Genomic DNA, 57,671 nt, shown 5'->3' on the forward strand with positions numbered 1-57,671 from the left:
CGCCTCCACATCCAAATACCCGCGTTGCGCGTCCTCGCGTCCCTGCATAAGACCAGTCTTAACCACCAGGCCCACGAGTCCAGCCGACGCGCCCAACCCAAGACTAATTCAGCAGTCTCCTAGGCCGGCGCGAGCGCCTTGTTAAGGACGGCCCTGATCCGCTTTTCGGAGACGGAATAGGCCGTTCCGAGTTCGACGGCGAAGAGGCTCACGCGCAGCTCTTCGATCATCCAGCGGACCTGCGTCAGTTCTGCACCGACCCGACGCCCGGGCAGCAGCGCCGACACGGCGTCGTCGTAATCGTCTTCCAGCCGTTGGACCGCGGCCATGCTCATGCCATCCCGCTGGACGTTGCCGGGGAGCTTTTCGAGGCGTTTCTCGATGGCGGCAAGGTAGCGGGGTAGCTGGCTCAGCTGCTTGTAACCCGTGCGGGCCACAAATCCCGGGAACACCAGCTGCTCGAGCTGGCTCCTGATGTCGTTCAGGGCGCTGATGAGTGCCAGGCTGGTGGTGCCCTTCAGCTGTTTCTCAATCCGCCGGGTGCTGGCCAGGACGCGCTCCACCACGGCCGTCACACTGAAGACGGTATCGATGAGTTCCGCCCGGACCTGCTCGTAGAGGGCGTCGAAGGACGCCCGGTCCCACGGGAGTTCCACCGGGGTCAGTTTGTCCACGGCAGCCAGGGCGCAATCGGCAATGAGGGCTGACACCGAACCGTGCGGATTCTGGCTGAACGTCAGCTTTTCGGTGTTGTTGAGGTGCTCCAGGACGTAGCGGTCCGGTGCCGGTACCCGGAGGGCGAGGAGCCGGATCACACCGCCGCGCATGGCCTCGAGCTGCTCCGACGAGGTCTGGAAGACGCGCAGCGCCACGGATGTTCCTTCATCCACCAATGCCGGATAGCCGGTGACCGTGTGGCCCTTGACGGTGTTGCTGACCTGCCGCTGCACCGTGCCGAAGGCCCAGTCCGTCAGACCGGACTGTTCCTGGAAGCCTGTGCCGCTGCCGGCCGCATTTCCGCCAGTAGATGACGCGGGTACTGTTCCGCCGGCCTTTCCGGACGTCTTCGAATTTCCCCGAGACTGCGGCGCGGTGGTTCCCGGCGTCGCCCCCAGGGATTCAGCAATGGCGCGGCGTGTTGCCGGGGCCAGCCGCTCCTGCAGGGCCGCGAGGTCCTTGCCCTCGTCCAGCACCTTGCCCTGGGTATCGACAACCTTGAAGCTCACCCGCAGGTGGGACGGCACAGCATCCCAGTTCCAGGAACCGGACGGGATGACGTGGCCGCGGATCCGGCGCAGGGCCAGTTCCAGTGAAGCTTCCAGCTCATCGTGGGCCGGATCGAAGTCCGATTCCAGGGCGGCAACGGCCTGCCGGGCCACATCCGGGGCGGGGACGAAGTTCTTGCGGACCTGCTTGGGGAGGGACTTGATCAGGGCAGCCACGAGCTCGGCACGCTGGCCGGGGATCAGCCAGCGGAAGGCGGCATCATCGAGCTGGTTCAGGAAGAGCACCGGGACTTCAGCCGTGACGCCGTCGGACGGGTTGGGCGGTGACCCGGGCGCCACCGGGTGGAACTCGTAGCTGAGCGGCAGCTCGAAGCCCTTGTGCAACAGGGTCTTCGGATAGGCGGCTTCGTCCAGGTTGTCGGCGTCGTCGTTGAGCAGCAGTGACTTGTCGTAGTCCAGGAGGTCCGGATTCTGCTGCCGGGCTTCCTTCCACCATTTGTCGAAGTGCCGTTCGGACACCACTTCGGGGCCGATCCGGGCGTCGTAGAACTCAAACAGCGTTTCGTCATCCACCAGCAGGTCGCGGCGGCGCATCCTGGCCTCGAGCTCCTCGACTTCCAGGAGGAGGGCGCGGTTGCGGTGGAAGAACTTGTGGTGCGTTTTCCAGTCGCCTTCCACCAGGGCATGGCGGATGAACAGCTCGCGGACCAGCACAGGATCCACCCGGCTGTAGTTGACCCGGCGCTGCGGGATGATGGGCACGCCGTACAGGGTGACCTTCTCGTACGCCATGACCGCGCCCATTTTGGTGGACCAGTGCGGCTCGCTGTAGCTGCGCTTGACGAGGTCCGGCGCCACCTGTTCTGCCCAGACAGGATCGAACTTGGCCGCGACCCTGGCCCAGAGGCGGCTCGTCTCCACGAGTTCGGCAGCCATCACAAATGTGGGGGACTTCTTGAAGAGCGACGAACCGGGGAAGATGGCGAAGCGGCTGCCGCGGGCGCCCGCGTATTCGCGCTTGCGCTCGTCCAGGATGCCTATGTGGCTCAGCAGGCCGGACAGCAGGCTCATGTGGATGCCCTCGTGGTTGCCCACAGGATCGGCCAGGCGTTTGTTGTCCAGGCTGATCCCCAGCGGGCGGGCCATCTGGCGGAGCTGGGCGAAGAGATCCTGCCATTCCCTGACCCGAAGGTAGTTGATGAACTCGGTCCGGCACAGGCGGCGGAACTGGGTGGACGAGAGCTCCTGCTGTTTCTCCTGCAGGTAGTTCCACAGGTTCAGGAAGCCGGTGAAGTCCGAGTTTTCGTCGCGGAAACGGGCATGCTTCTCGGCGGCAAGTTGCTGTTTGTCCGTGGGACGCTCGCGCGGGTCCTGGATGGTCAGTGCCGCGGCCAGGATCATTACCTCGCGGACGCAGCCACGCTTGCCGGCTTCCACAATCATCCTGCCGAGGCGGGGATCCACCGGCAGCTGGGCAAGCTGCTGTCCGACGGCGGTCAGCCCGCCGCTCTTGGCGTCACCCGGTCTCACGGCATTCAAGGCACCGAGCTCGCGGAGGAGCGTCACGCCGTCGTTGATTGCCCGCGAATCCGGCGGCTCGACAAACGGGAAGTTCTCCACGTCCTTGGGTCCACGGGCCACACCCATAGCGGTCATCTGCAGGATGACTGCCGCCAGGTTGGTGCGCAGGATTTCCGGATCCGTGAAAAGCGGCCGGGACTCAAAGTCCTCTTCCGAATAGAGCCGGATGGCGATGCCGTCCGACACACGGCCGCACCGGCCGGAGCGCTGGTTCGCCGAAGCCTGCGACACGCGCTCGATGGGCAGCCGCTGCACTTTGGTGCGGTGCGAGTAGCGGGAGATGCGGGCCGTGCCGGTGTCGATGACGTACTTGATGCCCGGGACCGTCAGGGACGTCTCGGCCACGTTGGTGGCCAGCACAATCCGGCGGTTTTTGCCGGGGTGGAACACCTTGTGCTGTTCCTGCAGGCTCAGGCGGGCGAACAGCGGGAGCACCTCGGTGCCGGCCAGGCGCCGGTTGGACTGGATCCTGGCGTTGAGTGCCTCTGCTGCGTCCCGGATTTCGCGCTCGCCGGAGAAAAAGACCAGGATGTCGCCGGGAGCCTCGGTGGCGAGTTCGTCAACGGCGTCGCAGACGGCGTCGAGCGGATCGCGGTCCTCTTCGAGTTCGTCATCGGAGGCGTCCGGATCTTCGCCATCGGCGGGTCCGCCGGCAGGCTGGGACAGCGGCCTGTACCGGATCTCCACCGGGAATGTGCGCCCGGACACTTCGATGATGGGGGAGGGCTCGTCGTCGGACCCGAAGTGCTTGGCGAACCGCTCCGGATCGATCGTGGCCGAGGTGATGATGATTTTCAGGTCCGGCCGCTGCGGCAGGATCCGCTTGAGGTAGCCCAGGATGAAGTCAATATTGAGGCTGCGCTCGTGCGCTTCGTCAATGATGATGGCGTTGTATTTACGCAGCAGCTTGTCCCGCTGGATCTCTGCGAGCAGGATGCCGTCGGTCATAAGCTTGACCTTCGTGGCGCGGCTGACTTCGCCGGTAAACCGCACCTGGAAGCCGACTTCCTGGCCGATCTCCACACCGAGTTCCTCTGCGATGCGCTCAGCGACGGTACGGGCCGCGAGCCGCCGCGGCTGGGTGTGCCCGATCAGGCCGTTGTCGCCCAGTCCCAGCTCGAGGCACATTTTGGGGATCTGGGTGGTCTTGCCGGAGCCGGTCTCGCCGGCGATGATGGTCACTTGGTTCGCTGCAATGGCAGCCTTCAGGTCCTCGCGGCGCTCGGAAACGGGCAGCTCAGCAGGGTACGAGATATGAAATGTCATGGCTGCAGCCAGTCTACTGGGGCGGCGCCTGTTTCCCGCGTTTGCTGCCGTCAACCCCGCCGCCGGCCCGGCCGTTGGTCCCGCCTTCCCGGACCCCACTCAATCAGAACATGACGAAAGGACCCGGCTCACATGAGCCGGGTCCTTGGTGTTAGTTCGGATGGGTTAACAGTGGCGGGTTGAGGCATGCCTTTTGGTTAGAAAATGCGGAGGGTGTAATTAACGCTGGGCAGGTCCAGGGCGGACCAAGGCTGGTCGGAGGTGATAGGCGGGGTGTGGCCGCGACCATCACGCAGGAGCGCTGAGACGGTGGCGGCGACGACGACGAGGAGCAGGACCACTAGGGCGATTCCGAAGATTTCCATGACTCAATGCTGCTCCCGTGGGCGGTGAGGAAACAGTGGCAGAAATGCCCAAAAAGCTCGAATTTCTGCCATAATGGAAGCATGCTCAAATCAGTGGCAGTCATCGTAGTTCCCAACTTCTCCGTCTTCGAGTTCGCCACCGCCTGCGAGGTTTTTGGCATCGACAGATCCGGACGCGGCAGCAATGTTCCGGCGTTCGACTTCCGGGTCTGCACACCCGAACCCGGTAACGTCCGGATGAAATCTGGACTCTCCTTGAATGTTTCGCTGGGATTGGAGGCAACGGCGGACGCGGACCTCGTGATCATGACCCCCTTCGGACGCGACGACGACGTTCCGGAATCCGCGCTGGAGGCATTGCGAGCCGCGCACGCCCGGGGCGCCTGGGTGATGTCCATTTGTTCCGGAGCCTTCGCCCTGGCCCGCGCCGGTCTGCTGAACGGGCGGCGTTGCACCACGCACTGGCACTACTCCCATGAACTCGCAAGCCGGTATCCGGAAGTGCAGGTCGATGAAAACGTGCTCTATGTGCAGGACGGGAACCTGATCACCAGTGCCGGAACTGCGGCAGGGATTGATGCCTGCCTCCATCTGGTGCGCGTTGAGCTGGGCGCCAATGTGGCAGCCGCCATTGCGCGGGACATGGTGGTGCCGCCGCACCGCGACGGCGGCCAGGCCCAGTTCATCGACCGGCCCATGCCTGCCTGTGGATCGGCGCCGATGGAAGAGCTGCTGCGCTGGATGGTGCAGAACCTGGAGCAGGAGCACACTGTCGTGGAATTGGCGTCCCGAGTGCACATGTCAGCCAGGACGTTCGCCCGCCGCTTCCGGTCCGAAACGGGGGCCACCCCTGCTGCCTGGCTGAACTCGCAGCGGGTCCTCCGGGCGCAGGAGCTGCTGGAATCCACTGACCTGAACATCGACGAGGTTGCCCGGGAATCCGGTTTTGGGCACCCCGTCCTGCTCCGGCATCACTTTGCCAAGGTGCTGGACACCAGCCCGCAGTCCTACCGCCGGGCGTTCCGGGGGCAACTGGTAACAGCAGGCTGACTGGAGACGCAGCTAAGCCTGCACAGGACCCCGCCGGTCGGGGCTGTCCTCGGCTGCCGCCCGGGTGGTGTCCACCAGCACACGCCAGGGTCCTGTGACAGCCTGCTCCGGCAGCGCCGCCCGCCGCTGGCCGGCCCGGATCGAATAGATAAATCGGTCCGGCTGGTTGTCCTGCACCTCCGCGGCTGCGGCCCGGACGGTCTTGGGCACCGCGTCCCAAGGGCATGCTTCGACAATGGGTTGCCACCGGCTTTTGGCGCTCGCGGTCTGGGCGTGCACTGTCCATACGCGGGTCAGGGCTGCGATGCCGCCGCTGCGCTCGACACTGATCTTCATGGCCTGGGTCCTGGGCTTTCCTGCAGCCTGGCCGCCGTCTCGCGGCGGGCAGGCGTTCAACTAAAGCTTGACCTTCACAGTTTCCCACGCCTGCCGCACGGCGTCATGCTCCGGCGAATCGGTGCCGAACAGGTCGACGGCGGATGCCGCCGTCGCCCTCGCGAAGGCGCGGAAGGTGGCGGTGGCAGGCAGCGAGCCGCCCGTCAGTGCGTCGTACCAGATCCGTCCCGGCGCTTCCCAGGCGTTGCCGCCCAGGGTCTCGGCCGTGAGGTAGAAGGCCCTGTTGGGGATCCCGGAGTTGATGTGGACGCCGCCGTTGTCCGCGCTGGTCCGCACGTACGAGTCCATCGAATCGGGCTGGGGGTCCTTACCTAGCACGTCGTCGTCGTACGCTGTGCCCGGGGCCTTCAGGGATCGGAGGGCCGATCCCTGAACCTGGGGCGTGAAAAGTCCTTCGCCGATCAGCCAGCTGGCGTCGGTCACGGACTGGCTGTTCAGGTACTGCTCCACGAGCGCGCCGAAAACGTCGGACATGGATTCGTTGATGGCACCGGCCTGGTTGCGGTAAGCCAACCCCGCCGAGTGCTGCGTGACGCCGTGCGTGAGTTCGTGCCCGATGACGCTCAGCGACCGCGTAAATCGTTCGAAGACTTCGCCGTCGCCGTCGCCGAAGACCATCTGGCGGCCGTCCCAGAAAGCATTGTCGTAGAGCTTGCCAAAGTGCACCGTGGCATCGAGCGGCAGTCCTTCGCCGTCGATGGAGTTACGGCCGAAGATGTCGGCAAACAGGCGATGCGTGTGCCCAAGGCCGTCGTACGCCTCATCAGCGGACTGATCGCCGGAAGCCGGTTCGCTTTCCTTACGTACGAGCTTTCCGGGCAGGATCTCGGATCCGCCGGCATCGTAGATGCTCCTGTTGGGTGGGCCGGGACGGACGTCGCGCAGTGCCGGGGGAGCGGCCGGAGCCGGCTGGGTACGGGCTGACTGGACTGACCGGAAGTGGCTTAGCGCTTCCTTGGCAGCCCGCGCGGCGGCAGAAAACCGAGGCTCGTCCAGGCGGGCCAACCGCCGCAGTATGTAAGGCGGAATGATGGAACAGAATGTAGCTGGAACGTGCATGGCCTACCCCCTCGAGTACGTTGAATCAGCCTACGAGGGGGTGCTGACAATCTGATGAAGGCTCACTCAACCCAGGGCGAACGGACAGTTGAGGCCCCGTTTCATGCGCCGAAAGGACAGCTGTGGCCCTGAACTGCCGCGGCGGCTGGAGGCACGGATCGTTGTTTCGCGGAGTTATGCACATAGCCGTTTAGCCTCGCCGTTATTGTCAGTCCCTCGCGGGATGATTTGGGTATGGATAGCAGAGCGGCTGTGGCGACGGCGGAGGCCCTTTCGGTGTCTTTCGCTGAGCTTGCTTCTGCGCTCCGGGGCGGGACCGAGTCCGGCTGTTCCGGGGAGGCTGATCCGTTGCGCCGGGTGGCAGATGGTTTCCTGGACGGACTGGCCGAGATCTCACGGCTGGACGCGAAAAGTGCCGCCCTGAAGGCCTGGCTGGCCGCCGGTTACTCCGCCGCTGCCGAGGCTCTGGCGGGCCCTGCAACGTCGCCCGAGGACCATACCGGGCAGGAGATGGCCATGGTCGCGGAGATCGCGTGTGCCCTGACGGTCAGCGAACGCGCCGCCGGCGCCCTCCTCGCCGAAGCGCGCTTCCTGACCACGGCGCTTCCCCTGACGTTGTCCGCGTTGCAGGCCGGGACGATTTCGTGGCAGCACGCCCGGATCATGGTCGATGAAACCACCAACCTCGACCCCGCCGGGGCGCAGGCGTTGGAGGCGCATTTCCTGGACCCTCATGTGGTGAATCCGGCACGTGGCTTCGCCGGTGAGCTCATCCCCGGGAGGTTCCGGCACAAGGCCCGGACCTGGCGGGAACGCCATCACCCGGTCAGCATCGAAAAACGCCACATCAAGAGCGCAGCCGACCGGCGCCTGGAATATGCCCCGGACCGGGACGGCATGGCCTGGCTCTCCGCCTACCTCCCGGCGGACCAGGCGGCCGCGATCTGGAACCGGACCACCAGCGCAGCTAGAGCCCTCCAAGGCCCGGACGAGGACCGGAACCTCAGCCAGCTCCGCGCCGACATCCTTGCCGCCTGGCTCCTGACCAACAACATCACCGGCGGCGGAACCGGTGATGAGGGTAGGGAAAAGAGCGGCGGCGCGACCGGCGGAACGAGCGACGAAGAGACCGGGGGCATCGCCGTGAGCGGCGGCGTTCCATCCCCGCGGGCGCAGGTGTTGATCACGGTCCCGGTCATGGCCCTGCTGGGCCTCACCGACGAACCCGCAATGCTCGACGGATACGGGCCGATCCCGCCGTCCATGGCCCGCCACTTGATCGCCGACGGCGCCGAATCCTTCCATCGCGTCCTCATCGACCCCCGCGACGGCGCACCGCTCGAGATCGGGCGGACCAGCTACCGGCTCACCAAAGCCCAACGCCAATGGCTCAGACTTCGCGACGGGAAGTGCCCGTTCCCCGGCTGCAGCAACCACTCCCTCGACAACGAAGCAGACCACCTCCTCGCCTGGGCCCAGGGAGGCAGTACCGGGATCAGTAATCTCGGCCAGCCATGCCGCAAGCACCACAGACTCAGACACATCACCGGTTGGAAACCCACCACCGCCACCAAGAACGAACCACCCGGCTGGATATCACCCACCGGACGCCACTACCAAAGCGAACACCCAGACTGGGAACCACCGACGTTGCCAGCGCCCGAAACAACTGGGGCCTTGTGCACCTCGCCGCCTTAGCGCGGGCCATGTCGCGGGCTGGGTATTGAGGCGCAGCGTCAGCCGCGGAGTCCGACAAGCCGGAGTGCCACAGCCGCGCCGCAATAAACCGGCGTGCCACAGCCGCGTCGCAAAAAACATGCGGCCGGTGTGCGGGCCGCGCCAGCTTGGTAGGGCTTCATGTGTCCGGCTGCCCAGCTCGGCAGGGCCTCAAGTGTCCGCTCGCGCCTCTGGGGGAAGGAACGCAGAAACCCCCGCCGCTTTTGTAAGCGGCGGGGGTTACATCTGTGCCCTCGATTGGAATCGAACCAACGACCTTCTGCTCCGGAGGCAGACGCTCTATCCCCTGAGCTACGAGGGCAATTCAGGGATCCTGCCGTTGCCAGCGGGACGTCCTAGAGCTTAGCAGGAAGGTGCCTGCAAGGAAAAACGGCCCTGTTCAGTAGCCCGAAAAAGAGTCCACGTGCACTCGGCGCGAGCCGGCCTTATGGGCTGCACGGCGCAGCGATGCGACGCTCGCAGGGGACCCGGAGATGTAGACAGCGCGGCCGGCAATGTCGGGAACGAGGGCCTTCAGGGAATCTCCGTCCAGCCGGGCGCCAGCTGCAGCGCCGCCGGATTCCGGCGTCCCGGCATCGGTGATGAACGACGGCGGGACCGAACCGTCAGCGAGGCGTGCCAGGATGCGCGCTCCGGACGCCTGCAGCTCGGCCGTGTAGGCAATTTCCGCAGAATTGCGCGCCAGCAGCAGGAGAACCACGTCCCGGTCCTGCGCGGCGCCGGAAGCCAGATGCGCAAGATAGGGCGTGATACCGATGCCCGCGGCGATCAGGAGGATAGGGGTCCGGGGATCGCGGGGCAGGACAAAATCTCCGCCCACGGACGTGGCGGCCACTTCATCACCAGGCTTCAGGTCCAGCAGGACTTTCTTCGCCGCGGACAGGGGCTCAGCCGTCCGGACGCCAAACTTCACCGTCTCCGAACCCGGGGCGCTGGTCAAACTGAACACCCGGCGTCGGCCTTTGCCGTCAGACTTGGCGTGCGGCAGATCCAGTTCCATGTACTGCCCCGGCACAAACCGGACGTGCCGGGACGGTTCAAAGGCGAACTCTGTGGTGCTGGGTGTCAGGGGACGGGAGCCAGCGAACCGGAGCCTGAGCCCGCCTCGTTGGCCCACAAGGAACGCCAGCAGGTTGCCGACCAGCAGGGCCAGTTCCGGCGAGTTGGCGATGAAGCCGAGGTTGTACGGCACTGCGAACACCACGCCAACCAGTGCGGCGAGCGCGAGCTGCTGCCAGCGGCGCGGCGCGAGGGTGAGCGGCTCCGTCAGCATAAAGCCGACGAAGAACAGCAGCGGCCGCTGCGCCAGGGCCTGCCAGAGTGCGCTGCCCAGGGTAAGCCCTGCCTGCAGCAGCTCAGCGCTCACAATTGATGTCGCAACCACAAGGAACACGGCCGCCATGGGCAACTTACGCGTCCGGTAGAGCACCAGGAGGACGCCCGGGACCAGCAGCCACAGCATGGCAGGTGTGGCGGCCCACCATGTCGCGATGTTCAGCCCCGTCAGCCCGGTGACAAACGCCCCGGCGGCGGCTGGGTTGAAGATGTGCCGGCCACGCCAGGCCAGCGCGTATTTCGAAGCGGAGGCCAGCACACACGCCAGGGCCACTCCCGCCATATCCAGGGGCATAAAGGTAGGCCAGAAGAGGAAGTACAGCAGCAGACCGGTGATCAGCGACGATTCGGAATGCGGGCGGACGTGGAAAAGGGCAGCCAGCCCTCGGTTGGACACGTAGGTCAGGCCCAGACACAGCACTAAGTGGACGAGCATCTGCGGGATGCCGAACGTCAGCCAGCCAAGGGCATTGAGCAGGAGGCTGTACGCGGCAAGGGCTGCCAGCACCAGCAGGATCAGCCTGTACATCGTGTACTTGCCCAGCAGGGTGTCCAGCCGGCCGGCAGTGAAAACGGCGGTTGCCCTGGGGGCGTCAACGGGGCTCATGAGAACAGTGTCCCTTCAAATCCGGCCGAGTAGGCAGCACTTCCATCAGAAAAAACGGTCAGCCAGGAAAAGTCGAAGCTCCGTTCCAGTTCTTTGCCGGGGACAAAGAACAGGGCAGTGGCCAGGGCATCGGCCACCATGGTGCTTTCTGCCATGGTCCACGTGGCTACCGCCGTACTGACGGGCAGGCCTGTTGTGCCATCGAGCACATGGTGCAGGCCGTCGCCCCACGCCCGTCTGTTTGAGGCTGACGCGCACAAGGCGCCGCCTGCCAGCGGCACAGTCCCGATGGCCCTCACCGGATCGTACGGGTGCTCCAACGCCACGGAGACCGGATTAGGCCCGCGGTGCAGCAGGTCGCCGCTGGCATCAATCACGAAGGAGTCCACGCCGCAGGCGCGCAGCTCAATAGCGAGAAGGTCCACCAGTTGCCCCTTGCCGGCGGCACCGATGTCCAGGACCAGGGGAGCGGTGGTGGTCAGCACGTTGCCGTCCCACGTCAGGACGTCCTCCCAGCGGGGTGCCGGAAGCGCGTTTCCTGCCGGCCGCAGGGAATAGGCGGCGTCGTACCCGAGGCGCTCCAGGCTGCCGCCGATCAGCGGCGTCATTGCACCGCCGGTGATCTCATACAGCGAGCGGTACAGCCGGCCAAGGTCCGCCGCTTCCGGCGGCAGCTCATACCGCCCGGGCTGCCGGGCCATGGCACCCACGGTCGAATCGGACCTAAACCGGGACCAGTCGGCGTCGTACCGTTCCACCAAGGCGAGCAGCCGGGCACGGACGCTGGCGTCAAGCGGACGGGGGGTGGAGATTTCCCAACGGGTTCCGATCCCGTCGAAGCGGAAGTCCTCCGGGTCCGGCACGGCCTACTGGGCCTCGGCCTTGATCTTGTCCAGGGCCTGGTTGAAGCCGCCGCTGGTGAGCGAGGATCCTGCCACTTTGGAGACGTTGAGTTCGTCGATGCTCTTACCCACAACCTGCGCAGCGATCCCGCCCGCGAATTCGCCCTGGAATTTCCGGGTGTTGGGGTTCGAAGGGTGCTGGGTGATGTTCACGGCCGTGACCGTGCCCGCGGCGAGCGTCAGCTCAACCCCCACGGTTTCGGTTCCGTTGGGGGAAACATAGGTGCCGTCAGCGCTGTAGGTGCCGTCCTGGTAGAGGGAGGCGCTGCTGGACGGCGATGATGCCGTGCCGGAAGGGGCAGTGGTGGCGCCGGACGTGCTGTCGGAAGTCGCAGCGGGCACCGCGGGCGTGGCCGACGGCGCGCAGCCGGCCACCGTTCCAGCGAGGGACAGGCCGGTGATGCCGACGAAAACACTCTTGCGGACTGACGGTCTCATGATGGGGCTCGTTTCGTGGGCTGGGTGCTTACGCTGTACTCAACGTCGGATTCAGCGTAATGGTTCACGCTGTGAATCAGCAGTGCGTCCGCTGTGCGGAAAAGTTGTGCGGAACCAGTCACGAGCCACCCCAAATTCGTCCCAGTGGCGGCCCCCGGTAGGCTAGAGGGGTGACTCCCGAAGAACTCTCCCTCGCCATATCCGCCTGCCTGAAAGACGCCGTCGCCGCTGGCGAAATCGCGCTTTCCGCATCAGCTGTCCCTGATGAGGTGCGCGTGGAGCGACCGAAGAACCGGGAACACGGCGACTGGGCCACCAGCATCGCCCTCCAGCTGTCCAAGCAGGCCGGCACCAACCCGCGCGAATTCGCCACCGTCCTGAGCGCCCGGCTGAAGTCCATCAACGGCGTCGCTGCCGTGGATATCGCCGGCCCCGGGTTCCTTAACATCACCGTGGATGCCGGTGCCGCCGGCGCCCTCGCCAAGGCCATCGTCGAAGCGGGCCCGCAGTACGGCACGAACTCGGCGCTCGCCGGACACACCGTGAACATGGAGTTCGTCTCGGCCAATCCCACCGGACCGCTGCACATCGGGCATACCCGCTGGGCCGCTCTCGGTGACGCCATCGCCCGGGTGCTGCGTGCGTCCGGCGCTGAAGTCACCGCGGAGTACTACATCAACGACGCCGGCACACAGATGAACGTCTTCGCGCAGTCGGTCTACAACCGGCTTCACGGACTTCCGGTCCCGGACGGCGGCTACCCCGGCCAGTACATCGCGGACCTGGGCCACGAGGTGCTTACCGCGCACCCGGACATCCGCGAGCTGACCGAAGTGGCGGCCATTCCGGTCATCCGTGCCGCCGCATACGAAGCCCAGATGAAGGACATCAAAGCCACGCTCGCCGATTTCGGCGTCGATTTCGATGTGTTCTTCTCCGAGCAGGAACTGCACGACGCCGGCGCTATTGAAAGTGCCGTAGCGCGCCTCCGCGAACAGGGCCACGTGTTCGACGACGGCGGTGCGGTCTGGCTGCGGACCACGGACTTCGGTGACGATAAGGACCGCGTCATGATCCGCGCGAACGGCGAACCCACCTACTTCGCTGCCGACGCTGCCTACTACCTGTCCAAGAAGGACCGCGGCTACACCGAGAAAATCTACCTGCTCGGCGCGGACCACCACGGCTACATCAACCGGCTCAAGGCCATTGCGGCCGCCGCAGGTGATGACCCCGAGGTCAACATCGAGGTGCTGATCGGCCAGCTGGTCTCCGTCAACGGCGCCAAGCTGTCCAAGCGTGCCGGCAACATCATCGAGCTCAAGGACCTCATTGACTGGCTGGGCAAGGACGCGGTGCGCTACTCCCTGGCCCGTTTCCCGGCAGACTCGCCGCTGACCCTTGACCCTGACCTGCTGAAGAAGCACAGCAACGAGAACCCGGTGTTCTACGTCCAGTACGCCCATGCTCGCACCCGCGGCGCGGCCCGCAACGCCGTGGCTGCAGGCGTGGACCGCAGCGCGTTTGACGCTTCCCTACTGGACCATGCCACTGAAAACGAACTGCTCTCCTACCTGGGCAGCTACCCATCCATCGTGGCCAAGGCCGCAGAACTGCGTGAGCCGCACCGGGTGGCCCGCCATCTTGAGGTCATCGCCGGCGCCTACCACCGCTGGTACGACGCCTGCCGCATCGCACCCCTGGGTGACGAACCGGTGACCGACGTCAACCGCACTCGCCTGTGGCTGAACGACGCCACCAGCCAGGTGCTGGCCAACGGCCTGGACCTGCTGGGCGTGTCCGCGCCGGAACGGATGTGAAACTGATGTCGGCACAGGAAACTTCGACGCAGAAGGTGTCAGCAGAGGACACCAACAGCGGATCCCCGCTGGCTCCCGAGTGGCTCGCCGTTCCCGCGGACCTGAATGCGCTCCACGAGCCCATGTGGGCGCAGGATGTGCGGAAGAACGACGCCGGTGAGCTCGCCATCGATGGCATCGCCGTCAGCGAGCTCAAGGCGCAGTTCGGCACGCCGCTCTTTGTCATGAGCGAGACAGACTTCCGGGCCCGCGCACGTTCCTTCAAGGATGCCTTTGATGCCGCGTTTGCCGACATCTGCGGGGGAGTGGACGTCTACTATGCTGGCAAGTCCTTCCTGTGCACAGCAGTAGCCGCCTGGGTGGCAGACGAAGGACTCCGGCTGGACACGTGTTCCGGCGGCGAGCTCGCGGTGGCGGCCCGGGCCGGCATCAAGGGCGAAAACCTGGGCCTGCACGGCAACAACAAATCCGACGCCGAGATCAACCGGGCGCTGGATATGAAGCTGGGACGAATCGTGGTGGACAGCCTCGATGAGCTGGACCGCGTTGCCAAAATCGCCTTGGACCGCGGCGAAATTGCCAACGTTATGCTGCGCCTGACTCCCGGCGTCCACGCGCACACCCACGAGTTCATCGCCACCGCCCACGAGGACCAGAAATTCGGTCTCTCCATGGCCGGGGATACCACCGAGCAGGCCGGACTGTCAGCAGCGGAGGAGGCCGTGGCTGCGGCCACAGGGTACGCCAGCATCGAACTGCTGGGCCTGCACTGCCACATCGGCTCGCAGATCTTCGAGCCGGACGGCTTTGAACTCGCCGCGCAGAAGCTCCTGCGCTTCCACGCTGCCATGCAGGAAAAGTACTCCATCGTGATGCCCGAGCTGGACCTCGGCGGCGGCTACGGCATTGCCTATACCCCGGTGGACACCCCGCGCCCCGCAGCTGACGTCGCGCAGGCGATGGCCGCCGTCGTGCGTTCCACGTGTGCTGAGCTGGGTATCACTGCTCCCCGGATTTCGATCGAACCCGGACGCGCAATTGTCGGCAGCACCACCTTCACGTTGTACGAGGTGGGTACCCTGAAAACTGTCCGCGTCGACGCGCCGGGCGATTCAGAGGCCAACAAGAACGTTACGCATCCGCGCCGCTATGTGTCAGTGGACGGAGGCATGAGCGATAACGCCCGCCCGGTGCTCTACGACGCGGATTATTCGGCGATTCTGGCCTCCCGCACGTCCTCGGCGTCCCCGCAGCTGTCCCGCGTAGTGGGCAAACATTGCGAGAGCGGCGACATAGTTGTTAGAGATGTATATCTGCCCGAGGACGTGGCAGCCGGTGATCTGCTTGCTGTACCGGGGACCGGCGCCTACTGCTGGGCCCTGTCAAGCAACTACAACTATCTGGCCCGGCCGGGCGTTGTCGCGGTGCGCGGCGGATCTGCCCGGCTGATTGTCCGCGGGGAAACCGAAGAAGATCTGCTTAACCGCGACATGGGAGTGCCGAATGACTGAATTGCGAACCCTGAAAGTAGCCCTGCTGGGCTGTGGCAACGTTGGGGCCCAGGTTGCGCGGATTCTCATTGAGGACGCCGACGCCCTTGCCGCCCGTACCGGTGCCCGCCTGCAGCTCAGCGGCATCGCCGTGCGCAACGTCAATGCCAAGCGGGATGTGGACCTGCCGCAGGACCTCTTCACCACCGACGCCGACACCCTGGTCAAGGACGCCGACCTGGTAATCGAGCTCATGGGCGGGATCGAGCCTGCCCGCACGCTGATCCTCTCCGCGCTGCGCAACGGCGCCTGTGTAGTCACCGGCAACAAGGCCCTGCTCGCCCAGGACGGACCCACCCTCTATGAAGAGGCCGACAAGGCCGGCGTGCAGCTGTCCTACGAGGCCGCCGTCGCCGGTGCCATCCCCATACTGCGCCCCATCCGGGACAGCCTGGCCGGCGACCGCATTACCCGCGTGCTGGGTATCGTCAACGGCACCACCAACTTCATCCTGGACCAGATGGACTCCACCGGCGCCCAGTTCGCTGACGCCCTCGCCGAGGCCCAGCGCCTTGGCTACGCCGAAGCCGACCCCACCGCCGACGTCGAAGGCCACGACGCCGCCTCCAAGGCCGCCATTCTCGCGTCGCTGTCCTTCCACACCCGCTTCGCCCTGGAAAACGTCCACTGCGAAGGCATCACGTCCGTCAGCGCGGCGGACATCGCTGCAGCCAAGGACGCCGGATTTGTCATCAAACTGCTGGCCATTGCCGAAAAGCTCACGGATGCCGACGGCGGCGAAGGCGTTTCCGTGCGCGTGCACCCCACGCTGCTGCCACGCGAGCACCCGCTGGCCGCCGTTCGTGGCGCGTTCAATGCGGTCTTCATCGAGGCGGAAAACGCGGGCGAACTGATGTTCTACGGCCAGGGTGCCGGCGGAACCCCGACGGCCTCCGCCGTCCTTGGCGACCTTGTCTCGGCCGCACGCCGCATTGTGCTGGGCGGCCCGGGACGCACGGAGACCACCACCGGCCACGTCCCGGCCCTGCCCATCGCCTCAGCCATCACCAGCTACTACATCGGCCTGGACGTCGCTGACCAGCCCGGCGTGCTGGCCCGGATCGCCCAGCTCTTTGCGGAGCACGGCGTGTCCATCGAAATCATGCGGCAGACCATCCACCGGGACGCAGAGTCCAACGTGGAGTCTGCCGAACTGCGGATCGTTACCCACCGCGCATCAGAGGCTGCCCTCGCAGCCACCGTCGAGGCCGTCAAGGGCCTGGACGTCATCAATTCAGTGACATCCGTTCTGCGGGTAGAAGGAGTCTAAGTGGCTCACCAATGGCGCGGCGTTATCCGCGAATACGCTGACCGGCTGCCCGTAACGGAATCCACCAGGGTCATCACGCTGGGCGAAGGCGGCACGCCGCTGGTCCACGCGCAGAAGCTCTCCGAGCTCACCGGTTCCACGGTGTACCTGAAGGTCGAGGGGATGAACCCCACCGGTTCGTTCAAGGACCGCGGCATGACCATGGCCATGACGGCCGCCGTCGCGTCCGGCGCCAAGGCCGTGGTGTGCGCGTCAACCGGCAACACCTCCGCGTCCGCCGCGGCCTACGCCACGGCAGCGGGACTGAAATGCGCTGTACTGGTCCCCGAAGGCAAGATCTCTATGGGCAAGCTGAGCCAGGCCATCGCGCACGGCGCCACGCTGCTCCAGGTGGACGGCAACTTCGATAACTGCCTGGACATTGCACGGAAGCTGGGGGAGTCCTACCCGGTGTTCCTGGTCAACTCCGTGAACCCGGCCCGCATCCAGGGCCAGAAGACGGGCGCGTTTGAGATTGTTGATTCGCTCGGCGATGCTCCGGACATCCACGTCCTGCCCGTAGGCAACGCCGGCAACATCACGGCGTACTGGAAGGGCTACAAGGAGTACTCGGCGCCGTTCGAATCCGACACGGCCGGAACCTTGCCCGCCGTGTCCACCAAAACCCCGCAGATGTGGGGCTTCCAGGCCGCCGGCGCGGCACCGTTCGTGGCAGGGCACCCCATCACGGAACCGGACACCATCGCCACTGCCATCCGGATCGGCAACCCGGCGTCCTGGGACGGTGCCATCGCTGCACGTGACGAGTCCGGCGGATTCATCGACGCCGTGACTGACGAACAGATCCTCGATGCCCACCGCTGGCTGTCCGCCCGCGAAGGCGTTTTTGTGGAGCCCGGCTCCGCCGCCGGTGTGGCCGGCCTGCTCAAGAAGCACGCCGCCGGTGAAGTTCCCACCGGCAAGACCATCGTCATCACCGTTACCGGCCACGGCCTCAAGGACCCCCAGTGGGCTCTCCGGACCGAGGATGGCAGTGAAGTCCAGCCGGTCAAGGTCTCGAACGACGTCGTGACAGTCGCAGCTGAACTGGGACTGGAAGAAAAGTAGCCTTGGAAACCACCTCGCCCACCGCCGTTGACCTGCCCGTCATCGAAGCAGGCCAGCGCGTCACCGTCAGGGTCCCGGCCACAAGCGCCAACCTCGGACCGGGTTACGACAGCCTGGGCCTCGCCCTGGCGCTGCACGACACCCTGACGGTGGAAAGCCTCGAATCCGCTGAGCTCGTCTTCGAGCTCAGCGGCGAGGGGGCGGACACGCTGCCGCAGGACGCCAGCCACCTGGTGGTCAGGGCGATGGAGGCTGCCTTTTCCCGGCTTGGTTACCGGCACGGCGGCCTCAGGATCACGGCGACGAACGTCAACCCCCATGGCCGGGGTCTGGGATCATCGGCGTCGGCAGTGGTGGCGGCCGTCTCGGCCGCCAATGCCATGGTGCCCGAAGCTGCGCGTCGCGGGCGGGACTGGATCCTGCAGCTGACCAGCGAGATGGAAGGCCATCCGGACAACGTCGCGCCCGCGATTTTCGGCGGACTGGCGCTGTCATGGCAGGACAGTGACCGGTACAGCAGCACATGCGCTACCGTGGCCGGTTCCGTGATTCCCATCGTGGCTGTCCCCGATTTTGAATTGTCCACCGAAGCCGCGCGCGCCCTGCTGCCGGCGTCTGTGGGCCATCATGCGGCGGCCATGAACTCCGGACGGGCTGCGCTGCTGATCCATGCGCTGACCCAGAAGCCCGAGTTTCTGCATGCCGGCACCGAGGATTACCTGCACCAGAGTTACCGGGCCGAGGCGATGCGGCCCAGCGCGTCCCTCATCAGGGCACTGCGCAACGCGGGCCACGCGGCAGTGGTTTCGGGTGCAGGACCTACGGTCCTGGTTCTCGCCGACGGCGAAGCCGAAGCCGCCGAGGTCCTTGGGTTTATTGAGTCCTTTACAGAGGCGAACACGCCGGGTATCGGCTGGCGCGTGCTGAAGCTGGCAGTGGACGTCGAAGGTGCTAAGGTGGACTTGCACCGGCGGTAATTCCGCCTATCTGATCGGCAGCTGCATTCAGTTGTTAGTGATCTCCTACTGCGCAATATTTTCCGGTGCCGCCTGCTTGGTCTGTCGCAGGAATCTGCAGCTGAATTGTCTGCCCCTGAATCGTCAGCCCAGCGCCCCGCCATTAATCGGTGCGTGAGGTGAATCAGTATCCGGCCCTGCTGGCCGAAATCCAACCGGCAAGACCGAAAATGCGGCTGCAGATCTGAACTGCAGCCCAGATCAAATCATCGCGTCCAGCTCCCAGTCTGGACGCCGTCGAGGGGGAAGGATCCTTCGTGACCGAAACCACTGAGCTGTCTTCAGCTGTGGAACCATCAACTTCTGCTGCCGGATCGTCAACGGCCGCACCCGCCAAGAGCAGTGGCCTCGCCGGCCTCAAGCTCGCCCAGCTGCAGGCACTTGCCAGCCAGCTGGGGATTTCCGGTGGATCCCGCATGCGTAAGGGGGATCTGGTGACCGCCATTTCCGCCCATCGCGCAGGCACGTCAGCCAGCAAGGCCCCGGCCAAGGCTGCCGAGAAGGCGACCGAAAACCACGTAGCCCCCGCCGCTGCCGCACCGGTGGCTGCTGCCGCAAGCGAAACCTCAGAGGCCCCGGCCGCTGATGGGACCCGTGCCCGTGGCCGTGGACGCAGCCGCCGCGCTGTCAGTGACGGAGTAGTTGCGGCCCCCGCCGCGGCAACGGCCACTGAGGCTCCGGCCGCCGCACCCGTTGAGGCTCCGGCGTCAGCGCCCGTTGAGGCCGGCGCAGCAGCTGAGGGCGAACGCCGCCAGCCGCGCACCCGGAACCGGCGCCGTGGCGATGCGGCCGCCACGTCAACGCAGGCAGAAGCCACTGAGGCTCCGGCCGAGCAGCCCGCCGCTGAACAGCGCCAGGCTGACCGCACCGAAACCCAGCGTGCTGATTCCCAGCGCACAGAAACCCAGGGCGCCGAATCCGGCGACGGCCAGCGTGCTGACCGCCGCGAGAACGGCCGCTCCCGTGGCGCCCGTGACACCGCAGCCCGTGAAACCACGGCTCATGACACCGCAGCCCGTGACACCACGGCCCGTGAGACCACAGCCCGTGAAACCACCGCCCGCGAGACCACCGATGGTGGACGCGACAACGCAGGCAGCCGTGACGCCGGCCAGCGTGACGGCGCCCGTCGCGATGACAGCCGCGACAACACCCGCGACAACGACGACACTGACGGTGGAAGCCGCCGGAACCGCCGCAACCGCCGGGACCGGAACGACCGCACTGACCGCAATGACCGCTCCGGTGGCGGCCAGGACAGCCGGGACAACTCCCGCAACGACCGCTTCCGGGACCGTAACGACCGCCGTCGGGGACGCGCCCAGGGACCGGACGTCGACGACGTCGAGGTCACCGAGGATGACGTGCTGCTGCCCGTCGCCGGCATCCTGGACGTGCTGGAGAACTACGCGTTCATCCGCACTTCCGGTTACCTGCCGGGTCCGAACGACGTTTACGTCTCCCTGGCCCAGGTCAAGAAGTACAATCTGCGCAAGGGCGACGCCTGCGTCGGCGCCATCCGAGCACCGCGTGACGGCGAAGACCGCAGCCAGCAGACTGCCCGCCAGAAGTTCAACGCCCTGGTCCGCGTCACTTCCGTCAACGGCAAGACGCCGGAAGAGCTCAAGGACCGCGTCGAATTCGCCAAGCTGGTTCCGCTGTACCCGTCCGAGCGGCTGCGCCTCGAGACGGATCCCAAGAAGATCGGCCCCCGCGTCATCGACCTGGTTGCCCCGATCGGCAAGGGCCAGCGCGGCCTGATCGTCTCCCCGCCGAAGGCCGGCAAGACGCTCATCCTGCAGTCCATCGCCAACGCCATCACCACCAACAATCCTGAGGTCCACCTCATGATGGTGCTTGTTGACGAACGCCCCGAAGAAGTGACGGACATGCAGCGCACCGTCAAGGGTGAGGTCATTGCCTCCACCTTCGACCGTCCCGCCGATGACCACACCACCGTGGCCGAGCTCTCCATCGAACGCGCCAAGCGCCTCGTGGAAATGGGCATGGACGTGGTGGTCCTCCTGGACTCCATGACCCGCCTGGGCCGCGCCTACAACCTGGCAGCACCGGCCTCCGGCCGTATCCTGTCCGGTGGTGTCGACTCCGCGGCGCTGTACCCGCCGAAGCGCTTCTTCGGTGCAGCCCGCAACATCGAAAACGGTGGCTCGCTGACCATCCTGGCAACCGCGCTCGTGGAGACCGGTTCCAAGATGGACGAGGTCATCTTCGAAGAGTTCAAGGGCACCGGCAACATGGAGCTCCGTCTGTCCCGCCAGCTGGCGGACAAGCGCATCTTCCCGGCCGTGGACGTCAACGCGTCCGGTACCCGCCGCGAAGAGAACCTGCTTTCCCCCGAGGAAGTCAAGATCATGTGGAAGCTGCGCCGCGTCCTTTCCGGACTCGAAACGCAGCAGAGCCTTGAGCTGCTGACCAACAAGATCCGGGAGACCCAGAGCAACGTCGAGTTCCTCATGCAGGTCCAGAAGACAACGCTTGGCGCGAAGTCGGATAACGACAAGTAGCTACGCTCACCGCTCAAAACATGCCGGCCTGATGGTCGGCATGTTTTGGGCGGTTCGTCGTTAAGTCCCGTGAAACTAGACTTGTAAGAGTCGAAAGAGGTTTTGAAATGTTTGAGTCCGTACAGGGCCTGCTTGATGAGCATGATGCTATCCAGGCGCAGCTTGGTGATCCGGCTGTCTATGCTGACCAGCGGCTGGCCCGGAAGCTGGGGCGGCGTTCCGCGCAGCTCAATGGCATCGTGGAGGCATACAACAAGTGGCATGCCCTGGAGGACGACCTCGCCGCTGCGAAGGAAATGGCCTCGGAGGACCCTGAGTTTGCTGCCGAGGTTCCCGTGCTGGAGGAAGCGCTGGAGCAGGCTTCGGCGAAGCTGCGCAGGCTCCTCATTCCGCGGGACCCCGACGACGCCCGCAACGTGATCCTTGAGGTCAAGGGCGGCGAAGGCGGCGACGAAGCCGCGCTCTTCGCCGGCGACCTCCTGCGGATGTACACCCGTTACGCGGAATCCCGCGGCTGGAAGACCGAACTCATCTCGGCCAACGAATCCGATCTTGGTGGCTACAAAGACGTCCAGATGGCCGTCAAAGGCAACTCGAACGATCCTGCCGAGGGTGTTTACGCACGACTCAAGTTCGAAGGCGGCGTCCACCGCGTGCAGCGGGTGCCCGTCACCGAATCCCAGGGCCGCATCCACACCTCCGCCGCCGGCGTCCTGGTCCTCCCCGAAGTTGACGAGCCCGAAGAGCTGGACATCAACCAGAACGACCTCAAGATCGACGTCTACCGCTCGTCGGGTCCCGGTGGCCAGTCCGTGAACACCACGGATTCCGCTGTCCGTATCACGCACCTTCCCACCGGCATCGTGGTGGCCATGCAGAACGAGAAATCCCAGCTGCAGAACCGCGAAGCCGGCATGCGGGTGCTCCGCGCCCGCATCCTGGCGCACCAGCAGGAAATCATCGACGCCGAGAACTCGGCCCAGCGTAAATCCCAGATCCGCACCATGGACCGGTCGGAGCGCATCCGCACATACAACTACCCGGAGAACCGGATCGCCGACCACCGCACCGGTTACAAGGCGTACAACCTGGACCAGGTCATGAACGGGGACCTGGAACCGGTCATCCAGTCCGCCATCGAGATGGACGAACAGGCACGCCTGGACGCCATCGGCGACTAGCCGCCGGCACCCATGACACTCGGGTCTGGGCAGTCCCTCGCGGCTGCCATCGGCGAGGCCACGGTGATCCTCCGGGACGCCGGGGTCCCCAGCCCCCGCGTCGACGCCGAACTCCTGGCGGACCACCTGCTCGGTGTGGGGCTCGGCAGGCTCCGGGCGATGATGCTGGGGGATACTCCGGCACCTGTTGGCTACGCCGAACTTGTTGCCGAACGGGCCCAACGGATCCCGCTGCAGCACATCACCGGGGTGGCGCACTTCAGGTACCTGGAGCTCGCCGTCGGGCCGGGGGTCTTTATCCCCCGGCCGGAAACGGAGTCCGTGGTGCAACTGGTTATCGACCACGTCAAGGGGATGGCGCACCCGCGGGTTGTGGACCTGGGCACGGGGTCCGGCGCGATCGCCGGCTCCATCGCCCATGAGGTGCCCGGCGCCGAAGTCCACGCCGTGGAATACAGTCCGTTCGCGCACGCGTGGGCAGCCAGGAACCTGGCTCCGCTGGGCGTCAAGCTGGTGCTGGGGGACCTCCGCGACGCGCTGCCGGAACTTAACGGAACCTTCGACGTCGTAATCTCCAACCCGCCCTACATTCCCGCCGAAGCCATCCCGAATGAACCCGAAGTTGCCCTGCACGACCCTCCCGAAGCCCTGTACGGCGGGGGAGCGGACGGCATGGAACTTCCGACGGCGGCGGCCGCCTCGGCTGCCCGGCTGCTGGTTCCCGGCGGCTACTTTGTGATGGAACACGCGGAAGTCCAGGCCGGCTGGATCGCCGGCATGATGCAGCGGACGGGTGCCTGGCGGGAGATCACCACGCATCTGGACCTCAACGGCAAGGAACGCGCCACCAGCGCCGTCCTTGCCGGTCCGCACCACGAGTGATGAAAGAATAGGCCAGTGACCACAACCTACAACTGCACGTCCGAGGACCAGCGCGCCCTTGGCCTGGAGCATGCCCAGCGTGCCATCAGCGAAAAGAAGTGCGTGGTGTTCCCCACGGACACGGTCTACGGAATTGCCGCCGATGCCTTTTCGCCGCAGGCCGTCACTATGCTGTTGGCCTCTAAAGGTCGCAGCCGCACCATGCCGCCGCCGGTACTGATTCCCAGGATCAACGCGCTGGACGGCCTGGCCACAGATGTTTCCGCTGATGCCCGCAAGCTCGCCAAGGCGTTCTGGCCGGGGGGACTGACCCTGATCCTGCACGCCCAGCCGTCGCTGGACTGGGACCTGGGCGAGACCCAGGGAACGGTGGCCCTGCGTATGCCCGCCGACGAGGTGGCCCAGGAACTCCTGACCCTGACCGGTCCGCTGGCCGTGTCCTCCGCCAACCGGACCGGCCAGCCGCCGGCACAGACCGCCGCGGAGGCACGTGCCCAGCTCGCGGAATCCGTGGAGGTCTACCTCGAAGGCGGTTTCCGGCCGGTAGAAGGAACCGACGCCGTGCCTTCCACAATCGTGGATGCCACCGGTCCCCTCCTGCGCGTCGTGCGCAACGGCGCTGTGTCCCTGGAGCAACTCCGGGAGCACGTTCCGGGCGTCTTGGGCCTGGGCGAGATCCCGATGGCTGAGCCCGAGGAAGAATCTGAACCAGACGCTCTGCCGGCCGAATCAGCCGCTGACGAGCCGGCAGCCGAAGAGCCGGCAGCCGAAAAAGCCGCCGGCGAGCCGTCCGAGCCGTCCCCGCCGGTTCGGGAGACTGACGGGTGAGCCTGGCACGCCAGCACATCCCCGTCCTGGGCGTGGACGCCACGCCGCTCAAGGTTGACGACCTGCTTGAGGTGCTGACGGGGTTCGTCGCCGACGGGACCAAGCGGACCGTCGTCGGACATAACCTGCACAGCGTCACGCTGACACATTCCGACGCCGGGTTTCGTTCCGTCTATGAGGAGAGCGACGTGGTGCTCCTTGACGGGGCGCCTGTGCTCTGGCTGTGGAGCCGGACGGGGAATGCCGTGGGGCCGGTCATGGAGTACCGGCTGGGTTCCACGGACTGGCTGCCGTCCCTGGGCAGGGTTACCGGCCTGAAGCGGATGGCGGTGGTTGGCGCCGGCGCCGAGGCGAACGCCTTGGCCGTCGAAAAGCTCCGGAGCATTGTTCCGGGTGCCACGGTGGCGGGCCTGCCCGGCGAAGGCTGGAACGACGACGTCGAAACGGCCGCTGTGCGCTGGCTCGCGGAGCAGCAACCCCAGCTAGTCCTGCTCGGGTTGGGCATGCCGCTGCAGGAATCAGTGCTGCAGCGCCGGCTCGGCGCCCTCCCGCCGGCCATCTACTGCACCGTGGGCGGCGCGATCGAACAGCTGGCCGGAATCCAGAAACTTGCACCTCGATGGCTCGGGAGGCTCGGGCTGGAATGGGCATGGCGCCTGCTGCTGCATCCCCGCCGCGTGGCGTACCGCGTGTTTGGCGAGCCGTGGGTGCTGCTGTGGCTGCTGGCGCGGCGCCGGCTGCGGCGCGTGTCCTAGAACTTCTGGTCCTCCAGCGGCGCGAAGCCCTTGGCACGCAGTCCCTTCGAGAAGGAACTTGCCCAGGCGAGCAGTCCCTTCAGGTCACGGCGCTGCGCAAAATAGCCAAGATAGCCGCCGACGTCGGCCACCAGCGACTTAACCCGGAAATAGCGACGGATCAGGTACCCGCGGTTGCGGTAGTAGTAGTAGCGTTTGAACGCCGAGTCCGGCACAATCACGTGCCATCGTGCACCAAAGACGTGCTTCGTCTCGGAAAACGCATGCGGGTGGGTGATGGCGGTGGTGGTCACCGTGCCGAACCGGATGCCCGCCTTGCGGAGGCGGATGGTGAAGTCCACCTCGTCGCCGCGGATGAAGAGGCGCATGTCCGGCAGGCCCACCTTGAAAAACACGTCGGACCTGATCAGGGCACCGTTGAAGAAGTGTCCGTCGTTGGGTAGGAAACCTACTCTTTCCAGTTCGGCCCGGTCGTGGGTGACTTTTCCGTCGAGCCGGAAGAAGAAGGACAGCCGGTCGGGATGGCCCGGGGCAACCACCAGCGGGACCACGGCTTCAAGGTCGCGGGCCTCAGCCTCACGCAGCAGCGTGGCCAGGCATTCCGGGTCCGCCGGCTCGGCGTCGTCGTCCATCATCCAGACCCATTTGGCACCGCTGGCCACCGCCTTCAGCGCGGCGAGGGCAAAGCCGCCTGCTCCGCCGAGGTTCGCTTCGGAACGGACGTAATCAACATTTGTGTGCCGCGCGGCAACTTCGCGTGCGGGGTCCGTGCCGCTGTCGACAAGGCAGATGGTGTCCACTGCCGCGGACTGCGCATTAATGGCGTCCAGCAGGACGGACAGCTCTTTATGACGGTTAAATGTCACGGCGGCAACTGCAACCCGGACGGTCATGGGGATTCCTTTCAGCATGGCCTTCAGGGGATTCCCCGCTCGCAATGCGCCAGTGTGGCGCGAAGCCATGGAGCCGTTGGCGCTAGTATCTTGACTAGAGTCCACTGTAATACAGCCCTGTAAGGCACCAAGCACTGCCTGCTGCGCGCCCGGCGACGGAGAAGTTTCATTTTTCGAAAGTCAGATTTCCCGCCAGTGAGCCCATCGATCGAGGACCACCTGTTCGGGCCGCTGTCCATGCCCGCGCGCACCCGCAGGGTTGCGCCGCACACCGACGAAACGGCCGCTATCGCATGATTATGTACCTGCTTATGGGGCTGACGGCTGCCGTCGTGTCCTACGGAGCCACCTGGGGTGCCCGCGTCATCGGGCACCGGCTTGAACTCCACGCCCCCATCCGCAGCCGTGACATGCATACGACGCCGGTGTCCCGGCTGGGAGGTGTGGCCATCTTCCTCGGCGTGCTGGTGGCCCTCCTCGTCGCCAGCCAGTCCTTCTTCGTCAAGGACATCTACCGGAACAACTTCTCGCCATGGGGCGTCCTGGCGGGCGCGGCACTGATCGTGCTCGTGGGGATCGCGGATGACCTCCTGGACATCCGTTGGTGGGTGAAGCTCATCGGCCAGAGCGCCGCAGCCCTGGTGGTGGCCATCTGGGGCGTCCGGATGACCATAGTCCCGTGGGTTCCGGAGCCGATCTATCTGGAGAACGAACTGCTCCGGGTGGTGCTGACGGCAGGGCTGATCGTCACCACCATGAACGCCTTCAACTTCATCGACGGCCTCGACGGGCTGGCCGCCGGCGTGGCCATCATCGGCGGAACTGCCTTCTTCTTCACGGCGTACTGGGTGCACCGGAACGCCGTCCTGTTGGACTATTCGGACCTGGCCACCCTGCTCACCGCCGTCGTCGTTGGCAGTTGCATCGGCTTCCTGCCGCACAACTGGTTCCCGTCCAAGATCTTTATGGGCGATTCCGGTGCCATGCTGATCGGCCTGCTGATGGCGGCCGCCGGCATCGTCTCCACAGGCCAGATCACGTCGGGGCTGTACGACCGCGCCAACGGTATCTCCACAGTCATACCGATCCTGCTGCCCTTCGCCGTGCTGTTTCTGCCACTGCTTGACCTGGGCCTCGCCGTCGTCCGCCGGACAGCGCGGGGACGTTCGCCATGGTCCGCAGACCGCGGCCACCTCCACCACAAGCTGCTGGATATCGGCTACTCGCACCGGACGGCCGTGATCCTGATGTACCTCTGGACCGCCGTCCTGTCCTTCGGGGGATTGGCCTTTGCAGTCTTCCCTTGGCAAGTTGTACTGGCCGCCGACATCTTCGCCACGCTGGTTACGGGCCTGATTACGGCCTGGCCTTACCTGCGCCGCCACAGTGACCAGTCGCCGGCGTAACAGCGTTCGGATATATTTCTATCTCGTGTAGAATTTAGGGGCAGCCCAAGCTGCCCCTCCACCCAGCCCCAGGGCGCCGACGATTGGGATCTTATGACCTCCAACGCCGAACCCGGACGTTCGTCCGGCAGCGGACCCGTTGGTGTTTCCGGTCCCACGCGCTCGCTGTGGCTTCGCCTCCTCGCACTCAGTTCAGCTGCCGGTGCAGGCGCCCTGATTCTGGCAGGCATCCCGGCTGTGATCCTGAACGGCCCCAGCGGCGTCCTGTCCAGTACTTTGGGCGGCCTCCTGGTGATGCTCTTCTTCGCCATCAGTCTTCTCGTCGGCCACTTCATGGGGCGCAACAACCCCTCCGGTGCCATCGGCATGTTCGCGGCCACCTACTTTGTCAAGGTCGTGGGTTTCGCGGTTGTCCTGTTTGTGATCGGAGCACCTGCCTGGCTTCACGACCGATGGTTCCTGATTGGTGCCGTTGCCACTGTTGTCTTCTGGCAAGCTGCCGAAATCCATGGCTTCAGCAAGGCGCGCCTGCAGATTTACAACGACCCCGAGCCCAAGGAGCCGAACGATGCCTGATCGGAAACGAACAGCAAAAAACGGTTCCTCCGTGCCCAAGAACGCTGCGCCCACCCCGGGGGTGTCGGCCGAAAACAACGACGGCGGATACAACGCCGGAATGGCCGTCTTTAGCTACATTATTGGCGGAATCATCGTCTGGAGTTTGATAGGGTGGGGTCTGGATTATCTGTGGGGAACCCGCTGGATCGTGCTCGCAGGCGCTCTGCTTGGAGCTCTCGGAGGTTTCTATCTTTCCCACATGCATGGCCTTACCAGTTCCAGAACCACGACAGGTAAGAGCGGCGCAGACAGCGGCCCGTCCGCGGACGGAAACACAAATGCCAAATAATTTCACAGGGGGAGCTGCGGAGCACAATTCCGCGGGTCCTCGACCAACGCCCAATGATGGACACTGCAGAGAGGAAACGCGTTGATCGCGCTTGCGCTCCCGGCCCAAGATTCAGGAGAGTTCAATCCTCCTGGAATTGAAGAAATGCACCTGCCGGCAATCCTGCCGTGGGGGGTGGCTGACGGATTCTCCAAGCAGATGCTGCTGGTAATCCTGTCGGTCGTCATTATCGCCACATTCTTTCTGCTAGCTGCGCGGAAGCAGCAGCTTGTTCCCGGCAAGCTCCAGTTCGCTGGTGAAATGGCTTATGGCTTTGTCCGAAACGGCATTGCAAAAGACATTATCGGCGGCAAAGACTTCATGAAGTATGTCCCGCTGTTGTTCAGCCTTTTCTTCTTCATTCTGGTGAACAACATCTACGGCGCCATTCCCGTGATCCAGCTCCCCAGCTTCTCGCACGTTGGCGGCGCCTATGTCCTCGCGGGCATTGTGTACGTCACCTGGATTGCCATCGGCATCAAGAAGAACGGCTTGAAGTATTTCAAGCTGGCCACCGTGCCGTCCGGCGTCCCGGTCTACATCCTCCCGATTGTGATCCCGATCGAGATCATCTCGAACTTCCTGGTCCGGCCGGTCACACACAGCCTCCGTCTTTTCGCCACCATGCTGGCAGGACACCTGATCGTCATGATCGCCGGTTCGGGCATTGAGTTCCTCGTCATGCAGGAGAACATCCTGCTCAAGGGAACCTCCCTTCTGGTCATCGCCGGCGCAGTTGCCATGTACATGCTGGAAGCACTGATCATGGCCCTGCAGGCCTACGTCTTCACGCTGCTGACCGCCATTTACATCGAAGGCGCATTGCACGCGGACAGCCACTAGGCACCCACAAACTTCCCCTCACGGGGATGAAGCAACCCAAACAACCTGCCACATGGGTGGCATCTTGAAAGGAAGAAAAATGGAAGGCACCATCAACGGCTCCCTCAACCTCATCGGCTACGGACTGTCCGCAATCGGCGGTGGTATCGGTGTTGGTCTCGTGTTCGCTGCTTACATCAACGGCGTAGCACGTCAGCCGGAAGCCCAGCGCGTCCTGCAGCCGATCGCATTCCTCGGCCTCGCGCTGACTGAAGCCCTCGCCATCCTCGGCCTGGTCTTCGCTTTCGTTCTCTAAGTCTGACGAACCAAGCGAACATCCAGAACCGAGTAGATAAGGACGGGTGAATTATGAACCAGGTGATCATCTCAGCTGCCACAGCGGGCGAGACTAACCCACTGGTACCCAACGTCTGGGAAATGGGCGTTGTCCTCGCCGGCTTTGCTGTCCTCATGTTCATCGTGGTCAAGTTCGTTGTCCCGATGTTCGAGAAGACGTTTGCAGAGCGCGCTGAGGCAATCGAAGGCGGCATTGCCAAGGCTGAAAAGGCCCAGGCAGAAGCATCAGCCGCCCTCGAAGAATACAAGCAGCAGCTTACGGACGCCCGCGCGGAAGCTAATCGCATCCGCGAGGAAGCCCGTGCTGAAGGCGCCCAGATCCTTGCGGATCTGAAGGAAAAGGCTGCCGCTGAGTCTGCCCGCATCACGGCACAGGCACACGTGCAGATCGAATCGGAGCGCCAGGCCGCAGTTGTGTCCCTGCGCTCCGAGGTCGGCTCGCTGGCCACCACGCTGGCAGGCCGCATCGTTGGCGAAGCACTCAACGATGACGAGCGTTCCGCCCGTGTGGTTGACCGCTTCCTGGCAGATCTGGAGAACCAGAACGCAGGTGCAGCTAAGTAATGTCAGGTGTATCGAGCGAATCGCTGACCACGGCGCTGACCCAACTGGAAGCAAAGCTTCCGTTGGCCTCGCTGCAGTTGGCTAAGGAACTCTTCGGAATCCTGGGAACGGTGGACAGCTCGGCTGGCTTGCGCCGCGCCCTGACTGACCCGTCCCGCACCGGTGACGAAAAGTCGGCGCTTGTCAGGCAGCTTGTTGGCGGAAAAGTCTCCGCTGAGGCTGCGGACATCGCGGGCGGACTGGCCAGTTCACGCTGGGCATCGGCCCGAGATATCGGCGATGCACTCGAGACGCTTGCCGCAACGGTGGTTATCGCCGTTGCTGAAAACAAGTCGGCCGTTTCTGCCTCCGGAATCTCTGGGCTGGAAGAGCTGGAGAACGATCTGTTCTCCTTCAACCAGGCCGTTGCCTCCAACCACGAGGTACAACGTGCTCTGTCGGAGCCGCAGGCCAGTGCTGCAGCGAAGACCGCGTTGGCGCAGAAGCTGCATCCCGGCGCAGGCGAGGAAGCAAAAGTCCTCATCGCGCAGGCAGTTTCCCAGCCCCGCGGCATCAAGGCGACGCGGCTCGTAGCCCGGTTCGCCGAGCTTGCAGCCAAACGGCAGCAGCGCTGGATTGCAACGGTCAGCGTCACGCGTCCCTTGACGGAGACGCAGTTTGCCCGCCTCCAGGCAGGGCTTAACTCCCTGTACGGTCGCGAGCTCAAGATCAACCTCAGCGTTGATCCTGAACTGATCGGCGGAATCCGTGTCCAGGTGGGTGATGAAGTGCTCGACGCTTCGGTTATCACCCGGCTGGGACAGCTTCACCGCCAACTGGCCGGATAGCCGGACAAGCACAACTTAACGAAACGAAACCCCGGTCATCGTGAGCAACGATGATCACGAAAACAGGAGAGCAGGGACTGCAGATGGCCGAATTGACCATCAACGCCGACGACGTCCGTATTGCGTTGAACGAGTTCGCGGCGTCCTACGAACCCGGAAACGCTGAGCGCGTAGAGGTTGGCCGTGTAACAACCGCAGGTGACGGCATCGCCCGTGTTGAGGGCCTTCCCTCGGTCATGGCGAACGAGCTGCTTCGCTTCGAAGACGGCACCCTGGGCCTTGCCCAGAACCTTGACGTCCGCGAGATCGGTGTCATCGTACTCGGTGACTTCACCGGAATTGAAGAGGGTCAGGAAGTCCACCGCACGGGTCAGGTTCTGTCCGTACCGGTAGGCGACGCCTTCCTCGGCCGCGTGGTTGACCCCTTGGGCCAGCCCATCGACGACCTCGGCGAAATCAAGACCACCGAAACCCGTGCACTGGAACTCCAGGCGCCCGGCGTGACCCAGCGTAAGTCGGTCCACGAACCGATGCAGACCGGTCTGAAGGCTATCGACGCCATGATCCCGATCGGCCGCGGTCAGCGTCAGCTGATCATCGGTGACCGCCAGACCGGCAAGTCGGCTATCGCCATCGACACCATCATCAACCAGAAGGCCAACTGGGCTTCCGGCGATGTGACCAAGCAGGTGCGTTGCATCTACGTGGCAATCGGTCAGAAGGCATCCACCATCGCGGCTGTCCGTCAGACCCTCGAGGACAACGGCGCACTGGAATACACCACCATTGTGGCTTCCCCCGCGTCTGACCCCGCAGGCTTCAAGTACTTGGCACCGTACGCCGGTTCGGCCATCGGCCAGCACTGGATGTACGGCGGCAAGCACGTCCTCATCGTGTTCGATGACCTCTCCAAGCAGGCCGAGGCCTACCGTGCAGTGTCGCTGCTGCTGCGCCGCCCGCCGGGACGCGAAGCCTACCCGGGCGACGTCTTCTACTTGCACTCCCGCCTGCTGGAGCGTTGTGCCAAGCTCTCCGACGAGCTCGGTGCCGGTTCGATGACCGGCCTGCCGCTCATCGAAACCAAGGCAAACGACGTCTCTGCCTACATCCCGACCAACGTGATCTCCATTACCGATGGCCAGATCTTCCTGCAGTCGGACCTCTTCAACGCCAACCAGCGTCCGGCCGTCGACGTGGGTGTCTCTGTGTCCCGCGTGGGTGGTGCTGCGCAGGTCAAGTCCATGAAGAAGGTCTCCGGTACTTTGAAGCTGGAACTGGCCCAGTACCGTGACATGCAGGCTTTCGCCATGTTCGCATCGGACCTCGATGCCGCATCGCGCCAGCAACTGACCCGCGGCGCCCGCCTGATGGAACTGCTCAAGCAGGGCCAGTACTCACCGTTCCCGATCGAGAACCAGGTTGTGTCCATCTGGGCAGGTACCAACGGCCACCTCGACGAGGTGCCGGTTGAGGACATCAACCGCTTCGAGACCGAATTCCTGGAGCACCTCAAGCACAAGTCCTCCATCCTGACCACGCTGGCGCAGACCAACGTTATGGACGATGACACCGCTGAAGCACTGAAGACCGCGATTGTGGCCTTCAAAAAGGGCTTCTTCGGTGAAGGTGACAACCGCCTGGTAGGCGCCGGCCACGAGGAGCACGAAGCTATCTCGGAAGCCGATGTAGACCAGGAAAAGATCGTCAAGCAGAAGCGCTAGTTTCGCTGGCAGGGACTGTCGGAACCCCGAGGTTCCGGCAGTCCCGGCCACCGGGATCTTAGGAAAGGAAAAGTATGGGAGCCCAGATTCGGGTCTACCGCCAGAAGATCAGCTCGACCACGTCGATGCGCAAGATCTTCAAGGCGATGGAACTGATCGCTACCTCGCGCATTGGCAAGGCCCGCGCACGCGTAGCGGCTTCACTGCCTTACGCAAACGCGATTACGCGTGCCGTTTCTGCTGTCGCAAGCCAGAGCGAAATCGACCACCCGCTGGTCACCGAGCCGACGCAAATCCGCCGGGCAGCTGTCCTGGTTATCAGTGCAGACCGCGGCCTTGCAGGATCCTACTCGGCGACAGTGCTTAAGCAGGCGGTCGGTCTCACCGAGCTGCTCCACGAGGAGGGCAAAGAAGTCAAGACGTACGTGATGGGCCGCAAGGCGCAGGCGTACTTCGACTTCCGCAACCTCTCTTACGAGCGCGTGTGGACCGGCAACACTGACGCGCCGGAGTTTGGAACTGCACGTGAGGTCCGCGCGGCATTGCTCGAAGCCTTCGCTGCAGACTACGAAGAGGGCGGCGTGGACGAGATCCATGTTGTTTACACCCGCTTCAAGTCCATGGTGACGCAGGAGCCGACGGTTATCCGTCTTCTTCCGCTTGAGGTTGTCGAAGAGCAGGCTGCGTCCGAATCGGACCTCCTGCCGCTCTACGAATTCGAGCCGGAAGCGGAGCAGGTTCTTGATGCCCTGCTCCCGCGCTACATCGAGTCACGCATTTTCGCCGCCATGTTGCAGGCAGCAGCTTCCGAGCTCGCAGCCCGCCAGCGGGCGATGAAGTCCGCCGGTGACAATGCCACGGACCTCATCAAGAAGTACACGCGTCTGCGCAACACTGCCCGTCAGGCTGAAATTACGCAGGAGCTTTCCGAAATTGTTGCCGGTGCTGACGCCTTGAACGCGTCCTAGCCTGCACGGTCCGGTCCAGCTGTACCTGCACCAAAGAACAAACTTAAACCCCACGCCATCTACTGAGTGAAGTGAGAGAGATGACTGCCACTGCTACCGAACACGTAGCCGCAACGTCCGGTGCGACCGGCCGTATTGCACGTGTTATTGGCCCGGTTGTCGACGTCGAATTCCCGGCTGACGCAATCCCCTCGATTTACAACGCCCTCACCACGGAGATTACCCTCAACGGTGAGACCAAGACCATCACGTTCGAGGTTGCCCTGCACCTGGGCGACAACCTCATCCGCGCCATCGCCCTGCAGGCTACCGACGGACTCGTCCGTGGCACCAACGTAGTGGACACCGGTTCTCCGATCACCGTGCCCGTCGGCGACGGCGTCAAGGGCCACATCTTCAACGTCCTCGGCAAGCCGCTGGATGTTGACGAGTCCGAGATCCAGGCTGCGGACTACTGGCCGATCCACCGCAAGGCCCCGGCCTTCGCAACGCTCGAAGGCTCCACCGAGATGCTGGAAACCGGCATCAAGGTCATTGACCTTCTCACCCCGTACATCAAGGGTGGAAAGATCGGCCTCTTCGGCGGCGCCGGCGTGGGCAAGACGGTTCTGATCCAGGAAATGATCACCCGTGTTGCCCGTAACTTCGGTGGTACTTCGGTATTCGCCGGTGTTGGCGAGCGTACCCGTGAAGGTAACGACCTCTGGGTTGAAATGGAAGAGGCAGGCGTCCTCAAGGACACCGCCCTTGTATTCGGCCAGATGGATGAGCCGCCGGGAACGCGTCTGCGCGTTGCACTGTCCGCCCTGACCATGGCGGAGTACTTCCGCGATGTGCAGAACCAGGACGTGCTGCTCTTCATCGACAACATCTTCCGCTTCACCCAGGCAGGCTCAGAGGTTTCCACCCTCCTCGGCCGCATGCCGTCGGCCGTGGGCTACCAGCCCAACCTGGCTGACGAGATGGGTCTCCTCCAGGAGCGCATCACGTCCACCAAGGGCCACTCGATCACCTCGATGCAGGCCATCTACGTTCCCGCAGATGACTACACCGACCCGGCCCCGGCCACGACCTTCGCACACCTGGACGCAACCACGGAACTTTCCCGTGAAATTGCTTCCCGTGGTCTGTACCCGGCCGTTGACCCGCTGACGTCGACGTCCCGCATCCTGGACCCGCAGTACATCGGTCAGGACCACTACAACACGGCTGTCCGTGTGAAGCAGATCCTGCAGAAGAACAAGGAACTCCAGGACATCATCGCCATCCTTGGTGTTGACGAACTGTCGGAGGAGGACAAGATCGTCGTGTCGCGTGCACGCCGTATCCAGCAGTTCCTCTCCCAGAACACCTACACCGCCAAGCAGTTCACCGGCGTCGAAGGCTCCACCGTGACCATCAAGGACACGGTTGAAGGCTTCACCGCTATCTGCGACGGCGAACTTGACCACGTTGCAGAGCAGGCGTTCTTCAACGTCGGCGGCCTGGACGATGTTGAGCGCCAGTGGGCCAAGATCCAGGAACAGACCAAGTAATATGGCTGAGCTTGAGGTTGAGATTGTCGCAGCGGACCACTTCGTGTGGTCCGGAGCGGCCAAGATGGTCAAGGCCCGCACCAGCGATGGTGAGATCGGAATCCTGCCCGGCCACTCGCCCCTGCTGGCGATCCTGGCCGAAGGTGAACTGGCCATTGAGCCGGTTTCCGGGAACCGCATTGCCGTGGCTGTTGACGGCGGATTCTTCTCCGTCGACAACAACCGCGTGGTGATTGTTGCTGACAACGCCCAACTGGGTGACGCGGCTACTGCTGGGATCCGCTAGCACGACCTTGATGGACGCGCCGACTCTTACGTTCATCTCCTTGGCAATCGTTTTCGGATTGCTGATTTTCGCACTATGCCTTTCGGGGGTGCGCCGCTTCAATCTGCGGCGCGCCCTTGGCACAGTGGACGCCTCCATTTGCGTTGCTGGAAACAGCTGGCAGATGGGGGTTTGTCGTTACCAGGACAACGACCTTGAATGGTTCCGCCTGCTGTCCCTGAGCGTGCGTCCCAAACATAAGTTCAAACGCAGCTCCCTCGAGCTGCTGGGCCGCCGCAAGCCCACCGAGGCCGAGGCCGTGAAGGTCCAGCCCGACGTCGTGATTGTCGAGCTGCGGTACGAAGGCCAGGATCTGCGGCTGGCCATGAAATTCGATGCCTACACGGGACTGTCCTCCTGGCTGGAAGCCGGGCCGGTCATCGGCGTGGGTACCTGGCGCTAGCCACGTGGACTGGATTGCCGATATCCCGTTGACCGACGGACCGGTGTACTGGGCCGCGTGGGTCCTTGGTTCCGCCGCCGCACTTTCCCTGGTCTGGCCCCCGCGCGCCGTTGGCCGCGGCCGCTGGTTCCTCAGCGTTGCCGCCGCATCGGCTGCCGCCGCCGTCGTGGTGCTCCTGGTCCATTGGGTCCTCATCTACTGGGCCTCAACCTTTCCAGAAGAACTGCCGTTCGACGTCTTGGCCTGGGTGTTTGCGGCCGTGGACGGCCTCCTGCTGGTGTTGCTCCGGCTCCCGACGGCGTCGTGGCGTCGCCGTGCGCTGGATGTGCTCGCCCTCCTGGCCGTAGTGCTCCTGGCCGCTGTGCAGATCAACGCGTATTTCGGCCTCAACCGGACAGTTGCGGACCTGACAGGAACGGCGCTGAGCCGCATCCCGGCCCTGGAACAGGAGCTGATGCGCCAGCCGGACAGCCCTGCCACGCCCCTGGACGGTTGGAAACCCGCCCATAAGATCCCTGCCATCGGCGTTATTCGCACCGCACCCATCCCAGGAACGTCGTCGGGCCTCCAGACACGCGACTCGTACATCTACCTGCCACCGGCCTACTTTGCTTCGAACCGTCCCAGCCTTCCGGTCCTGGTTCTGGTGCCCGGCCAGCCCGGCGGCCCTGCCGACTGGTTGACCGGCGGGTCGCTCCCGGCACGCATGGACAGTTTCGCCGCCCGCCATGGGGGAGTGGCGCCTGTTGTTGTGGTGGTTGATCCCAACGGCAGCCAGTCAGCCAACAATCTCTGCATGGACAGCGCCATCGCCCAGGCAGACTCGTACCTCGCTATCGATGTGCCGGCATGGATCTCGGGAACGTTGGACGTGGACTCCGACCACCGGCAATGGGCCATCGGCGGCTTCAGTTTTGGTGCAACCTGCGCAGTTCAGATGGCCACCCGCCACCCGGAGCTGTACACGGGTGTTCTCGCCTTTTCCAGCGAGCGCGAGCCCGCGCTGGCCAAGGAACGCCAGAAAACGGTTGATGCAGCCTTCCACGGCGACACGGCTGCCTTTGATGCCCAGATACCGCTGACGCTGTTGAAGGAGCGCAAATATCCTGGCAGCGCGGCGTATTTCGCGGCCGGGGCCACAGATCCGGAGTTCGTGGCAAATCTGCGGTCCCTTGAGGCGGCGGCCCGCGGGGCAGGGTTCACAGTAGGCTCGGACGTGGTGGCACACACCGGCCATTCGTGGGACGTGCTGACTCCCGGCATGGACAATGGGCTTGAGCTGCTGGCGGCACACTGGGGGTGGGCCGAATGAGGGAAGCTGGCGAATCCCGAGCACCGGCCCTGCTCTGGTCAGCCGTCTTGCTTCCGGCTGGCCGAAGAACGGGGAGCTACCTGCGCTCGGTGCCACTGACCCTCAGTATCCTCGCGATTTTCCTGGTGGTCGGGGCGGCAACGGGCAGCTTCCTCAGCGGGCCGCCGGAGGAGCTTTTATCCGTCGCAGGCGTCAGCGCCCCCGGTCTGAAAGCCGGCAACTGGTGGTCCCTGGTGACGTCACTGTTCTTTGCCACCAACCCGCTGGCCTATCTGGTGGCGTCCCTGATGATCCTGCTGCTGCTGGGCCTGGCCGAGAGGAACCTCGGGTCCCTTCAGACGGCAGCGTTTTTCCTCGGTGGCCAGTTTGCTGCTGTCACAGTCTTCCTGCTCCTGACCCAGTTGGCGAGGTACGCGGGAGACGGCTGGCTGGGGCTGATGGCGGACAGCAGCCTGATCGGGCCCTACGCCGCTGTCCTGGCGGCTTCGCTGGCCGCGAGCGGCAGGATCCCTGTCCTATGGCGGCGGCGGTTGCGGACGGCGCTGCTCTCGGTGTCACTCCTGCTGGTTCTTTACGTGGGGCATGCCGAGACCGTCATCGGCCTGGTTGGTGCGGCGGTGGGTCTCGCAGCCAGCTGGTGGAACCGGAGCGACCACGGCCAGCTTCATCCGCCCCGCTCGAGCGGCAGGGAAACCAGGAACCTGCTGGCCCTCACGGTGGCCGTGTTCGCCGTCGGCCCCATCCTTACCGCCGTTGCCCGGACGCCCACCGGCCCGCTGGCGCTGCTCCGTGACGTGGTGCTGAACCCCATGCCAACGCTGGGACAGCTCGAAGCAAACTGCGGAGCAACAGTGGAGGCATCCTGCCTGGAGATGGGGCGGACGGGCTTCGCCGGACCCTTTGGCCTCGCCCTGGCAGTGGTGCCGGTGGTTCTGCTCCTCATCTGTGCCGACGGAATGCGCCGCGGCCGCCGCATGGCACTGCGCATCACGTTGGCCCTTCAGCTGGCGGTCACGGCGATGGCCGCCGTCTACCTGGCCCTGTTCGCGCTGATCCCGCACTATCCCGCGCGGCCGCATACGGCCGCCATGGGTTCGGGTTTTGCCCACATCCTGCCTCTGGTGATCGTCCCACTGCTGCTGGCGGTCCTGCTCTGGGTTAATCGCCGCCAGTTCCGCGTCGAGACGATTCCAGCCGCCCGTCGTCGGCTCTTGGCGGTGGTGGGTGGCGTCTGGCTCCTCCTGGCCGGGAGCTACGCCCTGGCCTGGTTCGCCGCTGGGGGAATGGCGCGCGACGGCGGCCTGCTGGGCTTGCTGGCTGAACTGTCCCGGCAATATCTGCCGGTTCCGCTGCCGAATCTCTACCACCGGGTCTTTGCTGAACGGAACGGCCTCGAGTCCCTGATTTTTGGCTATTCCGGACCGGTCTTCTGGCTTGTTGCCTTAGCCGGCGTCTGGTCCGTGCTCCTGGGCCGGCACCATGGCAGCGATTCGGGCCACGACGACAGGGCTGCGGCCCGGAAGCTGTTGCATGAGGGCGGCGATTCACTGTCGTGGATGGCACTCTGGGAGCCCAACAGGTACTGGTTCAGCCCGGATGCACGCGGCGCGGTCGCCTACCAGATGCACGGCAGTGTCGCCCTGACGCTGGCGGGCCCCTTCGGTGCAGCCGACTCCCGTCAGCGGACTGCGGAAGGGTTTCTGTCCTACTGCGGCAACCGCGCGCTCATCCCGGCCTTCTATTCGTGCGATGACACGCTGTGGCCGCTGCTGCAGGACCGGGGCTTCCACCGCGTGTCGGTGGCGCAGGAGACCAGGCTGTCCGTCCGCCAGCTTGAATTCACGGGCAAGGAATGGCAGAACGTCAGGACTGCCCGCAACCGCGCCGCCAAGATGGGCGTCAAAGCCGTCTGGGGTACGTACCACGGGCTTCCGTCCGCCCTGCGTGCCCGGCTCAGCGAAGTGTCGGAGGAATGGGCGGCAGGAAAATCAGTTCCGGAAATGGGATTCACGCTGGGCGGCATGGATGAGCTGATGGACGACGAAGTGCTGTGCTGCCTGGCCGTGGACGGCGACGGCCACGTGCACGGGGTCACCAGTTGGTTGCCCGTTTACGACGGCGGGACGCTGGTCAGCCGCACACTGGACGTTATGCGCCGGGGTGCTGACGGATTTCCCGGGGTGATGGAGTTCCTCATTGCTTCGGCGGTCCTGGAACTGCGCGAAACCGTGGAGGTGATTTCGCTCTCCGGGTCCCCGCTCGCCAGCCGGCCCGGTGACGAAACGCCGGGGGAGCCGGTGCCGGCGGAGAACCTCGTCCGAATCCTCGATGTGGTGGGCCACGCCCTCGAGCCGGTCTACGGATTCCGGTCACTGGCGGCTTTCAAATCGCGCTTCAAACCCGAATACCGGACCCTGTACCTGTATTACCAGGATCCGCTGCAGCTGCCGGCGATCGGACGGGCGCTCACCCGGGCCTATTTGCCGGGCCTTTCGCTGCGGCAGGGGGCACGGCTGGTCCGTGGCCTGGTGGGCCAGGGAAGCTGATCCCCACAGCGGCCCGAACGATTGGCGACTGGACAGTGACGGTGGACCAACACATTGCGGACAAAGAAAAGATCCCCGGCACGGATGCCGGGGATCTTTCCTTCGCCGGAGGCCACGCAGCTGGCGGCCGCCGGGCGGGGGACTAGACCAGCGTTACGCCGGTAGCCTGGGGGCCCTTGGCACCCTGACCGATTTCGAACTGAACGCGCTGGTTCTCGTCGAGGGTCTTGAAGCCACCGGTCTGGATTTCCGAGTAGTGAACGAAGACATCGCCATCGGAGTCATCCGGGGTGATGAAGCCGAAGCCCTTTTCAGCGTTGAACCACTTGACGGTTCCCTGTGCCATTTATTTCTCCTCATTATGGAACTTGTCTAAGTCCGGCACACCTCGTGCCGGACTCGGTCACTCCGCGAGAAGAATCCTTCAATGCCGTTCCTGGGAACCTGCGCTGCAGGAGCTTCGCGCTCGCAACATGTCTTGCGAGCATGAAAAACACCTACACAAAGACTGGTCTAAGAATTTCACGCCGATTCCGTCAGGTCAACGGTCTGAACGGCCAATACAGCAAATTTTGCGTATAAAAAGGATGAATCCCCTTGTCAGGGGGCCGAAGGCGTCACCGGTGCGGATATCCGGGGTCTGAAAAGCGGAACTCGGCGTCATAAAAGCGGATAGCGGGCCTCAGAAAAGCCGGGAGTCGCTGTCGTCCACGCCGCGCATGGCGTCGTAGTCCAGCGTGATGCAGTCGATGCCGCGGTCGTTGGCCAGCACCTTGGCCTGCGGCTTGATCTGCTGGGCAGCGAAGATGCCGCGGACCGGGGCCAGCAGCGGATCGCGGTTCAGGAGTTCCAGGTAGCGCGTGAGCTGCTCCACGCCGTCAATGTCGCCCCGCCGCTTCAGCTCGATGGCCACGGTGGCCCCGCTGGCGTCACGGGCCAGGATGTCCACCGGGCCGATGGCGGTGAAGTACTCGCGGCGAATGAGCGAAAAACCTGAGCCCAGGGTCTCGATCTGATCGGCAAGCAGGCGCTGCAGGTCGGCTTCGACGCCGTCCTTGATCAGGCCGGGGTCCACCCCGAGGTCGTGGGCGGACTCGTGCAGCTGCTCGTGGATGTTGATGATCAGGCGGTCATCGGTCTTGGCGGACTGGACGGTCCACTGTTCCGTGACGCCAAGTTCCAGGTCAATGTCCTCCGGCGAGGTCACCCGCAGGGTTGCAGGCGGGCTCATCCAGTTCAGCGGCTTGTAGGAGCCGCCGTCGGAATGAACCAGCACCGAGCCGTCGGCCTTGACCAGCAGGAGCCTGGTGGCAAGGGGGAGATGGGCTTTGAGCCGGCCAACATAATCAACTGAACATCGGGCTATGACAAGTCGCACGCCGTACACACTACCGGGGCTGGGGCAGAATGGAGCCATGCCGCGTTCCAACCGTCCCCGCCGCCCTGCCTCCGGAAAGCCGGGCATAGCTGGCGGAAAGCCGGTAGGCAAGAAGGGCAACGGCGACGTTCCCGAGTTGGATTTGGAGCGGGCACGGGCTGGAATCGCCCGTCGGGAGAGCGCGCCCGACGGCGAGTGGACGGTCAGGACCATGACCGCCAGGAACGCGGAAAAGACTTACATCTGCCCCGGTTGTTCCACCGCTGTGGTCCCCGGCATCGCCCACCTGGTGGTCTGGAAGGAAGATCACATATTTGGTGCGGCGGCAGGCCTGGCTGAGCGCCGCCACTGGCACACCAACTGCTGGCTGTCCCGGACGTACCGTTACCGCTGACTCGGAATAGCCCGGGCGAACGGCTCCGCCCCGGAGAAGCCGCGTTACGAGCCAGCGCACTGCGCCTGCGGACGCTGGGAGTCGCTAAGCTGGCAGGCATGACTTTTGATCCCGCGTCGTACGAATTCAGTCAGCCCACAGGGCCCGCACCCATCCGCGCGTCAACGGTACTGCCGGCCCGGCGCGAGAACATCGAGCTCCGCACGGAGGATGGCCACACGCTGGTGGGGGAACTGGCGCTGCCCGAGTCCGGCCAGATCACCGCGACGCTGATCACCCTGCATCCGCTTCCGACGCACGGCGGCTTTATGGACTCGCACGTGTACCGCAAGGCGTCCTACCGGCTTCCGGCCCTGGCCGGTGTGGCCGTTCTTCGTTTCAACACGCGCGGGACGGAGTCGCCGCGGGGAACCAGCGCAGGTTCCTTCGAAGAGGGGATCGGCGAGCGGCAGGACGTTGAGGCGGCGGTACGTTTCGCCGTCGAACGCCAACTGCCCAACCGGTGGCTGGTGGGCTGGTCCTTCGGCACCGAACTGGCGCTGATGTACGGTGCCGTTGAGCCGGTGGCGAGCCAGATTGAAGGTGCCGTCCTGCTGTCGCCTCCGCTGCACCGCGCCACCGACGCCCACCTGCGCCTCTGGGCGGACTCCGCCAAGCCGCTCACCGTCCTCGTCCCGGAGCATGACGACTACCTCCAGCCCGCCGCCGCCGCTGAACGTTTCAGCCTGGTGCCGCAGGCCCGGGTGGTGGGTGTCGACGGCGCCAAGCACCTTTGGGTGGGGGAGAAATACGCTTCGCGCGTGCTCAACGAAATCGTCGATGAGGTGACGGAGGCAGGCTCCGGTCCCGAAGGCCTGCCGCAGGTGTGGAACGGCCCGGTGGCCACCGCGGCCGCCTAGCAGCGGGTGCCGCTACTGGTGCCCGTCCGCTAGTGCTTGTCCTGGCGGACGATGTAGATCTCCTTGACCAGCAGCAGGATGGCCGCCGCCGTCGGGATGGCGATCAGCGCGCCCAGCACTCCGAGCAGGCTGCCGCCGGCAATGACCGAGATCACGGCCACGGCGCCCGGGACGGCCACGGCTTTCTGCATGATGCGCGGCGAGATGAAGTAGGCCTCGAACTGGAGGTAGGCGAAATAGCAGATGCCGTAGACGGCGGCGGTCTGCCAGCCCTCCGTCAGCGATACCAGCAGGACCACGATGCCGGCGATCATGCCACCCACCAGGGGGATGAATGCCAGCAGGGCCACCACGAAGGCCAGCAAGAGGGCGAACGGGACACCCACAATGGACATCACGATGAACGCGAACATGGCATTGAGCAATGCCACGCAGGCCTGCCCGATCACGTAGTTGCCGACGGACCGGGTGATCTCCTCGGAGAGGGCTTCCACCCGGGCCCGGCGGGACCGCGGCGCCAGCCGGTAGCCCCACTTCTTCATGGCCGGGAGGGCTGCCAGGAAGTAGAGGCTCAGGACCAGGACGATCAACGTTCCGAAGAGACCGTTGGCCAGGGTCGACCCGAAGCCAACCACGCCACCGAAGATCCCGCCCATCGCCTCGGGGTTGTTGACGAACTTGTCGAGTTCCTCGTTGATGCGGTCGCGCACACCAAACTGGTCATCCACGTTCCGGAAGAACTCAGAGTCGATGAAGTCCCGTACCCAGGTGGGTGCCTGCACCACAATTTGGGTGACCTGTTCCACGATGGTGGGGATGAGGGTAGCGAAGAACCCTCCCACAGCCACCACCAGGACCAGGACGGCGAGGAGAATGCCGACCGGGCGGGGAATCCGGCGGTTCTCCAGCCAGCCGACCACGGGTTCCAGGCCTAGGGCAATGAACAGGGCAGCCACAATCCACAGCAGCAGTTGCGTGGTGTTGGAGCCGATCCAGTAGACCAGCAGGGCAAGGCCCACCCCTACAGTGCCCATGAAGCCCATATAGAGGGGATGCTGCATCGACATCCGCGGACCCGGACGGCCAAACTGTTCGGGCGTCCCGGCGGTCTCGCCGTCGTCGGTGGCGGCAGGTTCTTGCGTGTGGTTGTATTCCGGCGGGAACTCAAACCGGAGCCTGGGCTGGGCGCCCGGCAGCGGCTGGCGCAGGCGCCGTACAAGCTGGCCCAGGGCGGCAGGTGCGGAGCCCCGTCGCTTCGTCGTCGCAGGCGTGCCCGGCGAGGATTCCAAAGCGCCAGCGGCCGGTTGATTTTCGTGTCCCGGGGAGGACTCTTCCGTCTTGTCAGTCACTGGATTCTGGGGCCTGTTCCGTGCGTGGCGCCGCATTTGCGGGCCGGTGTGATGATCATCGCAAACACTATCAGCAGCCTTGCCAACAGGAGCGAGGGCGCCCGTCGGGCCACCCGGGCGCCGCCGATTCCGGACCCCCGCTGGCGCCCAAACGGGGGTTCCGGTAACAAAACGGTTACTATTGAAAGTAAACCCCCGCGAATGATAGGTGTTTCCTTTGCGCTTCAAGACTGCAGTTGCACTCGTGCTGCTCGGCCTCCTGACACTTCTGGCCGGTATTGGCCAGAAGACAATCTGGGCTCCCTCCGAGACCTTTACGGCTTCCGCCCCGGCAGATGCCGCGGAGGCCCCACTGACCGTCATCGACCAGAAGCTGCGCACTGCGCAGGGCGGAACGGTGAAGATCAAGATCGAAGGCGACGGCAACTTTATGCTCGCGGCCGGCCGGCCTGACGACGTGGACGCCTGGGTGGGCCCGACGGCCCACAACACCATCACTGGGGTTTCCGAGGACAACAAATCCCTGCAGGTTGAGCACGCAGACGGCGACGCCACGGCGCCGAATCCGTCCGGATCCGACCTCTGGGTTTCCACTGAGAACGCGAGCGGTGAGCTGGAGTACTCGTGGACACCGCCCGCTGACGGCGAATGGTCACTGCTGCTGGCGTCCGATGGCACCAAGCCCGCCCCGTCGTCGATCTCCATGACGTTCCCCAATGACACCTCCACCCCGTGGGCCATCCCGCTCATGGTGATTGGTGGCCTGCTGATCCTCGCCGGCACTGCCCTGCTGGTCCTGTCCGCACGCAAGCAGGACGGCGAAGGCAACGGCACGGGAAGCCTGTTCGCCCGGCGCGCCCGGGCCAAGGCCGAGGCAAGGTCCGCCTCACGGCTCGGCATGGTGTCCGGCGGCATGGTCACCGCCGCAGTGACCGCCCTCGTTGTGGCCGGAACAGGTGTTGCTGCGAACGCTGCCACTACGCCCGCTCCCGCTCCCGGATCAGCATCGCCGGAGGCCGCCGGGGCGGCCGCGCCGGTCCTCCTGGACGCCCAGTTCCGCAGGATCCTGGAGCAGGTCTCCAGCACCACCGACGCCGGTGACGCCGCAAAGGACGCAGCCAAGCTCGCAGAGCGCGTAGCCGGAACGGAGCTTGAGGTCCGTACGCAGAACTACAAGATCCGTTCCCAGGTGGGAACTTATGAAGCCCGGATGCCCGTCCGTTCCACCAAGCTCCTCACCACGGTGGTCACCAGCGACCGCAGCTGGCCGCGTTCAGTCCTCGCCGTTACGCAGGGTGACGGCAACGTCGTCCCGCAGCTGCTCACCCTGGTCCAGCCCTCCCCGCGGGAGAACTACAAGCTGACCGAGACCACCCCGCTGCAGCCGGGAACCACGTTCCCCGCCATCGGACGGAACGGCACCGACACGCTGGCCGCCAACGACAAATCCGGCCTGCTGTACAGCGGCGAAGAAGCCCTGGCCGGGCTGGCCGACCGCTTGACGAATTCAGAGTCGAGCTTCAAGGACAAGCTCGTGGAGGGCGCATCCTCGCCGTACATCGCCGATACGCTCTCCTACCAGGCCGAGGTAGTCAAGTCCGGCGAAAACGGCAACTTCTCCTTCACCCACAAGGTAGTACCGGAAAGCACTGTGGTGTTCCGGACGGCCGACGGCGGGGCGCTGGTGCTGGGCCGGATCAACTTCGGCTTCGATGGCACGCCCAAGGCCTCCGGTGACAAGCTCACTATCGGCGACGACGCCGCGGCGCTCGCCGGCGGCAAGGAAACCACCACCGGCATGGTCCTGGACTTTGCTGAATCAATGGCGGTCTACGTTCCGCCGGCAGGTTCTACGGATCCCATCAAGCTGGTGGCCGCTACGCGCGGGCTGGTAGGCGCAAGCTTCAAATAGGCCCGCAGGGTCCAGTCCCGGATGCAGTACCCCCGGCAGCGGCCGGAGTGGCTAGAGTGGAAAGCATGAGTTCGCCAGCTTCCCGCCCAGTCCCTCCCGCCGCTGCCAGCCTGCTTAACCTGCGTGGCGCCGTCGACCTTTCATCCCTGAAACAGCGCCAGGCGCCGCCTGCGGCTCCCGGCAATCCGCCTGTTTCCGGGGATGCGGGTGCCAGCGCAGAAGCCGGTGCGGTAACGCCCGACGACGGCGCGGCACCGCTCCGGGTCACTGTCACCGAAGGCAATTTCCAGGAACTCGTGGAGCTTTCCGCCCAGGTTCCGGTGGTCTTCGCGCTATGGGCCGCGTACTCGCCGGAATCCGCCGCGATGCTCGAATCGCTGGAACGGGTCATCAACAGCTACGGCGGCCGCCTGGTCCTGGGGGCGGCGGACATCGACGCCTTCCCGCAGCTGGCACAGGCCTTCCAGGTCCAGGCCGTCCCCACGGCAATCGCCGTCCTCAAAGGCCAGCCGGTACCGCTCTTCCAGGGCGGCGCCGAGGAATCCCAGATCCGGCCCCTCCTTGATGAACTGCTGAAAGTCGCGGCCGCCAATGGGGTTACGGGCAGCCTCGGCGGGGGCAGCGCGCCCATGGAGACTGAACCAGCACCTCTTCCGCCGCTGCACCAGGCCGCGTTCGACGCCATTGAGGCGGGCGACTATGAGGCCGCCGCCGTGGCCTACCGGCAGGCCCTGCTGGAAATGCCCGCCGACGCCGAGGCCAAGGCCGGCCTGGCCCAGGTGGAGCTGATGGCCCGGCTCCAACCGCTCTCCGCCGAGGACTCGGAAGCCTTGCGTACCCTCGCCGCCAACGAACCTGACAATCTGGCCGCCCAGCTCGGCGTGGCGGACCTGGACGTGTCCGGCGGCCATGTGGAAGACGCGCTCAACCGCGTGGTCAGCTTCATCGGCCGGAACTTCGGCCCAGAACGGGAGACCGCCCGCGTACGCCTCCTGGAACTCTTTGACGTGGTGGGCACGTCCGACCCCCGCGTTGCCAAGGCACGCCAAGGACTCGCCAGGGTCCTGTTCTAGTGCCGGCCCTGTTCCAGCCGCTCAAGCTCCGCTCCCTGGAGCTCACGCACCGCGGCTGGGTATCACCCATGTGCCAGTACAGCTGCGGTCCCGACGGCGCCCCGGGGGTTCCGAACGACTGGCACCTGATGCATCTGGGCTCCTTCGCCGCGGGCGGCGCGGCGTTGATCCTCACCGAGGCGGCCGCCGTGAATGCCGCCGGCAGGATCAGCCCCCGCGACGCGGGGCTATACAACGACGAACAGGCCGAGGCCTGGCAGCGGATCACGTCCTTTGTGCACCGGCACGGTGCCGCGGAAGCGAAGATCGGCGCCCAGCTTGCCCACGCCGGCCGGAAAGCGTCCACCTACTGGCCGTTCGCCGGGCAGCGGGGGAGCGTCCCGGAATCCGACGGCGGCTGGCCCACGGTGGGGCCGTCAGGCCTTGCCTTCGACGGCTTTGCCGAACCCGCCGCGATGACCGAGGCGCAGATCCAGGACGTCATTGCCGATTTCGCGGCCGCCGCGGTGCGTGCCGTGGACGCCGGCTTCGACACCGTGGAGATCCATGGCGCGCACGGCTACCTCCTGCACCAGTTCCAAAGCCCGCTGATCAATACCCGGACCGATTCCTGGGGCGGGGATGAGGCCGGACGGAACCGGCTGATGCTCGCCGTCGTTGATGCCGTCCGCAACATCATCCCCGAATCCATGCCCCTGCTGCTGCGGATTTCAGCCACCGACTGGGCGCCCGGCGGCGTCGATGTCCAGGCTTCGGTCCGGCTGGCCGCCCGGGCGGCGGAGCACGGAGTTGACCTCATCGACGTCTCCAGCGGCGGGGCCGTGGCCCACCAGGACATCAGGCCGGGTCCGGGCTACCAGACGGAGTTCTCCGCACGCATCCGCCGGGAAGCCGGTGTCCCCACAGGCACCGTGGGCCTGCTGACTTCCGCAGGCCAGGCCGAGCACGCCGTGGCCACCGGGCAGGCCGACGGCGTGTTCATTGCCCGGGCCGCGCTCCGGGATCCGCACTGGTGGCTCCGCGCGGCGTTTGAACTGGGGCACGACCTCCCCTGGGCACCGCAGTACGAACGGGCCATGCCGCGGCATTCGTTCTAGGCTTTCCTACGCCTTTTGCACTACTCCCGCGGGAGGACCCCCTCGGCCGGGCCCTGGGTCTAGGCTGGCATCATGACTGCTGCGCATCCTGATCCCCACTCCGATCCGGTGGTGCACTCCGGGCCCGTTCCCGCCTTGTCCATCCGCGGCCTCGCCAAGCGTTTCGGCGGAAAAATCGCCGTGGACGGCATCAGCCTCGATGTCCCGGCAGGCTCATTCTTTGGCATCGTGGGGCCCAACGGCGCCGGCAAGACCACCACGCTGTCCATGGCCACCGGCCTGCTGCGGCCCGACTTCGGGACAGCCGTTGTCCATGGGGTGGACGTCTGGGCCCGGCCGCTGGAGGCCAAGAAACTGATGGGCATCCTCCCTGACGGTGTCCGCCTCTTTGACCGGCTGACCGGCGAACAGTTGGTCACCTACGCGGGGCTGCTGCGTGGCATGGACAAAGACGTGGTGGCCTCCCGCGTGGGGGAGCTGTTGTCCGCCCTGGACCTCTATGAGGACGCCGGGACCCTCGTGGTGGACTATTCGGCCGGCATGACAAAGAAGATCGCCCTCGCCTCGGCCCTGATCCACGCCCCGCGGCTGCTGGTGCTCGATGAACCATTCGAGTCCGTGGATCCCGTCTCGGCAGCCAACATCCGGTCCATCCTGGACAGTTATGTAGCCTCCGGCGGGACGGTGATCGTCTCGAGCCACGTCATGGACCTGGTCCAGCGCATGTGTGACCACGTCGCCGTGGTGGCGGCCGGCAGGCTCCTCGCCACCGGGACCGTGGACGAAGTCCGCGCCGGCGCAACGCTGGAAGAAAGGTTTGTCCAGCTGGTCGGCGGGCGCAACCACACGGAAGGCCTGGAATGGTTGCGCACCTCCTAAGGCTCAAACTGACACTGCTGCGGAACGGCCTTCGCCGCAGCCCCTGGCAGCTCGTCGGCCTGGCGTTCGGCGGGCTGTACGCGCTTGGCGTCGTGGGGGCACTGGTCGTGGCCCTGGTCCTCTTGCGCCGCGCGGACCCTGAACTGGCGCAGACGGCGGTGGTGCTCGGCGGTTCTGCGGCCCTCCTGGGCTGGGGCATCGTCCCCGTGGCAGCATCAGCTGTGGACCTGACCCTGGACCCTGCGCGTTTCACAACCTCCGCCATTCCCATGCGGCAGCTCCTGACGGGGCTGGCCCTTGGCGGGCTGATCGGCATTCCCGGCATCGCAACCGCGCTCGTGGCGCTCGCCACCGTGTGGACCTGGGCCCGCGGCCCACTCCCGGCCGTTGCGGCCCTGGTGGGTGCCGCCGTGGGAGTCCTGAGCTGCATCGTGCTCTCCCGGGTGGTGACCACGGCAACCGCGAGCCTGGCGTCGTCGCGCCGGTTCAAGGATGTCAGCGCCATCGCATTTATGGTCCCGCTGGTCCTGATGGGCCCGATCGTCGCCGGTGTGGGCCGGGGTGTTTCCGCCTCGACGGGTTTCCTGCCGGAGTTGGCCGGCACCTTGTCGTGGACACCGCTTGGTGCCGCGTGGTCCCTCGGCGGCGATGTCGCCGCCGGACGGCCGGCTGATGCCGCGGTTAAACTCCTCATCGCCCTGGCCACCCTCGCCGGCCTGGCGTGGTGCTGGAAGCTGCTCCTGGAGCGGGCCCTGGTTAATCCGCCCTATGCCGGAAGCGGGAGCCGCAAAGGCGGAAAACTGGGGCTGCTTGGCCTGCTGCCGGCTACACCCGCCGGTGCCGTGACCGCGCGGGCACTGATCTACTGGCTGCGCGATCCCCGCTATTCCGGTTCCCTGGTGGTGGTCCCGCTGCTGCCCATCCTGTTGGTGTTCCAGGGCAGCCAAAGCGGAGATTACGGGACCCTGGCCTTCGCTGCGCCGCTGGCGGCGTTCCTGCTGGCCTGGTCCATCTCGGCGGATGTCTCCTATGACAACACGGCATTTGCGCTGCACCTGGCAACCGGGGTGAAGGGGATCGACGACCGCCTGGGACGGGCGCTCGCCTGCCTCGCCTTCGCCCTGCCGGTGGTATTGATCTTCGCCGTGGGCCAGTGCTTCTTTACCGGCAGCTGGTCGGAACTGCCCGGCCAGTTGGGCTTGAGCCTGGGCATCCTCTTCACCGGGCTTGGCTTGTCGTCCGTGGTGTCGGCACGCTACACGGTGGCCGTCCCGTTGCCCGGGGACAGCCCGTTCAAGAAACCGCCGGGCAATGTAGGGCAGACCCTCGCCGTGCAGTTCGCCGGCATGGGGATACTGAGCCTGCTGGTCCTGCCCGAGGTAGGACTGTTCATCGCGCAGCTGGTCACGGGAAACGCCGTGTTCGGGTGGACCAACCTGGCCGTCGGCCTGATGCTGGGACTCGCGCTGTTTGGCGCCGGAGTCAGGCTGGGTGGAAAGTGGCTTGATGCCCGCGGACCCGAACTGCTGGCCCAACTGACCGTCAACCGCTGACTCCGTAAAGCACCAGACGAAAAGCACCAGAAAGGCGGCCGGACATGGAAGTTGTCATCCTCCAGGGCAGCAAGCAGATCGGACAGCTCGTCGCCGATGCCATCGAGGCCCTGCTCCGGCGAAAGCCCACCGCTGTACTGGGCCTCGCCACGGGGTCATCGCCGCTGCCGGTGTACAACGAGCTGGCGGCCCGGCACCAGCGTGACGGGCTGGACTTCAGCAGTGCCCGTGCCTTTGCCCTGGACGAATACGTGGGGCTGGACCACAGGCATCCGCAGTCCTACCGGGAAGTCATCCGGCGGGAATTCACCAGCCGGGTCAACATCGCCGAAGGCAACGTCCATACGCCTGACGGGGCAGCCGAGGACCTGCCCGCGGCCTGTTCCGCCTACGAGGATGCCATGCGGGCAGCGGGCGGCGTGGACCTGCAGCTCCTGGGCGTGGGTACGGATGGCCACATCGGCTTCAACGAGCCCGGTTCCTCGCTCGCATCCCGGACCCGCATCAAAACGCTGATCGAACAGACGCGCCGGGACAACGCCAGATTCTTTGGCAGCCTGGCCGAGGTGCCGCACCATGTGGTGACCCAGGGGCTGGGCACCATTCTCGAGGGCCGGCACGTTGTCCTCATCGCTACCGGGGCCCAGAAGGCGCCGGCCGTCCGCGACTTCGTGGAGGGGCCCGTCGCAGCCATCTGCCCGGCCTCGGTCCTCCAGTTCCACCCGCACGCCACCATCCTGGTGGATGAGGCCGCGGCATCGTCGCTGAAGCTCGCCGACTTCTACCGGCACACGTACGATCACAAGCCTGCCTGGCAGGCGCTGTAATTCCGCCCACACACCACGCACGTGCGGAGCGGCGTTGCGCTCAACAGCCGACGACGGCGGGTGCGGTGCGGGCAAAACGGTCCTCCCGCCGTCGAACGTCCTCCGTCCCGGGACGCTAAGATGGATGCCATGACTAGCATGACGGACCCTCTCGAAAACGACCCGATGCGCGAGCTTTCCGGGGCTGGAACGTCCACGGCAACCATCGAGCGCGAAGAGCTGCGCCAGGAAGTGGAGCCCGGTGACCGGGAACGCTTCTCGCACTACGTGCGCAAGGAAAAAATCATGGAATCCGCGCTGACGGGTGATCCTGTCATTGCCCTGTGCGGCAAAGTGTGGACGCCGGGCCGGGATCCGCAGAAGTTCCCGGTGTGCCCCATGTGCAAAGAGGTTTATGACGGCCTCCGCCCGGGCAACGACGGCGGCAAGGGTCCCGGAGGGGACTCGGGCAACAACAAGTAGTGACGGAGACGCTCTTTGGCGGACCCACCCTGCCACCGGCTTATCCGGAACGCGCAGCCTGGGGAACCGCCCAAAAACTCCGTGCCTGGCAGCAGCAAGCACTTGACCTCTACTTCAGGACCGATCCCCGCGACTTCCTGGCCGTAGCAACCCCCGGCGCCGGCAAGACCACCTTTGCGCTGCGCGTGGCCTCCATGCTCATCGAATCAGGGGCGGTCAACCGCGTCACCATCGTGGCTCCCACGGACCATCTGAAACGGCAGTGGGCCGACGCCGCTGCCAAGGTGGGCATAGCCATCGACCCCAACTTCAAGAACTCCGACGGCCAGCACGGCCGCGGTTTCGTTGGCGTGGCCGTCACGTACGCCCAGGTGGCCAGCAAACCCATGCTGCACCGCGCCAAAACCGAGGCAGCCCGGACGCTGGTGATCCTTGACGAGATTCACCACGGCGGCGAAGCCCTGTCCTGGGGCGACGGCCTTCGTGAAGCGTTTGACCCTGCGGTACGGCGGCTCTCCCTGACCGGTACGCCGTTCCGCTCCGACACCTCGCCCATCCCGTTTGTTGAATACGCGCAGGACAAGGACGGCATCCGGCGCTCGAAAGCGGACTACACGTACGGCTACGGCAATGCCCTGCGTGACCACGTGGTGCGCCCGGTCATGTTCATGGCCTACTCGGGCCAAATGCGGTGGCGCACCAGCGCCGGCGAGGAAATGGCGGCCTCCCTGGGCGAGTCCGCGGTCACCAAGGACATCACGTCGCAGGCGTGGCGGACGGCGCTGAACCCGGCCGGGGAATGGATTCCCGCTGTCCTGGCGGGGGCGGACAAACGCCTCAGCGAAGTGCGCCGCACGGTTCCGGACGCCGGCGGGCTGGTCATCGCCACGGACCACGAGGATGCCAGGGCCTATGCCGGGCAGCTGAAAAGGATCACCGGCGAATCGCCCACCGTGATCCTGTCCGACGACGCCAAGGCCTCCAGCAAGATCGAGGAATTCACCGTGAGCGAGAAACGGTGGATGGTGGCCGTCCGCATGGTGTCAGAAGGCGTGGACGTGCCCCGGCTCTCCGTCGGCGTCTATGCGACGTCCACCTCGACGCCGCTGTTCTTCGCCCAGGCCGTGGGCCGCTTTGTGCGCGCCCGGAAACGCGGCGAAACGGCCTCGGTCTTCCTGCCGTCCGTGCCGACGCTGATGGCCCTGGCCAACTCGATGGAGGCCGAACGCGACCACGCGCTGGACCGCCCCGAGAAAGAGGACAGCGACGGCCTGTTCAATCCTGAGGACTCGCTGATGGAAGAGGCCAACCGGGAGGACAAGGCGTCCGACAGCCTTACGAAGGGCAAGTTCGAGGCCCTCGACTCACAGGCGTCCTTCGACCGCGTATTGTTCGACGGCGGCGAGTTCGGCACCGGGGGAGAAGTGGGCTCGGAGGACGAACTGGACTTCCTGGGCATCCCCGGACTGCTGGATGCCGAGCAGGTGGGGACCCTGCTGCGGCAGCGCCAGCACGAACAGCTCAACCGCAAGAACCGGCGCGCACCGGCAGCCGAGCCGGCCGCCGCGGCGCCGGCCATACCGGACCACCGGATGCTGATGGACCTGCGCAACGAACTGGCCAAGAACGTGGCGGCCTGGGCGGCGCGGACGGGAACCCCGCATGGTGTGGTGCACACGAAGCTGCGGACGGTCTGCGGCGGCCCTCCAGTGGCCCAAGCGAACGAGGAACAGCTTCAGTCCAGGCTGCGCAAGCTCCAGGACTGGTTCATCGGCCGGAAGTAGTACTTACGCGACTTCGACGCCGCCCAGCTCCATTTCGGCGACGGCATCCTCCAGGTCCTCGGCAATGCCGGCGGTGAGTGAGCGGATGACGGTGACGGAGTATCCGGCCTGGACCGCGTCCAGCGAGGTGGCCATCACGCAGTAGTCGGTGGCTATCCCCACCACCACCACGTCCTCCACGTCGTGGCTTTGCAGCCAGTCGTCCAGTCCGATGGCGTTGTCCGCGGGTGCGTAGGCTTCCGCGTCAGCGGGCATGGCGCCCGGCTGGCGTTCCCCGGCGGGGACGGCATCCTCAGGTGCCAGCAGGCCCTCAAAGCCGGAGTACGCCGCGGCGAACTGGCCCTTCTGGAAGTAGGCCTGGATGTACTCGCTGTCCAGGTCCGGATGGAGTTCTGCGCCGCGAGTGCCGGCCACGCAGTGCCGCGGCCAGCTGTCCTTGTGATCGGGCGTGTCGGAAAAATGCGCGCCGGGATCGATGTGCCAGTCCTGGGTGGCAACTATGTGGTCGAACTCATGGTGATGGGCGTCAACGTATTCGCTGATGGCTGCTGCTACGTCCGCGCCGCCGGCCACGGCAAGGGAGCCGCCCTCACAAAAGTCGTTCTGGACGTCAACGATGATCAGGGCTCGGGACATCAGTTCTCCTCGTAGATGGTGGGGATGGCAGGCTCGCCGCGCTGCAGGCGGTTGACGACGCCGGGCAGTTCGGCCATGGTGTCCGCGTGCCGTTGGCGGGCGCGGACCACACCCTCGTGTCCGGTCCAGCCCGGCAGCAGCTCGCCGTTCTTCATAAACTGCTGAAGCAGCGGCCGGTCGTTGCCGTCGTCTTCGGGGCGGTGGCCGATGCCCACAATTTCCTGGGTGGCCACCCCCCGCTCGTTGAGCTTGCGCAGCGCGTACTTCCGGCCGCCCATGCTGGTTTTGTTCTTGGCGGTTTTCGCCACGGAGACGAAGTTGCCGGCGTCGTCGGTGCGGCTGACGAGCTTGTAGACCATGCTCGCTGTGGGTGCACCGGAACCGGTGACCAGCGAGGTGCCCACACCATAGGAATCCACCGGAGCGGACTGCAGCGCGGCGATGGCGAACTCGTCCAGGTCCGAGGTGACCACGATCTTGGTGTTCACGTTGCCGAGCTCGTCCAGGAGGCGCCGGACCCACTGGGCCTGGGCCACGAGGTCGCCGGAGTCCAGCCGGACGCCCCCCAGCCCGGGCCCCGCCAACTCGACGGCGGCACGCACCGCTGCTTCGACGTCGTACGTGTCCACGAGCAGCGAGGTGCCGGGTCCGAGGGAGGCGATCTGCGCCTCGAAGGCTTCCCGCTCGGTGTCGTGGAGGAGCGTGAAGGAGTGCGCGGCGGTCCCTACCGTTTTGATGCCGTACCGGAAGCCGGCCTCGAGGTTGGAGGTGCTGGCGAACCCGGCAATAACGGCGGCGCGGGCTGCCGCGACTGCCGATTCCTCGTGCGTGCGCCGGGATCCCATTTCAATGCAGGGCCTGTTGCCGGCCGCGGTGATCATGCGGGAGGCGGCGGAGGCGATGGCACTGTCATGGTTCAGGACCGAGAGCAGGTAGGTCTCCAGCATGCAGGCTTCGGCAAACGTTGATTCGACAATCAGGATGGGGGAGTTGGGGAAGTACGCCTCGCCCTCCGGGTAGCCCCAGATGTCACCGGAAAAGCGGTAGTTCGACAGGTAGTCCAGGGTGTCCTGGTTGACCACGCCGGTCCGCCCCAGGAAGTCCAGCTCGGCTTCGCCGAACCGGAAGTCGGCGATGCCCTCCAGCAGGCGGCCCGTTCCCGCCACAATCCCGTACCGCCGGCCGTCCGGCAGGCGCCGGGCAAAAGCCTCGAAGACCGACCTGCGGTGTGCGGCGCCCGAATGTAGGGACGCCTGCAGCATGGTCAGCTCGTAGTGGTCTGTGTAAAAAGACGTGCGGGGATGGTCCCAGCTGGCGGAGGTACTCACAAAATTCACTCTAGTCCCCACCGGCTCCCACGTCTCGCTTCGCTTCGCCGCGGGGCCCCCGCCGGCGTGGGCCCATGCTCCCCATAGAATGGACAGATGACCTTAAGCGTTGCGCTCGGCCCCGATACACAGGAGGGCACCCGGACCGGGACAGAGGCGTCCACCGACTCCCTGACCGCCCCGGACATCCCTTGGAACCTGGTGATCTGGAACGATCCCGTCAACCTGATGAGTTACGTCAGCTATGTCTTCCAAAGCTACTTCGGCTACACCGAGTCCAAGGCCAACAAGCTGATGATGGAAGTCCATAAAAAGGGCCGGTCCATTGTGGCCCACGGCAGCAAGGAACAGGTTGAGCGGCATGCCGTGGCCATGCACGGCTTCGGCCTCTGGGCCACGGTGGAGAGGGCCTCCGGCGGGAATGGTGGAAGCTCCAAAAACTCAGGAAAGTCCGGCGGGTCCGGGCAGGGCAAGGGGAAACGTGGCTAAGGCATTCAAATACGGGCTCAAGGGCATCACGGGGTTCCTGGAACCCGCCGAACGGGAACTGCTCCGAAGCCTGATCGATGACGTTATCTCGATGCTTCAGCCGGCCGAACACACCAGCCAGGATCCGCTGGCCGCCCTGATCGGACTGGATATGGACGTCCAGGAACCTACAGACCGTGCCGTTAAGCGGTTGCTGCCCAACGTGATGAAGAACGACGACGGCGCGTCCCTGGAGTTCCGCCAGCTCACCGAGCGCTCGCTGCGGGAAACCAAGATCGGCGCGCTGCGCGCTGCCGCGCTGGACCTGGACAGGGACGAAGTGGTCCTCACCGCCGAAGGGGCAAGGTTCTGGTCCATGGCCCTGAACGATGTGCGCCTGGTGCTGGCGGAACGCCTGGATATCCGGGATGAAGAGGACGCCGAACACGTGCACCTGATGCAGGACTGGTCCCAGGCCGAGGACGTGGAAAGTTACCTCGCCCTGGTATACAACTTCACCACGTGGCTGCAGGAATCACTGGTCCAGGCGATGCTCCAGTCCCTTGACTCGCGGACCTGAACTGCTGTCCTGTTCGGGGATTCGACCGCCAATGTGACAAATTTGACATGAGTCGGGCGCCACAATGTGATGGCTGCGGCCCCGGGGAAGACCTATCCTCGAATAATCATGACTACAGCCTCGAGCATGGATCCGTCAGGCGCAGCCGCATCGGAGTCCGCAGCCAGCAGCACCACCGCCCAGGTGGGGTCCCGCCCCATCGGCATCTTTGATTCCGGTGTCGGCGGACTGACCGTGGCGCGGTCCATCATCGACCAGCTCCCCAACGAGTCCATCCTCTATGTAGGGGATACCGCCAACGGGCCCTACGGGCCCTTGCCCATTGCCGAAGTCCGCGCCAATGCCTTGGGCGTGATGGACGAACTGGTGGACTCCGGCGTCAAGCTGCTGACCATTGCGTGCAACTCGGCGTCGGCCGCTGTCCTGAGGGACGCCCGCGAGCGGTACACGGCGAAATACGGCATCCCGGTCATCGAAGTGATCCAGCCGGCCGTCCGGCGGGCTGTCGCTGCCACCCGCAGCGGACGTATCGGCGTCATCGGAACCTCCGCCACCGTTGGTTCACGGGCTTACGAAGACACGTTCGCCGCCGCGCCGGACCTGGCGATCACGTCCGTGGCCTGCCCCGAGTTCGTGAGCTACGTGGAGGCCGGGATCACCACCGGGCCAGCCTTGCTGGCTATTGCCGAAGCGTACCTGGCGCCGCTGAAGGCGGCAGGCGTGGACACCGTGGTGCTGGGCTGCACGCACTATCCGCTGCTGACAGGCGTCATCTCGTTCGTGATGGGCGACGCCGTGACGCTCGTGTCCAGCGCGGAGGAAACGGCGAAGGACGTGTACCGGGCCCTCGCCACCCATGATCTTCAGCGCACTGCTGCAGCACCGCCGGAACACCATTTCATCGCCACCGGTGACGCCGGCCAGTTCGAAACGCTGGCCCGCCGTTTCCTGGGGCCGGAGGTCCTGTCCGTCAGGCACGTGGACCATGTGGCGGCCCAATACCCCACCGGCAGCCTGGCGCGGATCACCCCCGAGATGATCGCGGCTGCGCAGACTGCCAGTGCCCGGCAGTCGTCGGGACCTCGGATTTCGAACTTTGTGGGCGCCCACCGGGCCGGAGGACCTGCCCTGTGAAGCTCACCATCGTCGGCTGCACCGGCTCGTTTCCCGGCCCGGGCTCGCCGGCGTCCTGCTACCTCCTGACCGCCAACGACGGCGAGCGGACGTGGAAAATCGTGATGGACCTTGGCAGCGGCGCCCTTGGCGCCATCCAGCGCTACACGGACCTTGAGGACATCGACGCGATCTTCCTCACCCACCTGCACCCGGACCACTGCATGGACTTGTGCGGCCTGCATGTGGCCGTCCGCTGGAAGCCCGGCGGCTGGGGACGCGGCAGGATTCCGGTGTGGGGCCCCGCCGCGACGGCGGACCGGATGGCCACCGCCTACGGCCTGGAGCTCGATCCGGGGATGCACGAGGAATTCGACTTCACCAACTGGACCGAACGGGAATCCGTCACGGTGGGGCC

General features: G+C 65.2%; 53 protein-coding genes and 1 tRNA gene (1 of these 54 running past the window's edge). 40 read left to right on the plus strand and 14 right to left on the minus strand.

Features of this window, described 5'->3' with window-relative positions; genetic code table 11:
* Positions 1–119: 119 nt before the first annotated feature.
* Positions 120–4,073: an ATP-dependent RNA helicase HrpA gene (hrpA, locus tag NFC73_RS18205; protein ID WP_254752507.1), complete on the minus strand. Its 3,954-nt coding sequence runs from the start codon at positions 4,071–4,073 to the stop codon at positions 120–122.
* A gap of 197 nt (positions 4,074–4,270) precedes the next feature.
* Positions 4,271–4,438 (minus strand): hypothetical protein, encoded by a 168-nt coding sequence (locus tag NFC73_RS18210; protein WP_254752509.1) that lies wholly within the window; start codon positions 4,436–4,438, stop codon positions 4,271–4,273.
* An 81-nt stretch (positions 4,439–4,519) separates the two neighbouring features.
* Between NFC73_RS18210 and NFC73_RS18215 the strand changes: the two genes are divergently transcribed.
* The gene (locus NFC73_RS18215; RefSeq protein ID WP_254752511.1) at positions 4,520–5,488 is read left to right on the plus strand and encodes a GlxA family transcriptional regulator; all 969 of its coding nucleotides are present in this window, start codon (positions 4,520–4,522) and stop codon (positions 5,486–5,488) included.
* 12 nt (positions 5,489–5,500) lie between these two features.
* On the opposite strand, the gene NFC73_RS18220 is transcribed toward NFC73_RS18215, so the two are convergent.
* Both NFC73_RS18220 and NFC73_RS18225 read right to left on the minus strand, forming a co-directional pair.
* Positions 5,501–5,824 (minus strand): protealysin inhibitor emfourin, encoded by a 324-nt coding sequence (locus NFC73_RS18220; RefSeq protein WP_254752513.1) that lies wholly within the window; start codon positions 5,822–5,824, stop codon positions 5,501–5,503.
* A 60-nt stretch (positions 5,825–5,884) separates the two neighbouring features.
* Entirely contained in the window at positions 5,885–6,943 is a 1,059-nt protein-coding gene (locus tag NFC73_RS18225) for a M4 family metallopeptidase (RefSeq protein ID WP_254752515.1), read from the minus strand.
* A 234-nt stretch (positions 6,944–7,177) separates the two neighbouring features.
* On the opposite strand from NFC73_RS18225, the gene NFC73_RS18230 reads away from it, so the two are divergent.
* A complete protein-coding gene (locus NFC73_RS18230) occupies positions 7,178–8,641 on the plus strand; it encodes an HNH endonuclease signature motif containing protein (protein ID WP_254752517.1) in 1,464 nt (487 codons plus the stop codon).
* A 267-nt stretch (positions 8,642–8,908) separates the two neighbouring features.
* Here NFC73_RS18230 and NFC73_RS18235 read toward each other — a convergent pair.
* The 4 genes from NFC73_RS18235 to NFC73_RS18250 form a co-directional block, all read right to left on the minus strand.
* A tRNA-Arg gene (locus NFC73_RS18235) sits at positions 8,909–8,981 on the minus strand.
* A gap of 78 nt (positions 8,982–9,059) precedes the next feature.
* On the minus strand, positions 9,060–10,622 hold the full coding sequence (locus tag NFC73_RS18240) for a ferredoxin--NADP reductase (RefSeq protein ID WP_254752519.1): 1,563 nt from the start codon (positions 10,620–10,622) through the stop codon (positions 9,060–9,062).
* Positions 10,619–11,485 (minus strand): FAD:protein FMN transferase, encoded by an 867-nt coding sequence (locus NFC73_RS18245; protein WP_254752521.1) that lies wholly within the window; start codon positions 11,483–11,485, stop codon positions 10,619–10,621. The genes NFC73_RS18240 and NFC73_RS18245 overlap by 4 nt, the downstream gene beginning before the upstream one ends.
* A gap of 3 nt (positions 11,486–11,488) precedes the next feature.
* On the minus strand, positions 11,489–11,962 hold the full coding sequence (locus NFC73_RS18250; RefSeq protein ID WP_254752523.1) for an FMN-binding protein: 474 nt from the start codon (positions 11,960–11,962) through the stop codon (positions 11,489–11,491).
* Positions 11,963–12,132: 170 nt separating this feature from the next.
* On the opposite strand from NFC73_RS18250, the gene argS reads away from it, so the two are divergent.
* The 10 genes from argS to NFC73_RS18300 all read left to right on the plus strand — a co-directional run bounded on the left by argS (position 12,133) and on the right by NFC73_RS18300 (position 24,896).
* Positions 12,133–13,782, plus strand: coding sequence for an arginine--tRNA ligase (argS, locus tag NFC73_RS18255; protein ID WP_254752525.1), 1,650 nt, complete (start codon positions 12,133–12,135; stop codon positions 13,780–13,782).
* A gap of 5 nt (positions 13,783–13,787) precedes the next feature.
* A complete protein-coding gene (lysA, locus tag NFC73_RS18260; protein ID WP_254752527.1) occupies positions 13,788–15,293 on the plus strand; it encodes a diaminopimelate decarboxylase in 1,506 nt (501 codons plus the stop codon).
* Positions 15,286–16,602 carry a homoserine dehydrogenase gene (locus tag NFC73_RS18265; protein ID WP_141140977.1) on the plus strand — a complete coding sequence of 439 codons (1,317 nt, stop codon included), beginning with the start codon at positions 15,286–15,288 and terminating at the stop codon, positions 16,600–16,602. The genes lysA and NFC73_RS18265 overlap by 8 nt, the downstream gene beginning before the upstream one ends.
* Entirely contained in the window at positions 16,603–17,709 is a 1,107-nt protein-coding gene (gene thrC / locus NFC73_RS18270; protein WP_141140976.1) for a threonine synthase, read from the plus strand.
* Between the two features lie 2 nt (positions 17,710–17,711).
* Positions 17,712–18,686, plus strand: a complete 975-nt coding sequence (gene thrB / locus NFC73_RS18275; protein ID WP_141140975.1) for a homoserine kinase — start codon at positions 17,712–17,714, stop codon at positions 18,684–18,686.
* 296 nt (positions 18,687–18,982) lie between these two features.
* Positions 18,983–21,250, plus strand: coding sequence for a transcription termination factor Rho (gene rho / locus NFC73_RS18280; protein ID WP_254752529.1), 2,268 nt, complete (start codon positions 18,983–18,985; stop codon positions 21,248–21,250).
* A gap of 107 nt (positions 21,251–21,357) precedes the next feature.
* Positions 21,358–22,431 (plus strand): peptide chain release factor 1, encoded by a 1,074-nt coding sequence (gene prfA, locus NFC73_RS18285; protein ID WP_058932004.1) that lies wholly within the window; start codon positions 21,358–21,360, stop codon positions 22,429–22,431.
* 12 nt (positions 22,432–22,443) lie between these two features.
* A complete protein-coding gene (gene prmC, locus NFC73_RS18290) occupies positions 22,444–23,313 on the plus strand; it encodes a peptide chain release factor N(5)-glutamine methyltransferase (RefSeq protein WP_254752531.1) in 870 nt (289 codons plus the stop codon).
* Positions 23,314–23,328: 15 nt separating this feature from the next.
* A complete protein-coding gene (locus NFC73_RS18295; protein ID WP_254752533.1) occupies positions 23,329–24,141 on the plus strand; it encodes an L-threonylcarbamoyladenylate synthase in 813 nt (270 codons plus the stop codon).
* On the plus strand, positions 24,138–24,896 hold the full coding sequence (locus tag NFC73_RS18300; RefSeq protein ID WP_254752535.1) for a WecB/TagA/CpsF family glycosyltransferase: 759 nt from the start codon (positions 24,138–24,140) through the stop codon (positions 24,894–24,896). The genes NFC73_RS18295 and NFC73_RS18300 overlap by 4 nt, the downstream gene beginning before the upstream one ends.
* Here NFC73_RS18300 and NFC73_RS18305 read toward each other — a convergent pair.
* Entirely contained in the window at positions 24,893–25,789 is an 897-nt protein-coding gene (locus tag NFC73_RS18305; protein ID WP_254752537.1) for a glycosyltransferase, read from the minus strand. The two genes, NFC73_RS18300 and NFC73_RS18305, sit on opposite strands and share 4 nt — an antisense overlap.
* 293 nt (positions 25,790–26,082) lie before the next feature.
* On the opposite strand from NFC73_RS18305, the gene NFC73_RS18310 reads away from it, so the two are divergent.
* From NFC73_RS18310 to NFC73_RS18375, 14 genes are all read left to right on the plus strand, one after another.
* A complete protein-coding gene (locus NFC73_RS18310) occupies positions 26,083–27,195 on the plus strand; it encodes an MraY family glycosyltransferase (protein ID WP_254752539.1) in 1,113 nt (370 codons plus the stop codon).
* A gap of 93 nt (positions 27,196–27,288) precedes the next feature.
* Entirely contained in the window at positions 27,289–27,771 is a 483-nt protein-coding gene (locus NFC73_RS18315) for a Cg1360 family ATP-synthase-associated protein (protein WP_254752541.1), read from the plus strand.
* A complete protein-coding gene (locus tag NFC73_RS18320; RefSeq protein ID WP_254752543.1) occupies positions 27,764–28,102 on the plus strand; it encodes a hypothetical protein in 339 nt (112 codons plus the stop codon). Before NFC73_RS18315 ends, NFC73_RS18320 begins: the two co-directional genes overlap by 8 nt.
* An 81-nt stretch (positions 28,103–28,183) precedes the next feature.
* Positions 28,184–28,984, plus strand: coding sequence for a F0F1 ATP synthase subunit A (gene atpB, locus NFC73_RS18325; RefSeq protein ID WP_056349417.1), 801 nt, complete (start codon positions 28,184–28,186; stop codon positions 28,982–28,984).
* A 79-nt stretch (positions 28,985–29,063) separates the two neighbouring features.
* Complete coding sequence (gene atpE, locus NFC73_RS18330) at positions 29,064–29,279, plus strand: ATP synthase F0 subunit C (RefSeq protein ID WP_056349415.1); 216 nt, start codon at positions 29,064–29,066, stop codon at positions 29,277–29,279.
* A 53-nt stretch (positions 29,280–29,332) separates the two neighbouring features.
* Positions 29,333–29,884 (plus strand): F0F1 ATP synthase subunit B, encoded by a 552-nt coding sequence (locus NFC73_RS18335; protein ID WP_254752545.1) that lies wholly within the window; start codon positions 29,333–29,335, stop codon positions 29,882–29,884.
* On the plus strand, positions 29,884–30,711 hold the full coding sequence (locus tag NFC73_RS18340) for a F0F1 ATP synthase subunit delta (protein WP_254752547.1): 828 nt from the start codon (positions 29,884–29,886) through the stop codon (positions 30,709–30,711). Before NFC73_RS18335 ends, NFC73_RS18340 begins: the two co-directional genes overlap by 1 nt.
* Before the next feature lie 83 nt (positions 30,712–30,794).
* Positions 30,795–32,432, plus strand: a complete 1,638-nt coding sequence (gene atpA, locus NFC73_RS18345; protein WP_141142110.1) for a F0F1 ATP synthase subunit alpha — start codon at positions 30,795–30,797, stop codon at positions 32,430–32,432.
* Between the two features lie 74 nt (positions 32,433–32,506).
* Positions 32,507–33,400 carry a F0F1 ATP synthase subunit gamma gene (locus tag NFC73_RS18350; protein WP_141140966.1) on the plus strand — a complete coding sequence of 298 codons (894 nt, stop codon included), beginning with the start codon at positions 32,507–32,509 and terminating at the stop codon, positions 33,398–33,400.
* 80 nt (positions 33,401–33,480) lie between these two features.
* On the plus strand, positions 33,481–34,935 hold the full coding sequence (gene atpD / locus NFC73_RS18355; protein WP_141140965.1) for a F0F1 ATP synthase subunit beta: 1,455 nt from the start codon (positions 33,481–33,483) through the stop codon (positions 34,933–34,935).
* A gap of 1 nt (position 34,936) precedes the next feature.
* Positions 34,937–35,221: a F0F1 ATP synthase subunit epsilon gene (locus NFC73_RS18360; RefSeq protein WP_056349400.1), complete on the plus strand. Its 285-nt coding sequence runs from the start codon at positions 34,937–34,939 to the stop codon at positions 35,219–35,221.
* Between the two features lie 10 nt (positions 35,222–35,231).
* Positions 35,232–35,663, plus strand: coding sequence for a DUF2550 domain-containing protein (locus NFC73_RS18365; RefSeq protein ID WP_254752549.1), 432 nt, complete (start codon positions 35,232–35,234; stop codon positions 35,661–35,663).
* Between the two features lie 4 nt (positions 35,664–35,667).
* Entirely contained in the window at positions 35,668–36,975 is a 1,308-nt protein-coding gene (locus NFC73_RS18370) for an alpha/beta hydrolase (protein ID WP_254752551.1), read from the plus strand.
* Complete coding sequence (locus NFC73_RS18375; protein WP_254752553.1) at positions 36,972–39,521, plus strand: bifunctional lysylphosphatidylglycerol flippase/synthetase MprF; 2,550 nt, start codon at positions 36,972–36,974, stop codon at positions 39,519–39,521. Before NFC73_RS18370 ends, NFC73_RS18375 begins: the two co-directional genes overlap by 4 nt.
* Positions 39,522–39,663: 142 nt before the next feature.
* Here NFC73_RS18375 and NFC73_RS18380 read toward each other — a convergent pair whose 3' ends face one another.
* Both NFC73_RS18380 and nucS read right to left on the minus strand, forming a co-directional pair.
* Positions 39,664–39,867: a cold-shock protein gene (locus NFC73_RS18380; RefSeq protein WP_011692441.1), complete on the minus strand. Its 204-nt coding sequence runs from the start codon at positions 39,865–39,867 to the stop codon at positions 39,664–39,666.
* A 336-nt stretch (positions 39,868–40,203) separates the two neighbouring features.
* A complete protein-coding gene (gene nucS, locus NFC73_RS18385; RefSeq protein WP_254752555.1) occupies positions 40,204–40,899 on the minus strand; it encodes an endonuclease NucS in 696 nt (231 codons plus the stop codon).
* Positions 40,900–40,936: 37 nt separating this feature from the next.
* Between nucS and NFC73_RS18390 the strand changes: the two genes are divergently transcribed.
* Positions 40,937–41,293, plus strand: a complete 357-nt coding sequence (locus NFC73_RS18390; protein WP_254752557.1) for an Rv1322 family protein — start codon at positions 40,937–40,939, stop codon at positions 41,291–41,293.
* A gap of 98 nt (positions 41,294–41,391) precedes the next feature.
* Positions 41,392–42,192, plus strand: coding sequence for an alpha/beta hydrolase (locus tag NFC73_RS18395; protein ID WP_252600080.1), 801 nt, complete (start codon positions 41,392–41,394; stop codon positions 42,190–42,192).
* A gap of 29 nt (positions 42,193–42,221) precedes the next feature.
* On the opposite strand, the gene NFC73_RS18400 is transcribed toward NFC73_RS18395, so the two are convergent.
* Complete coding sequence (locus NFC73_RS18400; protein ID WP_254752559.1) at positions 42,222–43,541, minus strand: AI-2E family transporter; 1,320 nt, start codon at positions 43,539–43,541, stop codon at positions 42,222–42,224.
* 217 nt (positions 43,542–43,758) lie between these two features.
* Here NFC73_RS18400 and NFC73_RS18405 point away from each other — a divergent pair, with 217 nt between their 5' ends.
* The 8 genes from NFC73_RS18405 to NFC73_RS18440 all read left to right on the plus strand — a co-directional run bounded on the left by NFC73_RS18405 (position 43,759) and on the right by NFC73_RS18440 (position 53,128).
* Positions 43,759–45,453, plus strand: coding sequence for a DUF8094 domain-containing protein (locus tag NFC73_RS18405; RefSeq protein WP_254752560.1), 1,695 nt, complete (start codon positions 43,759–43,761; stop codon positions 45,451–45,453).
* Between the two features lie 65 nt (positions 45,454–45,518).
* Entirely contained in the window at positions 45,519–46,526 is a 1,008-nt protein-coding gene (locus tag NFC73_RS18410) for a tetratricopeptide repeat protein (RefSeq protein ID WP_254752562.1), read from the plus strand.
* Positions 46,526–47,623 carry an NADH:flavin oxidoreductase/NADH oxidase gene (locus NFC73_RS18415; RefSeq protein WP_254752564.1) on the plus strand — a complete coding sequence of 366 codons (1,098 nt, stop codon included), beginning with the start codon at positions 46,526–46,528 and terminating at the stop codon, positions 47,621–47,623. The genes NFC73_RS18410 and NFC73_RS18415 overlap by 1 nt, the downstream gene beginning before the upstream one ends.
* A gap of 72 nt (positions 47,624–47,695) precedes the next feature.
* Positions 47,696–48,502, plus strand: a complete 807-nt coding sequence (locus NFC73_RS18420; RefSeq protein WP_254752583.1) for an ABC transporter ATP-binding protein — start codon at positions 47,696–47,698, stop codon at positions 48,500–48,502.
* Positions 48,484–50,055, plus strand: a complete 1,572-nt coding sequence (locus NFC73_RS18425; protein WP_254752585.1) for a transporter — start codon at positions 48,484–48,486, stop codon at positions 50,053–50,055. Before NFC73_RS18420 ends, NFC73_RS18425 begins: the two co-directional genes overlap by 19 nt.
* A 44-nt stretch (positions 50,056–50,099) precedes the next feature.
* On the plus strand, positions 50,100–50,882 hold the full coding sequence (gene nagB, locus NFC73_RS18430; protein WP_254752587.1) for a glucosamine-6-phosphate deaminase: 783 nt from the start codon (positions 50,100–50,102) through the stop codon (positions 50,880–50,882).
* Between the two features lie 120 nt (positions 50,883–51,002).
* Entirely contained in the window at positions 51,003–51,344 is a 342-nt protein-coding gene (locus tag NFC73_RS18435; protein ID WP_056349372.1) for a DUF3039 domain-containing protein, read from the plus strand.
* The gene (locus NFC73_RS18440) at positions 51,344–53,128 is read left to right on the plus strand and encodes a DEAD/DEAH box helicase (RefSeq protein WP_254752589.1); all 1,785 of its coding nucleotides are present in this window, start codon (positions 51,344–51,346) and stop codon (positions 53,126–53,128) included. The genes NFC73_RS18435 and NFC73_RS18440 overlap by 1 nt, the downstream gene beginning before the upstream one ends.
* A 3-nt stretch (positions 53,129–53,131) precedes the next feature.
* Here NFC73_RS18440 and NFC73_RS18445 read toward each other — a convergent pair whose 3' ends face one another.
* The gene (locus tag NFC73_RS18445; RefSeq protein ID WP_254752591.1) at positions 53,132–53,764 is read right to left on the minus strand and encodes an isochorismatase family protein; all 633 of its coding nucleotides are present in this window, start codon (positions 53,762–53,764) and stop codon (positions 53,132–53,134) included.
* Positions 53,764–55,092 carry a nicotinate phosphoribosyltransferase gene (locus NFC73_RS18450; protein WP_254752593.1) on the minus strand — a complete coding sequence of 443 codons (1,329 nt, stop codon included), beginning with the start codon at positions 55,090–55,092 and terminating at the stop codon, positions 53,764–53,766. Before NFC73_RS18450 ends, NFC73_RS18445 begins: the two co-directional genes overlap by 1 nt.
* Before the next feature lie 96 nt (positions 55,093–55,188).
* Here NFC73_RS18450 and clpS point away from each other — a divergent pair, with 96 nt between their 5' ends.
* The 4 genes from clpS to NFC73_RS18470 all read left to right on the plus strand — a co-directional run.
* The gene (gene clpS, locus NFC73_RS18455; protein ID WP_141140951.1) at positions 55,189–55,581 is read left to right on the plus strand and encodes an ATP-dependent Clp protease adapter ClpS; all 393 of its coding nucleotides are present in this window, start codon (positions 55,189–55,191) and stop codon (positions 55,579–55,581) included.
* Positions 55,574–56,140 carry a DUF2017 domain-containing protein gene (locus NFC73_RS18460; protein ID WP_254752595.1) on the plus strand — a complete coding sequence of 189 codons (567 nt, stop codon included), beginning with the start codon at positions 55,574–55,576 and terminating at the stop codon, positions 56,138–56,140. Before clpS ends, NFC73_RS18460 begins: the two co-directional genes overlap by 8 nt.
* Positions 56,141–56,209: 69 nt before the next feature.
* A complete protein-coding gene (murI, locus tag NFC73_RS18465; RefSeq protein WP_254752596.1) occupies positions 56,210–57,274 on the plus strand; it encodes a glutamate racemase in 1,065 nt (354 codons plus the stop codon).
* A protein-coding gene (locus tag NFC73_RS18470) for an MBL fold metallo-hydrolase (RefSeq protein ID WP_254752598.1) crosses the window boundary here: on the plus strand, positions 57,271–57,671 show its 5' portion. Its footprint extends 397 nt past the window's final position; 401 of the gene's 798 nt are visible here — the first part of the coding sequence; its start codon is at positions 57,271–57,273; the stop codon falls past the right edge of the window. The genes murI and NFC73_RS18470 overlap by 4 nt, the downstream gene beginning before the upstream one ends.

The organism is Pseudarthrobacter humi, from assembly GCF_024294965.1.
GTDB lineage: Bacteria > Actinomycetota > Actinomycetes > Actinomycetales > Micrococcaceae > Arthrobacter > Arthrobacter humi.

Bases quoted from the DNA above. Each gene is read 5' to 3' on its own strand.
- hrpA (WP_254752507.1), bottom strand. From the start codon at position 4,073: ATGACATTTCATATCTCGTACCCTGCTGAGCTGCCCGTTTCCGAGCGC.
- NFC73_RS18210 (WP_254752509.1), bottom strand. From the start codon at position 4,438: ATGGAAATCTTCGGAATCGCCCTAGTGGTCCTGCTCCTCGTCGTCGTC.
- NFC73_RS18215 (WP_254752511.1), top strand. From the start codon at position 4,520: ATGCTCAAATCAGTGGCAGTCATCGTAGTTCCCAACTTCTCCGTCTTC.
- NFC73_RS18220 (WP_254752513.1), bottom strand. From the start codon at position 5,824: ATGAAGATCAGTGTCGAGCGCAGCGGCGGCATCGCAGCCCTGACCCGC.
- NFC73_RS18225 (WP_254752515.1), bottom strand. From the start codon at position 6,943: ATGCACGTTCCAGCTACATTCTGTTCCATCATTCCGCCTTACATACTG.
- NFC73_RS18230 (WP_254752517.1), top strand. From the start codon at position 7,178: ATGGATAGCAGAGCGGCTGTGGCGACGGCGGAGGCCCTTTCGGTGTCT.
- NFC73_RS18240 (WP_254752519.1), bottom strand. From the start codon at position 10,622: ATGAGCCCCGTTGACGCCCCCAGGGCAACCGCCGTTTTCACTGCCGGC.
- NFC73_RS18250 (WP_254752523.1), bottom strand. From the start codon at position 11,962: ATGAGACCGTCAGTCCGCAAGAGTGTTTTCGTCGGCATCACCGGCCTG.
- lysA (WP_254752527.1), top strand. From the start codon at position 13,788: ATGTCGGCACAGGAAACTTCGACGCAGAAGGTGTCAGCAGAGGACACC.
- NFC73_RS18265 (WP_141140977.1), top strand. From the start codon at position 15,286: ATGACTGAATTGCGAACCCTGAAAGTAGCCCTGCTGGGCTGTGGCAAC.
- prfA (WP_058932004.1), top strand. From the start codon at position 21,358: ATGTTTGAGTCCGTACAGGGCCTGCTTGATGAGCATGATGCTATCCAG.
- prmC (WP_254752531.1), top strand. From the start codon at position 22,444: ATGACACTCGGGTCTGGGCAGTCCCTCGCGGCTGCCATCGGCGAGGCC.
- NFC73_RS18305 (WP_254752537.1), bottom strand. From the start codon at position 25,789: ATGACCGTCCGGGTTGCAGTTGCCGCCGTGACATTTAACCGTCATAAA.
- NFC73_RS18310 (WP_254752539.1), top strand. From the start codon at position 26,083: ATGATTATGTACCTGCTTATGGGGCTGACGGCTGCCGTCGTGTCCTAC.
- NFC73_RS18315 (WP_254752541.1), top strand. From the start codon at position 27,289: ATGACCTCCAACGCCGAACCCGGACGTTCGTCCGGCAGCGGACCCGTT.
- NFC73_RS18320 (WP_254752543.1), top strand. From the start codon at position 27,764: ATGCCTGATCGGAAACGAACAGCAAAAAACGGTTCCTCCGTGCCCAAG.
- atpE (WP_056349415.1), top strand. From the start codon at position 29,064: ATGGAAGGCACCATCAACGGCTCCCTCAACCTCATCGGCTACGGACTG.
- NFC73_RS18335 (WP_254752545.1), top strand. From the start codon at position 29,333: ATGAACCAGGTGATCATCTCAGCTGCCACAGCGGGCGAGACTAACCCA.
- NFC73_RS18340 (WP_254752547.1), top strand. From the start codon at position 29,884: ATGTCAGGTGTATCGAGCGAATCGCTGACCACGGCGCTGACCCAACTG.
- atpA (WP_141142110.1), top strand. From the start codon at position 30,795: ATGGCCGAATTGACCATCAACGCCGACGACGTCCGTATTGCGTTGAAC.
- NFC73_RS18350 (WP_141140966.1), top strand. From the start codon at position 32,507: ATGGGAGCCCAGATTCGGGTCTACCGCCAGAAGATCAGCTCGACCACG.
- atpD (WP_141140965.1), top strand. From the start codon at position 33,481: ATGACTGCCACTGCTACCGAACACGTAGCCGCAACGTCCGGTGCGACC.
- NFC73_RS18360 (WP_056349400.1), top strand. From the start codon at position 34,937: ATGGCTGAGCTTGAGGTTGAGATTGTCGCAGCGGACCACTTCGTGTGG.
- NFC73_RS18365 (WP_254752549.1), top strand. From the start codon at position 35,232: ATGGACGCGCCGACTCTTACGTTCATCTCCTTGGCAATCGTTTTCGGA.
- NFC73_RS18375 (WP_254752553.1), top strand. From the start codon at position 36,972: ATGAGGGAAGCTGGCGAATCCCGAGCACCGGCCCTGCTCTGGTCAGCC.
- NFC73_RS18380 (WP_011692441.1), bottom strand. From the start codon at position 39,867: ATGGCACAGGGAACCGTCAAGTGGTTCAACGCTGAAAAGGGCTTCGGC.
- NFC73_RS18390 (WP_254752557.1), top strand. From the start codon at position 40,937: ATGCCGCGTTCCAACCGTCCCCGCCGCCCTGCCTCCGGAAAGCCGGGC.
- NFC73_RS18395 (WP_252600080.1), top strand. From the start codon at position 41,392: ATGACTTTTGATCCCGCGTCGTACGAATTCAGTCAGCCCACAGGGCCC.
- NFC73_RS18410 (WP_254752562.1), top strand. From the start codon at position 45,519: ATGAGTTCGCCAGCTTCCCGCCCAGTCCCTCCCGCCGCTGCCAGCCTG.
- NFC73_RS18420 (WP_254752583.1), top strand. From the start codon at position 47,696: ATGACTGCTGCGCATCCTGATCCCCACTCCGATCCGGTGGTGCACTCC.
- NFC73_RS18425 (WP_254752585.1), top strand. From the start codon at position 48,484: ATGGTTGCGCACCTCCTAAGGCTCAAACTGACACTGCTGCGGAACGGC.
- nagB (WP_254752587.1), top strand. From the start codon at position 50,100: ATGGAAGTTGTCATCCTCCAGGGCAGCAAGCAGATCGGACAGCTCGTC.
- NFC73_RS18435 (WP_056349372.1), top strand. From the start codon at position 51,003: ATGGATGCCATGACTAGCATGACGGACCCTCTCGAAAACGACCCGATG.
- NFC73_RS18445 (WP_254752591.1), bottom strand. From the start codon at position 53,764: ATGTCCCGAGCCCTGATCATCGTTGACGTCCAGAACGACTTTTGTGAG.
- clpS (WP_141140951.1), top strand. From the start codon at position 55,189: ATGACCTTAAGCGTTGCGCTCGGCCCCGATACACAGGAGGGCACCCGG.
- murI (WP_254752596.1), top strand. From the start codon at position 56,210: ATGGCTGCGGCCCCGGGGAAGACCTATCCTCGAATAATCATGACTACA.